Origin of the sequence: Aquariibacter albus (assembly GCF_014145335.1) — a bacterium.
GTDB classification, from domain to species: Bacteria; Pseudomonadota; Gammaproteobacteria; order Burkholderiales; family Burkholderiaceae_C; genus Aquariibacter; species Aquariibacter albus.
In genome coordinates this window covers 1,447,759-1,503,435 of sequence record NZ_JACIVI010000001.1, presented here as the reverse complement: position 1 = coordinate 1,503,435, position 55,677 = coordinate 1,447,759, and the positions used below count along the sequence as shown (strand labels likewise).

53 protein-coding genes (2 of these 53 cut by a window edge) are annotated in these 55,677 nt (G+C 72.2%); 19 read left to right on the top strand and 34 right to left on the bottom strand.

Annotated features, from left to right (window positions below):
* A protein-coding gene (locus H4F90_RS06915) for a hypothetical protein (protein ID WP_182662695.1) crosses the window boundary here: on the bottom strand, position 1 shows a 1-nt sliver of it. 431 nt of this gene lie to the left of the window's left edge; a 1-nt sliver of its 432-nt coding sequence is all that appears in the window; the start codon is cut by the window's left edge — 1 of its three bases falls inside, at position 1; its stop codon lies beyond the left edge, outside the window.
* Positions 2-279: 278 nt separating this feature from the next.
* On the opposite strand from H4F90_RS06915, the gene H4F90_RS06910 reads away from it, so the two are divergent.
* Complete coding sequence (locus H4F90_RS06910) at positions 280-1,437, top strand: hybrid sensor histidine kinase/response regulator (RefSeq protein ID WP_182662693.1); 1,158 nt, start codon at positions 280-282, stop codon at positions 1,435-1,437.
* Positions 1,434-2,063, top strand: a complete 630-nt coding sequence (locus H4F90_RS06905; protein ID WP_182662691.1) for a response regulator — start codon at positions 1,434-1,436, stop codon at positions 2,061-2,063. Before H4F90_RS06910 ends, H4F90_RS06905 begins: the two co-directional genes overlap by 4 nt.
* Before the next feature lie 18 nt (positions 2,064-2,081).
* On the opposite strand, the gene H4F90_RS06900 is transcribed toward H4F90_RS06905, so the two are convergent.
* Positions 2,082-3,011, bottom strand: coding sequence for a LysR family transcriptional regulator (locus H4F90_RS06900; RefSeq protein ID WP_182662689.1), 930 nt, complete (start codon positions 3,009-3,011; stop codon positions 2,082-2,084).
* A gap of 93 nt (positions 3,012-3,104) precedes the next feature.
* Here H4F90_RS06900 and metE point away from each other — a divergent pair, with 93 nt between their 5' ends.
* Positions 3,105-5,420 (top strand): 5-methyltetrahydropteroyltriglutamate--homocysteine S-methyltransferase, encoded by a 2,316-nt coding sequence (gene metE, locus H4F90_RS06895; protein ID WP_182662686.1) that lies wholly within the window; start codon positions 3,105-3,107, stop codon positions 5,418-5,420.
* Positions 5,421-5,442: 22 nt separating this feature from the next.
* Here the strand turns inward: metE and H4F90_RS06890 are convergent, their stop codons facing one another.
* The 5 genes from H4F90_RS06890 to H4F90_RS06870 all read right to left on the bottom strand — a co-directional run bounded on the left by H4F90_RS06890 (position 5,443) and on the right by H4F90_RS06870 (position 11,137).
* On the bottom strand, positions 5,443-5,745 hold the full coding sequence (locus H4F90_RS06890; RefSeq protein ID WP_182662684.1) for a flagellar protein FliT: 303 nt from the start codon (positions 5,743-5,745) through the stop codon (positions 5,443-5,445).
* 49 nt (positions 5,746-5,794) lie between these two features.
* Positions 5,795-6,232 carry a flagellar export chaperone FliS gene (gene fliS / locus H4F90_RS06885; RefSeq protein ID WP_182662682.1) on the bottom strand — a complete coding sequence of 146 codons (438 nt, stop codon included), beginning with the start codon at positions 6,230-6,232 and terminating at the stop codon, positions 5,795-5,797.
* A 130-nt stretch (positions 6,233-6,362) separates the two neighbouring features.
* The gene (gene fliD / locus H4F90_RS06880; RefSeq protein WP_182662680.1) at positions 6,363-7,748 is read right to left on the bottom strand and encodes a flagellar filament capping protein FliD; all 1,386 of its coding nucleotides are present in this window, start codon (positions 7,746-7,748) and stop codon (positions 6,363-6,365) included.
* A 149-nt stretch (positions 7,749-7,897) separates the two neighbouring features.
* Positions 7,898-8,719, bottom strand: coding sequence for a flagellin N-terminal helical domain-containing protein (locus H4F90_RS06875; RefSeq protein WP_182662678.1), 822 nt, complete (start codon positions 8,717-8,719; stop codon positions 7,898-7,900).
* A 231-nt stretch (positions 8,720-8,950) separates the two neighbouring features.
* Positions 8,951-11,137, bottom strand: a complete 2,187-nt coding sequence (locus H4F90_RS06870; protein ID WP_182662676.1) for a sodium-translocating pyrophosphatase — start codon at positions 11,135-11,137, stop codon at positions 8,951-8,953.
* A gap of 205 nt (positions 11,138-11,342) precedes the next feature.
* Here H4F90_RS06870 and ppa point away from each other — a divergent pair, with 205 nt between their 5' ends.
* The 3 genes from ppa (at position 11,343) to H4F90_RS15520 (ending at position 15,998) form a co-directional block, all read left to right on the top strand.
* Complete coding sequence (gene ppa / locus H4F90_RS06865; protein WP_182662673.1) at positions 11,343-11,882, top strand: inorganic diphosphatase; 540 nt, start codon at positions 11,343-11,345, stop codon at positions 11,880-11,882.
* Between the two features lie 115 nt (positions 11,883-11,997).
* Positions 11,998-14,769: a M16 family metallopeptidase gene (locus H4F90_RS06860; RefSeq protein ID WP_182662671.1), complete on the top strand. Its 2,772-nt coding sequence runs from the start codon at positions 11,998-12,000 to the stop codon at positions 14,767-14,769.
* A gap of 80 nt (positions 14,770-14,849) precedes the next feature.
* Positions 14,850-15,998, top strand: coding sequence for a ProQ/FINO family protein (locus H4F90_RS15520; protein WP_328700837.1), 1,149 nt, complete (start codon positions 14,850-14,852; stop codon positions 15,996-15,998).
* Between the two features lie 19 nt (positions 15,999-16,017).
* Here H4F90_RS15520 and H4F90_RS06850 read toward each other — a convergent pair whose 3' ends face one another.
* Entirely contained in the window at positions 16,018-17,232 is a 1,215-nt protein-coding gene (locus H4F90_RS06850) for a GNAT family N-acetyltransferase (protein WP_182662669.1), read from the bottom strand.
* A gap of 151 nt (positions 17,233-17,383) precedes the next feature.
* Here H4F90_RS06850 and H4F90_RS06845 point away from each other — a divergent pair, with 151 nt between their 5' ends.
* Both H4F90_RS06845 and H4F90_RS06840 read left to right on the top strand, forming a co-directional pair.
* Complete coding sequence (locus H4F90_RS06845) at positions 17,384-19,135, top strand: NAD+ synthase (protein ID WP_182662667.1); 1,752 nt, start codon at positions 17,384-17,386, stop codon at positions 19,133-19,135.
* Positions 19,136-19,223: 88 nt separating this feature from the next.
* Positions 19,224-19,562, top strand: a complete 339-nt coding sequence (locus H4F90_RS06840; RefSeq protein WP_182662665.1) for a P-II family nitrogen regulator — start codon at positions 19,224-19,226, stop codon at positions 19,560-19,562.
* Positions 19,563-19,610: 48 nt separating this feature from the next.
* On the opposite strand, the gene H4F90_RS06835 is transcribed toward H4F90_RS06840, so the two are convergent.
* The 6 genes from H4F90_RS06835 to H4F90_RS06810 form a co-directional block, all read right to left on the bottom strand.
* A complete protein-coding gene (locus H4F90_RS06835) occupies positions 19,611-20,228 on the bottom strand; it encodes an LOG family protein (protein ID WP_235971979.1) in 618 nt (205 codons plus the stop codon).
* 4 nt (positions 20,229-20,232) lie between these two features.
* On the bottom strand, positions 20,233-20,613 hold the full coding sequence (locus H4F90_RS06830; protein ID WP_182662663.1) for a diacylglycerol kinase: 381 nt from the start codon (positions 20,611-20,613) through the stop codon (positions 20,233-20,235).
* 37 nt (positions 20,614-20,650) lie between these two features.
* Positions 20,651-21,184, bottom strand: a complete 534-nt coding sequence (locus H4F90_RS06825; protein ID WP_182662661.1) for an RDD family protein — start codon at positions 21,182-21,184, stop codon at positions 20,651-20,653.
* 79 nt (positions 21,185-21,263) lie between these two features.
* Positions 21,264-21,959 carry a DUF3106 domain-containing protein gene (locus tag H4F90_RS06820; RefSeq protein WP_182662659.1) on the bottom strand — a complete coding sequence of 232 codons (696 nt, stop codon included), beginning with the start codon at positions 21,957-21,959 and terminating at the stop codon, positions 21,264-21,266.
* A 10-nt stretch (positions 21,960-21,969) separates the two neighbouring features.
* Positions 21,970-22,425, bottom strand: a complete 456-nt coding sequence (locus H4F90_RS06815; RefSeq protein ID WP_182662657.1) for a DUF3619 family protein — start codon at positions 22,423-22,425, stop codon at positions 21,970-21,972.
* 26 nt (positions 22,426-22,451) lie between these two features.
* Entirely contained in the window at positions 22,452-23,027 is a 576-nt protein-coding gene (locus H4F90_RS06810) for an RNA polymerase sigma factor (RefSeq protein WP_235971977.1), read from the bottom strand.
* A 226-nt stretch (positions 23,028-23,253) separates the two neighbouring features.
* Here H4F90_RS06810 and H4F90_RS06805 point away from each other — a divergent pair, with 226 nt between their 5' ends.
* The 5 genes from H4F90_RS06805 to H4F90_RS06785 all read left to right on the top strand — a co-directional run bounded on the left by H4F90_RS06805 (position 23,254) and on the right by H4F90_RS06785 (position 28,400).
* Positions 23,254-25,029 carry an acetolactate synthase 3 catalytic subunit gene (locus H4F90_RS06805; protein WP_182662653.1) on the top strand — a complete coding sequence of 592 codons (1,776 nt, stop codon included), beginning with the start codon at positions 23,254-23,256 and terminating at the stop codon, positions 25,027-25,029.
* Positions 25,030-25,210: 181 nt separating this feature from the next.
* Entirely contained in the window at positions 25,211-25,705 is a 495-nt protein-coding gene (gene ilvN, locus H4F90_RS06800; RefSeq protein WP_182662651.1) for an acetolactate synthase small subunit, read from the top strand.
* A 127-nt stretch (positions 25,706-25,832) separates the two neighbouring features.
* Positions 25,833-26,849 (top strand): ketol-acid reductoisomerase, encoded by a 1,017-nt coding sequence (gene ilvC / locus H4F90_RS06795; protein WP_182662649.1) that lies wholly within the window; start codon positions 25,833-25,835, stop codon positions 26,847-26,849.
* 156 nt (positions 26,850-27,005) lie between these two features.
* Positions 27,006-28,037 (top strand): NAD(P)H-dependent flavin oxidoreductase, encoded by a 1,032-nt coding sequence (locus tag H4F90_RS06790; protein WP_407926163.1) that lies wholly within the window; start codon positions 27,006-27,008, stop codon positions 28,035-28,037.
* Between the two features lie 81 nt (positions 28,038-28,118).
* On the top strand, positions 28,119-28,400 hold the full coding sequence (locus H4F90_RS06785; RefSeq protein WP_182662645.1) for a hypothetical protein: 282 nt from the start codon (positions 28,119-28,121) through the stop codon (positions 28,398-28,400).
* A 48-nt stretch (positions 28,401-28,448) separates the two neighbouring features.
* Here H4F90_RS06785 and H4F90_RS06780 read toward each other — a convergent pair whose 3' ends face one another.
* Positions 28,449-28,964, bottom strand: a complete 516-nt coding sequence (locus H4F90_RS06780) for a disulfide bond formation protein B (protein ID WP_182662643.1) — start codon at positions 28,962-28,964, stop codon at positions 28,449-28,451.
* Between the two features lie 8 nt (positions 28,965-28,972).
* The gene (locus H4F90_RS06775; protein ID WP_182662641.1) at positions 28,973-29,437 is read right to left on the bottom strand and encodes a RidA family protein; all 465 of its coding nucleotides are present in this window, start codon (positions 29,435-29,437) and stop codon (positions 28,973-28,975) included.
* Between the two features lie 78 nt (positions 29,438-29,515).
* Here H4F90_RS06775 and H4F90_RS06770 point away from each other — a divergent pair, with 78 nt between their 5' ends.
* The 6 genes from H4F90_RS06770 (at position 29,516) to H4F90_RS06745 (ending at position 42,217) form a co-directional block, all read left to right on the top strand.
* Entirely contained in the window at positions 29,516-32,428 is a 2,913-nt protein-coding gene (locus H4F90_RS06770; protein WP_182662639.1) for a DNA internalization-related competence protein ComEC/Rec2, read from the top strand.
* Positions 32,311-35,775, top strand: a complete 3,465-nt coding sequence (locus H4F90_RS06765; protein WP_182662637.1) for a transglutaminase family protein — start codon at positions 32,311-32,313, stop codon at positions 35,773-35,775. The genes H4F90_RS06770 and H4F90_RS06765 overlap by 118 nt, the downstream gene beginning before the upstream one ends.
* A 130-nt stretch (positions 35,776-35,905) precedes the next feature.
* Positions 35,906-38,644, top strand: coding sequence for a circularly permuted type 2 ATP-grasp protein (locus H4F90_RS06760; RefSeq protein ID WP_328700836.1), 2,739 nt, complete (start codon positions 35,906-35,908; stop codon positions 38,642-38,644).
* A complete protein-coding gene (locus tag H4F90_RS06755) occupies positions 38,622-39,677 on the top strand; it encodes a transglutaminase family protein (protein WP_182662635.1) in 1,056 nt (351 codons plus the stop codon). Before H4F90_RS06760 ends, H4F90_RS06755 begins: the two co-directional genes overlap by 23 nt.
* 94 nt (positions 39,678-39,771) lie before the next feature.
* A complete protein-coding gene (locus H4F90_RS06750) occupies positions 39,772-41,205 on the top strand; it encodes a circularly permuted type 2 ATP-grasp protein (protein ID WP_182662632.1) in 1,434 nt (477 codons plus the stop codon).
* Between the two features lie 55 nt (positions 41,206-41,260).
* Complete coding sequence (locus H4F90_RS06745; protein WP_182662630.1) at positions 41,261-42,217, top strand: alpha-E domain-containing protein; 957 nt, start codon at positions 41,261-41,263, stop codon at positions 42,215-42,217.
* Between the two features lie 40 nt (positions 42,218-42,257).
* Here the strand turns inward: H4F90_RS06745 and H4F90_RS06740 are convergent, their stop codons facing one another.
* The 18 genes from H4F90_RS06740 to glyA form a co-directional block, all read right to left on the bottom strand.
* The gene (locus tag H4F90_RS06740) at positions 42,258-42,452 is read right to left on the bottom strand and encodes a zf-HC2 domain-containing protein (RefSeq protein WP_182662628.1); all 195 of its coding nucleotides are present in this window, start codon (positions 42,450-42,452) and stop codon (positions 42,258-42,260) included.
* An 11-nt stretch (positions 42,453-42,463) separates the two neighbouring features.
* Positions 42,464-43,045: a sigma-70 family RNA polymerase sigma factor gene (locus H4F90_RS06735; protein ID WP_407926162.1), complete on the bottom strand. Its 582-nt coding sequence runs from the start codon at positions 43,043-43,045 to the stop codon at positions 42,464-42,466.
* Between the two features lie 25 nt (positions 43,046-43,070).
* Positions 43,071-44,018, bottom strand: a complete 948-nt coding sequence (gene tolA, locus H4F90_RS06730; RefSeq protein ID WP_182662626.1) for a cell envelope integrity protein TolA — start codon at positions 44,016-44,018, stop codon at positions 43,071-43,073.
* Positions 44,015-44,506, bottom strand: a complete 492-nt coding sequence (locus H4F90_RS06725) for a biopolymer transporter ExbD (RefSeq protein WP_182662624.1) — start codon at positions 44,504-44,506, stop codon at positions 44,015-44,017. The genes tolA and H4F90_RS06725 overlap by 4 nt, the downstream gene beginning before the upstream one ends.
* Before the next feature lie 16 nt (positions 44,507-44,522).
* A complete protein-coding gene (gene tolQ, locus H4F90_RS06720; RefSeq protein ID WP_182662622.1) occupies positions 44,523-45,206 on the bottom strand; it encodes a protein TolQ in 684 nt (227 codons plus the stop codon).
* 60 nt (positions 45,207-45,266) lie between these two features.
* Positions 45,267-45,785 (bottom strand): YbgC/FadM family acyl-CoA thioesterase, encoded by a 519-nt coding sequence (locus H4F90_RS06715; protein ID WP_182662620.1) that lies wholly within the window; start codon positions 45,783-45,785, stop codon positions 45,267-45,269.
* A gap of 19 nt (positions 45,786-45,804) precedes the next feature.
* Positions 45,805-46,362, bottom strand: coding sequence for a transcription antitermination factor NusB (gene nusB / locus H4F90_RS15515; RefSeq protein WP_182662618.1), 558 nt, complete (start codon positions 46,360-46,362; stop codon positions 45,805-45,807).
* Positions 46,359-46,823: a 6,7-dimethyl-8-ribityllumazine synthase gene (gene ribH, locus H4F90_RS06705; protein WP_182662616.1), complete on the bottom strand. Its 465-nt coding sequence runs from the start codon at positions 46,821-46,823 to the stop codon at positions 46,359-46,361. The genes nusB and ribH overlap by 4 nt, the downstream gene beginning before the upstream one ends.
* 76 nt (positions 46,824-46,899) lie before the next feature.
* Positions 46,900-47,994 carry a bifunctional 3,4-dihydroxy-2-butanone-4-phosphate synthase/GTP cyclohydrolase II gene (gene ribBA, locus H4F90_RS06700; protein WP_182662615.1) on the bottom strand — a complete coding sequence of 365 codons (1,095 nt, stop codon included), beginning with the start codon at positions 47,992-47,994 and terminating at the stop codon, positions 46,900-46,902.
* A gap of 48 nt (positions 47,995-48,042) precedes the next feature.
* A complete protein-coding gene (locus H4F90_RS06695; RefSeq protein ID WP_182662613.1) occupies positions 48,043-48,699 on the bottom strand; it encodes a riboflavin synthase in 657 nt (218 codons plus the stop codon).
* A 59-nt stretch (positions 48,700-48,758) separates the two neighbouring features.
* Positions 48,759-49,898: a bifunctional diaminohydroxyphosphoribosylaminopyrimidine deaminase/5-amino-6-(5-phosphoribosylamino)uracil reductase RibD gene (gene ribD / locus H4F90_RS06690; protein WP_182662611.1), complete on the bottom strand. Its 1,140-nt coding sequence runs from the start codon at positions 49,896-49,898 to the stop codon at positions 48,759-48,761.
* Between the two features lie 149 nt (positions 49,899-50,047).
* A complete protein-coding gene (locus tag H4F90_RS06685) occupies positions 50,048-51,112 on the bottom strand; it encodes a hypothetical protein (RefSeq protein WP_182662609.1) in 1,065 nt (354 codons plus the stop codon).
* 22 nt (positions 51,113-51,134) lie between these two features.
* On the bottom strand, positions 51,135-52,409 hold the full coding sequence (locus tag H4F90_RS06680; protein WP_182662608.1) for a hypothetical protein: 1,275 nt from the start codon (positions 52,407-52,409) through the stop codon (positions 51,135-51,137).
* Positions 52,410-52,416: 7 nt separating this feature from the next.
* A complete protein-coding gene (locus H4F90_RS06675) occupies positions 52,417-53,046 on the bottom strand; it encodes a hypothetical protein (RefSeq protein WP_182662606.1) in 630 nt (209 codons plus the stop codon).
* Entirely contained in the window at positions 53,043-53,537 is a 495-nt protein-coding gene (locus H4F90_RS06670; protein ID WP_182662604.1) for a type IV pilin protein, read from the bottom strand. Before H4F90_RS06670 ends, H4F90_RS06675 begins: the two co-directional genes overlap by 4 nt.
* A gap of 9 nt (positions 53,538-53,546) precedes the next feature.
* The gene (locus H4F90_RS06665; protein WP_182662602.1) at positions 53,547-54,095 is read right to left on the bottom strand and encodes a GspH/FimT family pseudopilin; all 549 of its coding nucleotides are present in this window, start codon (positions 54,093-54,095) and stop codon (positions 53,547-53,549) included.
* A 106-nt stretch (positions 54,096-54,201) separates the two neighbouring features.
* Positions 54,202-54,645: a transcriptional regulator NrdR gene (gene nrdR, locus H4F90_RS06660; RefSeq protein WP_182662600.1), complete on the bottom strand. Its 444-nt coding sequence runs from the start codon at positions 54,643-54,645 to the stop codon at positions 54,202-54,204.
* Between the two features lie 95 nt (positions 54,646-54,740).
* Positions 54,741-55,677, bottom strand: the 3' portion of a protein-coding gene (gene glyA, locus H4F90_RS06655; RefSeq protein WP_182662598.1) for a serine hydroxymethyltransferase. Its footprint extends 314 nt past the window's final position; 937 of the gene's 1,251 nt are visible here — the last part of the coding sequence; its start codon lies off the right edge, out of view; the stop codon is at positions 54,741-54,743.

Sequence of the window (55,677 nt, the reverse complement as noted above, 5' to 3'; positions counted from 1 at the left end):
TGGCGCGGATGCGGGTTCGGATTCAGGGCCGCTGCAGCGCAGCGGGGAGGCCGGCGCGACGGTGGAGGCGGCCCGCGGGGCCGCGCAGGGTCCGCCGCGCTTCAGGGTCATTCTTCGCCGCAGGCCCCGGCCCCGGTGCGCCGAAGATGCGCGGGAAAGCCGCGCTGTTTCCGGCCTGTCGGCCCGGGCCGGCCCGCACACCGGCCCGGCCGGGAGGGCTGGCCGGCGGCCCTGGGGCACACTTCGCGTCCGGCCCCGCCTTCCGCCGCCGTCCCGCCCATGCCTGCCGTCGACCTCAAGTCCCTGAACCGCCCGCTGCGCCTGCTGCATCTGGAGGATTCGGCCTTCGACCACGAGATCCTGCTGGCCCATCTGCGCGCCGGCGGGCTGGACGCCGAGGTCGAGCGCATCGAGACCGAGGCCGCGCTGCGCGCAGCGCTGGCCCAGGCCTGGGATCTGGTGGTTTCCGATTTCGCGCTGCCGGGCTTCTCGGGCCTGCAGGCCCTGGAGATCGTGCGCGCGCGCGACCCGCTGCTGCCCTTCGTGCTGATCTCCGGCACCATCGGCGAGGACATGGCCGTGCAGGCCATGCGCCGCGGCGCCAGCGACTACCTGCTCAAGCAGAACCTGGTGCGCCTGGTGCCGGCGCTGCAGCATGCGGTGGAGGCTTCGCGCAGCCGCCGCGACCAGCGTGCGGCCCGCGAGGCCCTGGCGGCCAGCGAGGCCCGGCTGCGCGAGCTGACCCAGCACCTGCAGGCCAGCGTCGAGGCGGAGCGGGCCGCCATCGCGCGCGAGATCCACGACGATGTCGGCGGCTCGCTCACCGCCCTGAAGTTCGACCTGGCCTGGATCGAGCGTCACAGCGGGGTGCCGGCCGTCGGCCAGCGGGCGCGCGAGGCGCTCGACACCGTGGCCCACGCCATCGAGGCCAGCCAGCGCATCATGCACAACCTGCGGCCGGCCATCCTGGAGCAGGGCCTGGTCGCCGCCCTGCAGTGGATGACCCAGCGCTTCGAGAAGCGCAGCGGCCTGGAGACGCGCTTCACCCACAGCCCGGCCGAGTTGCCGGCGCTGCCGCCGGGCCTGGCCCTGATCGCCTACCGCACCGCGCAGGAGGCGCTGACCAATGTCAGCAAGCATGCCCAGGCCCGCCGCGTGAAGCTGGACCTGACCCTCGCCGCCGGCGTGCTCTCGCTGGAGGTCAGCGACGACGGCCGCGGCCTGACGGCGCAGGATCTGGCCAAGGCGCGCAGCTTCGGCCTGCGCGGCCTGCGCGAGCGTGCGGCCACCGTGGGCGGCTGGGTCGATCTCAGCAGCGGCGAGCGCGGCACCAGCCTGATCCTGTCGCTGCCCATGGACGGCCGGCCGCCGCAGGACGAGCACGAGGAGGGCGGCCGCAATGCCGACGATCCGACCACCTGGGGAGTCGATCCTTGATCCGCGTCATCCTCTGCGATGACCACGCGCTGATCCGGCGTGGCATCCGCGACACCCTGACCGACGCCCCCGACATCGAGGTCGTCGGCGAGGCCGGCGACTACGGCGAGCTGCGCAGCCTGATGCGCGACACCCGCTGCGACGTGCTGGTGCTCGACATCAACCTGCCCGGCCGCAGCGGCCTGGACGTGATGCATGTGCTCAAGGACGAGGGCAGCCCGGTGCGCGTGCTCGTCGTCAGCATGTACCCCGAGGACCAGTACGCGATCCGTGCGCTCAAGGCCGGCGCGCACGGCTATGTGAACAAGGGCAGCGACACCGCCCAGCTCGTCGAGGCGGTGCGCATCGTCGCCCAGGGCCGCAAGTACATCACCCCCGAGATCGCGCAGATGCTGGCCGAGAGCCTGAGCCAGCCCCAGGCCGAGGTGCTGCACGAGCGCCTGTCTGACCGCGAGCTCCAGACCTTGACGCTGATCGCCAGCGGCAAGCGCCTGTCGGACATCGCGCAGGAGCTGACCCTCAGCCCCAAGACCGTCAGCGTCTACCGCGCGCGGGTGCTGGAGAAGCTGGGCCTGTCGAACAACTCGGAGCTGACGGTCTACGCGATCCGCAACGGCCTGGTCTGAGCGCGGACCGCCGGCGTTTCACAGCGGCGTGATGCCGGGCAGGCTGCGCGCCGAGGTCTCGCGCATCAGCTGCAGGAAGTCCTGTGCGTAGGCGCGGCGGGCCAGGGCCTCGGGCAGGGCCGCCCACAGCCGGCCGTGCAGGCCCTGCGGCCCGATCGGCCGGCTGGCCACGTAGTTGCGGGCCAGGTAGCTGTGCAGGGCCCAGGCGGGCAGGGCGGCCAGGCCGCGGCCGCTTGCGACCAGCTGCAGCATGGCCGCCGTCAGCTCGGTGCTGCGGCGCGGCGGCTGCACGCCGGCAGGCGCCAGCACCTGGCGGATCAGATCCAGCTGTTCGTCGGGCACCGGGTAGGTGATCAGGGCCTGGCCGGCAAAGTCCTCGGCGCTCAGCCAGGGCCGGGCCAAGAGCGGGTGCGCGCGCGGCAGCACGGCCAGGATCTCGAAGCCGAACAGCGGCTGGAGCAGCACGCCGCCCGGACAGTCGCTGTCGTCGCTGACGATGGCCAGGTCGGCCCGGTCCTGCAGCAGCAGGCCGATCGGGTCGGCGTGGAAGCCGGAGACGATGTCCAGCTCCACCTCGGGCCAGCGCTCGCGCAGGGCATCCATGGCGGGCATCAGCCAGTCGAAGCAGGTGTGGCATTCCACCGCCAGGCGCAGGCTGCCGCGTGCGCCGGCGGCCAGACGGCTGAGGTCGCGTGCGGCCTCGGCCACCTGCGGCAGCACCGCCTCGGCCAGCTGCAGCAGGCGCTGGCCGGCGGCGCTGAACCGCAGCGGCTGCGACTTGCGCTCGAAGAGCGCACTGCCGAGCAGATCCTCCAGGCCCTTGAGCTGGTGCGACAGCGCCGACTGGGTGATGTTCAGGGCCAGGGCGGCCCGGGTCAGGCTGCCGCTCTCACGCAGGGCCTGGAGGGTGCGCAGGTGGCGCAGCTCGATGGGGTTGGCAGCGGACATGAGTCGCTCTCATGCTGAGTGGCAATATTTATCGCTTGATCCGAGGGTTCGGGCCGGGAATGATCAAACCATTCATCACAACCAAGGATTGAAGTGATTTTCTCTCATGTTCTCGGCGTTCCGCGCATCGGTCTGAACCGTGAGCTGAAGTTCGCGCTGGAACGCCACTGGCGTGGCGAGATCGACGAGCCGGCGCTGGAGGCCCTGGGTCGCCGCCTGCGGGCGGAGCGCTGGGCCGAGCAGCGCGCGGCCGGCCTGGATTACGTCACCGTCGGCGATTTCGCCTGGTACGACCATGTCGCGCAGCATGTGCTGATGCTGGGCTGCGAGCCCGCGCGCATGGGCTTCGGCCCACAGGACAGCGAACTGGCACGCCACTTCCGCCTCGGCCGCGGCCAGGCGGCGCGGCCGGCCGATGGCGCCGGCCAGGCGGCAGCGGCGGGTCACCCGGCCCTGGAGATGACCAAGTGGTTCGACACCAACTACCACTACCTGGTCCCCGAGTTCGGGCCCGACACCGCCTTCCGCCTGGCCTCGCACCGTCTGCTCGACGAAGTCCGCGAGGCCCAGGCCCTGGGTCATCCGGTCAAGCCGGTGCTGCTGGGGCCGCTGAGCTTCCTGTGGCTCGGCAAGGGCCAGGCGGCCGGCTTCGACCGCCTGAGCCTGCTCGACCGCCTGCTGCCGGTCTATCTGGAGCTGCTGACCCGCCTCGGCGCGCTGGGCCTGAACTGGGTCCAGATCGACGAGCCCATCCTCGGCCTGGAGCTGCCCGCAGCCTGGCGCGAGGCCTTCCCGCGGGCCTATGCCAGGCTGCAGCCGGCGCAGATGGCCCTGATGCTCTGCAGCTACTTCGCCCCGCTGGGCGATCGACTTGCCCTGGCCTGCAGCCTGCCGGTGGCCGGCCTGCACGTCGACGGCGTGCGTGCGCCGCAGGAGCTGGAGGCGGTGGCCGCCCTGCTGCCGCAGGAGCGCGAGCTGTCGGTCGGCCTGATCGACGGTCGCAACATCTGGCGCAGCGACCTCGACCAGCTCTTGCCGCGTCTGCGCACGCTGCACCGCCTGCGCCAGGGGCGTTTGTGGCTGGCGCCCTCATGCTCGCTGCTGCATGTGCCGCTGAGCCTGTCGGACGACGCCCAGGTCGATGCCGGCGTGCGGCCCTGGCTGGCGGGGGCGCAGGAGAAGCTCGACGAGCTGCGCCTGCTGAAGACGGCGCTCTGCCAGGGCGAGCAGGCGGTGGCCGGTGCCTGGGCCGCGTCTCGCGCGGCCTGCGCGGCGCGCCGTGCCGATCCGCGCCTGCGCCGTCCTGCGGTGGCGGCCCGGCTGGCCGCCCTGCAGCCCGCCGATGAGGCCCGCCACCGGCCCCATGCCGAGCGTGCGGCGATGCAGCAGGCCCGGCTCGGCCTGCCGCTGCTGCCGACGACGACGATCGGTTCCTTCCCGCAGACGGCCGAGATCCGCGCGGCCCGCGCCGCCCGACGCGCCGGCACGCTCGATGCGGCGGGCTACGAAGCCCTGCTGCGGCAGATCCTGGCCGACACCCTGCAGCGCCAGGACGCGCTGGGCCTGGACGTGCTCGTGCATGGCGAGGCCGAGCGCAACGACATGGTCGAGTTCTTCGGCGAGCAGCTTGCGGGCTACACCTTCAGCGCGAAGGGCTGGGTGCAGTCCTACGGCTCGCGCTGCGTGAAGCCGCCCATCCTCTACGGGGACGTGGAACGGCCGCAGGCGATGACGGTGGCCTGGGCCAGCCAGGCTCAGGCCCTGAGCCGCAAGCCGGTCAAGGGCATGCTCACCGGGCCGGTGACGATGCTGCAGTGGTCCTTCGTCCGCGACGACCAGCCGCGCGAGACCACCGCCCTGCAGCTGGCCCTGGCGCTCCGCGACGAGGTGCGCGACCTGGAGGCCGCAGGCATCGCGATCATCCAGATCGACGAGCCCGCACTGCGCGAAGGCCTGCCGCTGCCGCGCAGCGCCTGGGACGACTACCTCCGCTGGGCGACCCGGGCCTTCCGCCTCACGGCCGGCGGCGTCGGCGACGCCACGCAGATCCACACCCACATGTGTTACGCCGAGTTCAGCGACATCCTCGACAGCATCGTTGCCCTCGATGCCGACGTGATCACGCTGGAGACCAGCCGTTCGGGCATGACCCTGCTCGACGACTTCGGCGGATCGGCCTACCCGAACGACATCGGCCCCGGCGTCTACGACATCCACTCGCCGCGGGTGCCGGCACGCGAGGAGGTGCTGCACCTGCTGCGTCGTGCCCTGGCGGTGATTCCGCCGCAGCGCCTCTGGGTCAATCCGGACTGCGGTCTGAAGACCCGGGGCTGGCCCGAGACCGAGGCGGCCTTGCGGGTGATGGTCGAGGCGGCCCGCACGCTGCGCGCGGAGCTCGGCGCGGCCTGAAGGGCCGCGCCGGCGGGCCGGTTCAGTGCATCAGCGCCGGCCGGCCGCCGAGGGTGGCGTTCAGGTCGTCCAGCCAGGGCTCGGCCAGGCTGCGGATCTGGGCGTCGTTGACCAGGATGCGCTGCATGATGCGGTGCTTGAGCTGGCGCTCCTCGCGGCCCAGGTCGCTCTGGCCGGCGGCATGCTTGAGCTGGGAGATCAGCAGGCCGCAGGCGCCTTCCAGGCGCACGACGCCGTCCCAGTCGCCGTCCCGGGCGGCATCCAGCATGCGCTGGCTGGCCTTCTCCAGGGCCTGGTAGTAGGGCAGCAGGGGAGTCGGGGGCATGGTGGCGGTCTCCGGGACGCGGAAGGGTGCGGTGGGGCGGGCCATGGGCTCAGCGTCCCGGCCTGGCGGTGACCTGCGGCTGGATCGTGCCCCAGGCCTCGCGCAGCGGCTGGATCAGGCGCACGCATTCATCGAGGAGGGATTCGTCGTTGCGCAGATTGGCTTCCAGCAGGCGGTGAGCCAGGTAGCCGTAGAGCCCGTCGAGCCGGGTGGCCAGCTCGCCGCCGGCCTGGCGGTCCAGCGCACTGCGCAGGCCTTCTTCCAGGATGCGGATGCCACGGGTCAGCGCGGCGCCCTTCTCCGCGATCTCGCCCTGGCGCATCGCGCCGCGGGCGCGGTGGATGCTGTCGAGCAGGCCGTTGAACAGCATCGCGACCAGCTGGTGCGGATTGGCGGTGTCGACCTCGGTCTCGACGCCGACCTGGCGGTAGGCGTTGGCAAGGCCGGCGCTGCGGCGCGGTGCGAAGGGGCTGGCGAAGGCGTGCATGGTGTGGGGCGCTGGGTTCAGGATCGCGGGGCCAATGACTGGCTATCGGTCTGCGGGCTGCCGGGCTTGAGTCGCGGAAAGCCCGAATAGCGGGGTGCCGCAGCCGCTGATGGCGGGCTGTCCGGCGGCATCAGCCGCTGGAGCTCTTGTTCAGTGCGGTGATCTGCTGCGTGACGTAGCTGGACAGGCCATTGAGCTGGCTCATGCTGGCATCCAGCGCCTGGTACTGCCGCAGCAGGCGGGCCTGGATCTGGCTGACCCGGGTCTCCAGGCGGTCCTGCTCGTCGCCATTGCGGTTCAGGCGCGAGCGCAGGCCGTCGCTGCGGGCGCTGAGCTGGCCGTCGTAGCCGGTCAGGCTGTCGGCCAGCTTGCGCATGCGCAGGGCCAGGCCCTGGCTGGCGCTGTCGCCGCTGCTGCCGCTCGCCCCGAAGAGCTTGGCCAGCTCGGCCGGCTGGGCCAGCGCGGTGTCGAGCTTCGCGTTGTCGAGCTTGATCGTGCCGTCCTTCTGCACGTCGAAGCCCAGGTCGGCCAGGCGACCGAAACGGGCCGAGGCGCTGCTGCTCTCGCGCAGCATGCCGCGCATCCGGCTCAGCACGCCGACGGCGGTGCTGTCGCCCTGCAGCGTGCCGGCGGTGCTGGTGCTGTCGTCGTAGCGGGTCTGCGTGCGCAGGTAGTTGTTCAGGGCGTTGTAGGCGTCGGCGAAGGCCTGCACCGCCGCCTTCTGGCTGCTGCTGTCGCTGCTGACGCTGATCTCGGCCGGCGTGCTGGTGACGGCCTGCAGGTTCAGGCTCAGGCCGGGGATGGCGCCGTCGAGCTGGTTGCTGGCCGATTCCACCGCCAGGCCGTTGACGGTGGCCCGGGCATTGGCGGCCGCCTGGGTCTCCACCATGCCGCCGGGGTAGCCCAGGCTGGCGAAGGGGCCGCTGGCCGCGCCGCCGGACAGGTCGGTCGCGCTGAGGGTCATGGCCTGGGCGAGGCCGCTCTGGCGGCTGGTCAGGGTCAGGCGGGCGCCGTTCACGTCGCTGACGATGGCCGCGCTCACGCCGGCGGCGCTGGCATTGATGGCGTCGCGGATGTCGGCCAGCGTGGTGTCGGCCTCGCTGAAGCTGAGCGTGGTCGTGCTGCCGCCGACGGTCAGCGCGAGCTGGCCGCTGCCCATCACCGCCTCGGCGCTGGCCTGGGCCGGCGAGGCCAGGCTGTGCGCACGCGCGAGCTGCTGCACGCTGACCGTGTAGCTGCCGGCTGCCGCACTGCCGCTGCCGCTGACCTTCAGGGCCGTGCTGTCGCTGCTGGCGCTGCTCTGCTGCCACAGGCTCGAACCGGCCAGCTTGGCCGAGGCATCGCGCAGCGTGTTGGTCAGGCTGGTGATCTGGCCGTAGGCCGAGATCTTGGTCTGGATCCCCTTGGCCGCGGTCTGCAGCTGGGTGATGGGCTGGCGCTCGAGCGCGACCAGCTGGTTGACGATGGAGCTGACGTCGAGCCCGCTGCCCAGGCCGGTGGAGGAAACGGTCGCCATGGTGGAATTCCTTGGGGGTGTCGCAGGGGCATCGGCCGAACCGGCGCCGACTTGAGACAAGGCCCGGCGCGCCGGCCGCATGCGGCCAGCGGGCCGGGCCCGGGCGTGTCAGGAGAGGGGTGCGGCCGCGCGCGGGGCGCGGTCCGGCGTCAGCCCTGCAGCAGCTTGAGCACCTGCTGCGGCAGCTGGTTGGCCTGGGCGACCATGGCGGTGCCGGCCTGCTGCAGGATCTGCGCCTTCGAGAGGTTGGCGGTCTCGGCCGCGAAGTCGGCGTCCATGATCCGGCCGCGTGCGGCCGAGGTGTTCTCGACGCTGATCTGCAGCTGCGACACCACGGTCTCGAAGCGGCTCTGGATCGCGCCGGACTGCGCGCGCGCGGTGTTGACGATGTCGAGGTCGGCGTCCAGGTCCGCGATCACCGCGCTGGCGGCTCCGGCGGTGCTGATGTCGGCGGCTGCGTAGGCAGTCAGCGCCGTCATGTCGAAGTCGGTCGTCGCCGTCAGGGTGTCGGTGCCATCGGCGCCGATCTGGAAGTCGGTGCTGGTGAAGCTGCCGTCCAGCAGGTTGATGCCGTTGAACTTGGCGTTGTCGGCGACGCGGGCGATTTCCTCGACCAGTTGATCGGCCTCGGATTGCAGGTTGGCACGGTCGGCGTCGCTGATCGAGCCGTTGGCCGATTGCACGGCCAGCTCGCGGATGCGCTGCAGGTTCTCGCCGATCTTGCCCATCGCGCCTTCGGCCGTCTGGAACAGCGAGATGCCGTCGTTCGCATTGCGGACCGCCACGTTCATGCCGCGGACCTGGGCGTTCATGCGCTCGGCGATGGCCAGACCGGCGGCGTCGTCCTTCGCGCTGTTCACCCGCAGGCCGGAGGACAGGCGCTGCATCGAGGTGGAGAGCGTGGACTGCGATGCGTTCAGATTGCGTTGCGCATTGAGCGACATCGTGTTGGTGTTGATGGTCTGGGGCACGGCAGCACTCCTAAGGGGTCACGTGGTGCGCCGGACGGGAGGATGCCGGCGGAGAACGCGTCGCAGGAACGCGGTGAGCTCATTCTTCGGCCGCAGCCGCCCCGGGCATGCCATGAAAAACGGCGGATTCGGCGGCCTTCTCGGGGCCGGCGAATCCGCCGTCGGGCCCGGCGCAGGGCCGGGCCGGGGGAGGGGGCCGGCCGGCGGACGCTGCGTCCGCCGGCCGACGGCTCAGTGCCGGCCGGGCGCCTGGCCCGGGGCCTGCAGGGCCAGGACCTGCGGCGCCGCCGGCGCCTGCGGGGCCGCGGCCGGGGCGCGCAGGGCCGGCGGCTGCGCGGTCGGCAGGCTGGCGTGGCCGCCCCCGGCGGCCGGCAGCAACGGCACGATCAGCAGGGCGACGATGTTGATGATCTTGATCAGGGGGTTCACCGCCGGGCCGGCCGTGTCCTTGTAGGGGTCGCCGACCGTGTCGCCGGTCACGGCGGCCTTGTGCGCGTCGCTGCCCTTGCCGCCGTGGTGGCCGTCCTCGATGTACTTCTTCGCGTTGTCCCAGGCCCCGCCGCCGGTGCACATGCTGATCGCGACGAAGAGGCCGGTGACGATGGTGCCCATCAGCAGGCCGCCGAGCGCCTCGGCGCCGAGCAGCAGACCGACCAGGATGGGCACGACCACCGGCAGCAGCGAGGGGATCATCATTTCCCTGATTGCCGCGCCGGTGAGCATGTCGACGGCCCGGCCGTACTCGGGCTTGCCGCTGCCGTCCATGATGCCCTTGATGTCGCGGAACTGGCGCCGCACTTCCTCGACCACTGCACCGGCCGCGCGGCCCACCGCTTCCATCGCCATGGCGCCGAAGAGGTAGGGAATCAGGCCGCCAATGAAGAGGCCGACGATCACCTTGGGGTTGCTCAGGTCGAAGCTCGCGGCGATGCCGCGCGCCTCCAGCGAGTGCGTGTAGTCGGCGAACAGCACCAGCGCGGCCAGGCCGGCCGAGCCGATCGCATAGCCCTTGGTCACCGCCTTGGTGGTGTTGCCCACGGCATCGAGCGGGTCGGTCACGTCGCGCACGCTGTCGGGCAGCTCGGCCATCTCGGCGATGCCGCCGGCGTTGTCGGTGATCGGGCCGTAGGCGTCGAGCGCCACGACGATGCCGGCCATCGACAGCATCGAGGTGGCGGCGATCGCGATGCCGTAGAGCCCCGCCAAGCCGTAGGCCGCCAGGATGGCGACGCATACGAAGAGCACCGGCCAGGCCGTGCTCTTCATGCTGATGCCGATGCCGGCGATGATGTTGGTGGCATGGCCGGTGGTCGAGGCCTGGGCCACATGCTGCACCGGCTTGTACTGGGTGCCGGTGTAGTACTCGGTGATCCAGACCAGCGCCGCCGTCAGCACCAGGCCGACCGCGCAGGCGCCCCAGAGCCGCAGGTGGGTGCCCTCACCGAGGGCATCGGCCGGCATGGCCATCACGGTCACGCCGTAGAACAGCAGCAGCGACAGCAGGCCGGCGACCGCCAGGCCCTTGTAGAGCGCCGGCATCACATTCTTCATGCCCGGGCTGGCCTTGACCGCGTAGGTGCCGGCGATCGAGGCCAGGATGGACACACCGCCCAGCAGCAGCGGGTAGAGCGCGGCCTGCAGCGGCGCGGCCGTGACCAGCAGTGCACCGAGCGCCAGGGTGGCGATCAGGGTGACGGCATAGGTCTCGAACAGGTCGGCCGCCATGCCGGCGCAGTCGCCGACGTTGTCGCCCACGTTGTCGGCGATCACCGCCGGGTTGCGCGGGTCGTCCTCGGGGATGCCGGCCTCGACCTTGCCCACCAGGTCCGCGCCGACGTCGGCGCCCTTGGTGAAGATGCCGCCCCCCAGGCGCGCGAAGATCGAGATCAGGGAGGAGCCGAAGGCAAAGCCCAGCAACGGCTTGAGCACGGCCGACAGGCTCTTGTCCGGGGTCAGCGCGCCATTGCCGGTCAGCAGCCAGAAGAAACCGCCCACGCCCAGCAGGCCCAGGCCGACGACCAGCATGCCGGTGATCGCGCCGCCCTTGAAGGCCACGTCCAGCGCCGGGCCGATGCCCTTGACCGCGGCCTGCGCGGTGCGGACGTTGGCCCGCACCGAGATGTTCATGCCGATGAAGCCGCAGGCGCCCGAGAGCAGCGCGCCCACGACGAAGCCCACCGCGCTCATCGTGTCGAGGAAGACGGCGATCAGCACCGCGAGGACGAGCCCCACCAGGGCAATCGTGCGGTACTGCCGTCCCAGGTAGGCCGCGGCCCCCTGCTGGATGGCCGCGGCGATCTCCTGCATGCGGGCGTTGCCCGCGTCCTGGCGCAGGATCCAACTGCGCTGGATGAAGCCATAGAGCACTGCGGCAAGCCCGCAGACCATCACGAACCCAAGCGAACCGGAACTGGACATGAACGTGTCTCCTTCCTCGTTATCGATGTGGTGTGACGCGCTGCGCGGCAACCTGCAAGCCTGGGCAGGGGTCGCGGGCAATGTAGGGGACGCACCGGAGAGGGGCAACGCGGGTCCGCCCTGGGTCAGTCCACCGCAAGCCCGGCCCCTAGAATCCGCAACAACCCGTAGTTGTCCCTTCCCTCCCACGCATCAGCGAGCCCGCATGAGCCTGAACAACGTGACCCCCGGCGCCAAGGCGCCCGAGCAATTCAACGTGGTCATCGAGATCCCGATGAACGCGGACCCGATCAAGTACGAGGTGGACAAGGAAACCGGCGCGATCTTCGTCGACCGGTTCATGACCACCGCGATGCACTACCCCTGCAACTACGGCTACATCCCGCAGACCCTGTCGGACGACGGCGACCCGGTCGACGTGCTGGTGATCACCCCCTACCCGCTGACCCCGGGCGTGGTCGTGACCTGCCGCCCGATCGGCGTGCTGCAGATGGACGACGAAGCCGGCGGCGACGCCAAGCTGCTGGCCGTGCCCATCGACAAGATCCTGCCGATCTACACCCACTGGCAGAAGCCGGAAGACATCAACCAGATGCGCCTGAAGGCCATCCAGCATTTCTTCGAGCACTACAAGGACCTGGAAGCCGGCAAGTGGGTCAAGGTCAAGGGCTGGGAAGGCCCGGAGGCCGCCAAGGCCGAGATCGTCTCGGGCATCGCGCGCTACGCCGAAACCTCGAACAAGTAATCCGTGGACAGGCTGCGGCCCGGGGCGCAAGGCCCCGCGCGCCGCGCGCAGGGAACCGCTGGCTAGACTGCCGGATCGCAGGGCGCCCCGCCCTGACGCTGACGAGCCTCTGCCCATGAGCCTGAGCCTGTTCCGGATCGACCCCCTGCGGCGCCTCCTGGGCGCCGCTTTGCTTTGCTGCGCCGCCCTGGCGGGTGCCGCTTCGGCCGCCCCCACCGCGCCGGCGCCGCTCCCGCTGCCGCGCGGGCTGAGCCTCGGTGCCGCGGTCGAGGGCATCACCGAGTACCGCCTGGCCAACGGACTGCAGGTGCTGCTGGTGCCCGATGCCTCCAAGCCCACGACCACGGTCAACCTGACCTACCGCGTCGGCTCGCGGCACGAGAACTACGGCGAGACCGGCATGGCCCACCTGCTGGAGCACCTGATCTTCAAGGGCACGCCGAAGAACCCCAATGTCTGGGCCGAGTTCAGCCAGCGCGGCCTGCGCGCCAACGGCACCACCTGGTTCGACCGCACCAACTACTTCGCCAGCTTCGCGGCCAACGAGGCGAATCTGCAGTGGTTCCTGTCCTGGCATGCCGATGCCATGGTCAACAGCTTCATCGCGAAGAAGGACCTCGACACCGAGATGACGGTGGTCCGCAACGAGATGGAGTCGGGCGAGAACAGCCCCGGCCGCATCCTGTACCAGAAGACGCTGTCGGCCATGTACGACTGGCACGCCTACGGCAAGGACACGATCGGCGCGCGGGCCGATGTGGAGAACGTCGACATCGGCCGCCTGCAGGCCTTCTACCGCCGCTACTACCAGCCGGACAACGCCACGCTGATCGTCAGCGGCCAGTTCGATCCGGCCAAGGTGCTGGCCGTGGTGGCGCGCGAGTTCGGCCGCATCCCCAAGCCCCAGCGGGCGCTGCCGCGGCTCTACACCCTCGACGCCGCGCAGGACGGCGAGCGCAGCGTCACGCTGCGCCGCGTCGGCGGCACGCCGCTGCTCTATGCGGCCTACCACCTCCCGCCCGCTGCCCACCCCGACTTCGCCGCCGCCGAACTGCTCAGCCTGGTGCTGGGCGACGGCAGTTCGGGCCGGCTGCAGAAGCAGCTGGTCGAGGCCGGCCTGGCCGCGGCCATCGGCGCCGACACCCTGGCCCTGCACGACCCAGGCGTCGCCATCTTCGTCGCCCAGCCCGGCCCCCAGCACGAGCTGGCCCGCGCCCGCGAGGCCCTGATCGCCACCGTCGAAGGCTTTGCCGCCGAGCCGGTGCGCGAGGAGGAGCTGAACCGCGCCCGCGCCCAGTGGCTCAAGGCCTGGGACCAGACCTTCAGCAATCCGGAGAAGGTCGGCATCGCGCTGTCGGACTCGGTCGCCCAGGGCGACTGGCGGCTCTTCTTCCTGCTGCGTGACCGCGTCGAGCAGGCGAGCGCGGCCGATCTGCAGCGCGTGGCCACCGAGCGCCTGCTGCCCGCCAACCGCACCCTGGCCACCTACCTGCCGACCGAGGCGCCCAAGCGCGCGCCGGCGCCCGCGGCGGTCGACGTGGCCGCGCAGTTCCAGGGCTTCAAGCCGCGTGCGGCCGAGGCCACCGCCGCCGCCTTCGACACCCGCCCCGAGGCCCTGGACCGCGCCACCACCCGGGGTCGCCTGCCCGGCGGCCTGCGCTATGCGCTGCTGCCCAAGCCCACCCGCGGTGCGGCCGTGCAGGCCAGGCTCACCCTGCGCTACGGCACGCTCGACAGCCTGAAGGGCCAGGGCGAGGTGCCGGGCTTCGTCGCGGCCCTGCTCGACAAGGGCACCCCCACCCTCAGCCGCGCCCAGATCCAGGACCGCCTGCTGGCCCTGAAGACCGAGCTGGCGATCAGCGGCCAGGACGGCGCCGTCACCCTGGCCCTGCAGTCCAAGCGCGACACCCTGCCCGAGGCCCTGGCCCTGGTCGGCCAGCTGCTGCGCGAGGCCAGCTTCCCGCCGACCGTGCTGGAGGAGCTGCGCGCCCAGGCCCTGGCGCAGATCGAGAGCCAGCGCCAGGACCCGGAGGCCCGCGTCGAGCAGGCCCTGGCCCGCCACGGCAATCCCTATCCGCGCGACGACCCGCGCCACGCGGCCAGCTTCGACGAGTCGGTCGCCGACCTGCAGGCCCTGAAGGTCGAGGACCTGCGCGCCTTCCATCGCCGCTTCTACGGTGCGAGCCACGGCGAGTTCAGCGCGGTGGGCGACTTCGATCCCGAGGCCGTGCGCAGCGCCCTGGCCCGCGCGCTCGACGGCTGGGCCAGCGCCGAGCCGCAGGCCCGCATCCCGCTGCCGGCCGTGCCGGTGGCGCCGGCCCGGCTGGTCGAGCGCACGCCCGACAAGCAGAACGCGACGCTGTCGGTGCGCCTGTCCGGCCTGGCCCTGACCGACCTGCATGCCGACTACCCGGCCCTGCTGGTCGGCAACCAGATCCTCGGTCTGGGGGGCAGTGCGCGGCTGTGGAAGCGCATCCGCGAGAAAGAGGGCCTGAGCTACAGCGTGGTCAGCTTCTTCCAGTGGAATCCGGTCGATGCCAATGCGAGCTGGAAGGCCGAGGCCATCTTCGCGCCGCAGAACCTGGCCAAGGTCGAGGCCGGTTTCCGCGAAGAAGTCGCCCGCCTGCTGAAGGACGGCATCACCCCGGCGGAGCTGGAGGAGACCCGCAAGGGCCTGCTCGCCGCGCGGGCGCTGCGCCGCGCGCAGGACGCCCAGCTGGCGGCCAGCCTGTCGAGCCAGCTGCTGCTGGAACGCAGCTTCGCCACCGAGGCGGCGGTGGACGCGGCGATTGCCGGGCTCACGGTCGAGCAGGTCAATGCCGCCCTGCGGCGCTGGCTGCAGCCCGAGCGTTTCGTGGTCGCCGTGGGCGGCGATTTCAAGGACTGAGCCCCCCGGCCGTCGCCCCTGAAGGGCGGCCCCGGGCCGGGCGGAGACAATCGCCCGGTTTTCCCCGACCTGGCTTTGCCGTGCTGCCTTCTTCGTCCCCCGCTGAATCGACCCCGTCCCCGAGCCTGTCGCAGGCCGACGCTGCGCGCCCCGAGCCCCAGGGCACGGCCCTGCCCGAGGCCCCGGCCGATGCGGTGGCGCAGCCGACCGAGCCGGCCGACGCAGTCCTTGCCCCCGCCCCGCAGGCCCTGGCCGCTGAGGGCGGCCGCGAGGCACCGGACGCGCCCCCCGAGGCCGCGGCCGCCGATGCGGCAGCTTCTGCCCCCGGCATGAGCCTGGCCGCCTGCGGGGCCGAGCTCGCGGCACGCTTTCCGGCCGTCTTCACGCCCGGCCAGGCCCGGCCGCTGAAGCTGCGCATCCAGGCCGACATCCAGGCCCGCGCGCCGGGCGTCTTCGGCAAGAAGATCCTCTCGGCCTTCCTGCACCGCCACACCACGGCCACGGCTTACCTCAAGGCCCTGGCCAGCCAGCCCGAGCGCATCGACCTCGACGGCCAGCCGGCCAGCCCGGTCGATGCCGAACACCGCGACGCCGCCGCGGCCGAGGTGCAGCGCCGCCGCGCCCGCCGGGCCGAGTCGCGCCCGCCCCTGCCGGGTCGCGCCCCCCGCGCCCCCGAGGCCGGTGCGGCCACCGCGGCGCCGGGCGCCGAGGGCGGCGGCGAGCGCCCCGCCCGTCCGCCCCGCGGCCCGCGCCCCGAAGGCGCCCGCCGAGCCGGTCCGCCGGCCGGCGAGGCCGGACCGCGCCCGCCGCGTGCGCCCCGTGCCGAAGGCGGCCCCCGCCCGCCGCGGGCCGAGGGCGAGCGACGGGGTCCCGGCCGCGAGGCCGCGCCGCGCGGTCCGCGGCCCGAGGGGGATCGCCGGGCGCCCGCCGCCGAAGGCGCCCGCCGCCCGGCGACCGGCGCGCCCCGTCCGCAGGGCGAGACCCGCGGCCCGCGTGCGGATGGCCCCCGTCGCCCGGACGGTGAACGCCGTGCCCCGGCCGACCGGGCCGAGGCCCTGCCGCGCGATCCGGCCCAGCTCGAACGCGCGAACCTGCTGCGCGCCTACGAGACGAGCACCCTGACGCGCGCGAACTTCTGTGCGCTCAAGCGCCTGGACGAGGCCACGCTGGAGGCCCAGCTCGCCCAGGCCCGCAGCGAGCGCGAGGCCCGCGCACCGCGCCGCGGCTGAGATCGGCGCCGGGCCGCCTTCAGTCGGGGGCGGAGGCCGGCCGGCCCTCGGCCAGGGCCTTGAAGACCCGGCGCTCGCTCAGCTCGTCGAGGTAGGCGCTCACGCCCGCGCCCTCGCGCTCGAGGAAGCGGGCGACGGCATCCGCAAAGCCCGGATGCGCCAGCCAGTGCGCGCTGCGCGTGGGCACCGGCAGCAGGCCGCGGGCCATCTTGTGCTCGCCCTGGGCGCCGCCTTCGAAGCGGCGCCAGCCCTCGGCGATGCACCACGCGATCGGCTGGTGGTAGCAGGCCTCGAAGTGCAGGCAGCGCACCGCCTCGGTCGCGCCCCAGTAGCGGCCGTAGGCCACGCGCTGTGCCGGGTCGAGCGCGATCAGCGCGCTCGCCACCCGCGTGCGGCCGCGCCAGGCCCGCACCAGGCGCCAGTGCATGGGCAGGTGGGCGGCCATGCGCGCGAAGAAGTCGCGCGTCAAGTAGGGCCGGCTGTGGTGCTCGGCATAGGTCTGGCTGTAGCAGCGGTAGAAGAAATCCCAGTCGGCGGTGTCCATGTCCGGTCCGGCGACCTGGTCGAGCGTGATGCCGGCCTCGGCCACATAGCGTCGCTCCTGGCCGATCTTGCGGCGCCGGTCGCGGCTGAGGTGGGCCAGGAAGTCGTCGAAGTCGGCGTAGGGCCGGGCTTCGGGCGCGCGGTCGGGCGCGGCATCGCGGTTGTGCCAGTGGAACTGCAGGCCATGGCGGATCAGCCAGCCGGCGGCTTCGGCCGTGGCCTGGTCGGCCGGGTCGATGAAGAGCAGGTGGGCCGAGGAGTGGCCGCCCTCGCGTGCCCGGTCCTCCAGGGCCTGCAGCAGGGCGCGGCGCGCCGCGGCGTGGCGCGCGAGCAGGCGGCTGCCGGGCACCGGCGTGAAGGGCGGCGCGCTCAGCAGCTTGGGGTAGTAGCGCTGGCCGGCGCGTTCCCAGGCCTCGGCCCAGGCCCAGTCGAAGACGTATTCGCCGTAGCTATGGCTCTTCTCGTAGAGCACGCAGCCGGCTTCTAGACGGCCGTCGGCGCGACTCAGGGTCAGGAAGCAGGGCCTCCAGCCGGTCGCCGGAACCGCGCTGCCGCTGGCATGCAAGGCCTCGAGGTAGGCGTGCTTCAGGAAGGGGCTGGGCGTGGGGCTGGCGGCCAGCAAGGCGTCCCAGGCCTCGGCGGGCAGGGTGTCGGGCCGGTCGTGCTCGCGCAGCGTGAGCGGGCCGGGCATGGCGCCTGCATCGTCCGGGGGGGCTTCGTCCCGGTCCGGAGCCTGCGGCCGCGCCATCGGTCCGGCCTCGGGGGCGGGGCTACCATGCCGGGCTGCCTCCGCCGCGGTCGGCGGGCGCCGTGTTTCGTCCTTGCGCGTCTTGCTCTCGTCCATGTCCCTGCCTTCGCTTGCCTTCGCGCTGCTGCAATTCAACCCGGTGCTCGGGGATCTGGCCGGCAATGCCCGCCGCCTGGAAGCCGCCGCGCGGGCGGCGCATGCGCGCGGCGCGACAGTGGTGCTGGCACCCGAGCTGGCCCTGTGCGGCTACCCGCCCGAGGACCTGCTGCTGCGGCCGGCCTTCCTCGCCGCCTGCGCAAGCACGGTGCAGGCCCTGGCCGCCGCCCTGGCCGATTGCCCCGGGCTGAGCCTGATCCTCGGTCATCCGCAGCCGCTTGACCGGGCTGGGGCTGTTCGCGGCCGTTCCCTGCAGCGCCAGCCGGCGATCAATGCCGCCGCGGTGCTGGCCGGCGGCCGGGTGCAGGCCCTCTACGCCAAGCGCGAGCTGCCCAACTACCAGGTCTTCGACGAGCGGCGCTACTTCGTCGGCGGCCGCGAGCTGGGCCTGGGCCCGGTGCTCGTCGAGGCCGGTGGCCGGCGCCTGGGCCTGCTGATCTGCGAAGACGCCTGGTTCGACGAGCCGGCCGAGGCCGCGAAGGCGGCCGGCGCCCAGGCCCTGCTGGTGCTGAACGCTTCCCCCTACCACCGTGGCAAGTCCGCCGAGCGCGAGGCCCGGATGGCCGAGCGTGCCCGGGCCGTGGGCCTGCCGCTGGCCTATGCCCACGGCGTGGGCGGGCAGGACGAGATGGTCTTCGACGGCGCCTCCTTCGTGCTCGACGCGGCCGGCACGGTGCAGGCCCGCGCACCGGCCTTCGTGGAGGGCACGCTGCATGCCGCCATCGACGGTCCGGCCGATGCGCCGCAGCCCCGCCCCCTGGCCTTCGTGCCCGCCGAGGCCGGTGCGACGCTGCCCCCCGAGGCCGCCGCCGGCCGGGCCACGCTGCCGGGCGAAGAGGCCGAGGTCTGGGCCGCCCTCGTCACCGGCGTGCGCGACTACGTCGGCAAGAACGGCTTCCCGGGCGCCATCCTGGGCCTGTCGGGCGGCATCGATTCGGCCCTGGTGCTGGCGATTGCCGTCGAGGCCCTCGGTGCCGACCGGGTGCGCGCGGTGATGATGCCCTCGCCCTACACGGCCGACATCTCCTGGCTGGATGCGCGCGACATGGCCGAGCGCCTGGGGGTGCAGTACGACGAGATCGCGATTGCGCCGGCCATGGCGCGCTTCCGCGAGGCCCTGGCCTTCGACTTCGCCGGCAAGCCCGAGGACGCGACCGAGGAGAACCTGCAGGCCCGCATCCGCGGCACCCTGCTGATGGCCCTGTCGAACAAGAGCGGCCGCATCGTGCTGACCACCGGCAACAAGAGCGAGATGGCCACCGGCTACTGCACGCTGTATGGCGACATGGCGGGCGGCTTCGCCGTGATCAAGGACGTGGCCAAGACCCTGGTCTGGCGCCTGGCGCGCTGGCGCAATGCCGAGGCCGCGGCGCGCGGCGAGATCGAACCCATCCCCGAGCGCATCATCGTCCGCCCGCCCTCGGCCGAGCTGCGCCCCGACCAGTGCGACCAGGACAGCCTGCCGCCCTACGAGGTGCTCGACGCCATCCTGGCCCGCTACATGGAGGACGATGCCTCGATCGAGCAGCTCCTCGCCGAGGGCTATGCGCCGGCCGATGTCGAGCGCGTCACGCGGCTGATCCAGCTCAACGAGTACAAGCGCCGCCAGGCGCCGATCGGCATCCGCATCACCCACCGCGCCTTCGGCCGCGACTGGCGCTACCCGATCACCTCGAAGTTCCGGGCCTGATCGGGGCGTCCGGTCCCCGCACCGGTGCATCGCGGGCGGCCTGACTACACTCGGCGCCATTCGTTTTCGGACCCTGGAGACCCGCCCCATGAAACAGATCACCGCCGTCATCAAGCCCTTCAAGCTCGAAGAGGTGCGCGAGGCGCTGGCCGAGGTCGGCGTGTCCGGCCTGACGGTGACCGAGGTCAAGGGCTTCGGCCGCCAGAAGGGCCACACCGAGCTGTATCGCGGCGCGGAGTACGTGGTCGACTTCCTGCCCAAGGTGAAGGTCGAGGTGGTCGTGCGCGCCGACGACGTTGAGCGCTGCATCGAGTCCATCGTCAAGGCCGCCCGCACCGGCAAGATCGGCGACGGCAAGATCTTCGTGACTGAGGTCGAGCGCGTGGTGCGCATCCGCACCGGCGAGGTCGACGAATCGGCGATCTGAGGCGGGCCCAGGCGGGCTGCGCGAGGCGCCGCGACTGGGCCGGATCGCTCAGATCCGGTCCAGCTCCAGCGGCGGCCGGCCGGGACGGTCGCCCGCCTGCTGGTGCAGCCGGTCGAGCAGGCGCTCGATCTCTGCATCCACCGTCAGCAGGGCCCGGGTGGCCGGACCGACAAAGCCCTGGGCCACGGTCTGGTCCAGGAAATCGAGCAGGCCGTCGTAGAAGCCGGCCACGTTGAGCAGGCCCAGCGGCCGGTCGTGGTCGCCGAGCTGGCGCCAGGTCCAGACCTCGAACAGTTCCTCCAGCGTCCCGATGCCCCCCGGCAGGGCCAGGAAGGCATCCGCCGCCTCGGCCATGGTCTGCTTGCGCTGGTGCATGGACGACACGATGCGCAGCTCGCTCAGGCCGGTGTGGCCGACCTCGCGTTCCTGCAGCGAGACCGGGATCACGCCGAAGACGGTGCCGCCCGCGGCCAGCGCGGCATCGGCCACCACGCCCATCAGGCCGACCCGCCCCCCGCCGTAGACCAGGCGCCATCCGCGTCGCCCGAGGGCCGTGCCCAGGGCCTGGGCGGCGGCGCGGAAGCGGGGGTCCAGCCCGGCCCGCGAACCGCAGTAGACGCAGAGGCTGAAGGGCGCGGCGGCGGCTCCGGGCATCGTCGCGTTCATGGGCTCAGGCGATGAAGCGGTGCCACAGCGCGGCGCCCCAGATGCCGCCGCAGAGCAGCAGGCTCATCAGCACGGCGGCGCTGGCCAGGTCCTTCGCCCGCTTGGACAGGTCGTGCAGCTCGTAGCTGACGCGGTCGATCGCCGCCTCGATGCCCGAATTCAGCAGCTCGACGATCATCACCAGCAGCACCGAACCCGCCAGCAGCGAGACCTCGACCCAGCTCCGCCCCAGCCAGAAGGCGGCGGGCAGCAGCACGACCGCGCTCCAGGTCTCCTGCCGGAAGGCGCTTTCACCGCGGTAGGCCAGCTTCAGGCCGTCGATCGAGTAGCCGAGCGCGTGGCGCAGCCGGTCCAGGCCGGTGCGGCCTTTGTGGGGGTTGCTCATGGCGGCGGATGGTAGTCGCCGGTCGGTGACGGCCGCTTCAGCCGGTCTTCACCTGGGGCCCGGCGGCCCGGCGGGAGCCTTCCTCGCGGGTGTCGACCAGACGGGTGCCGCTCAGCAGGTCGTGGGCGAACTGACGGTCCGGCAGCCAGCGACTGAGGCCGCCGTAGACCAGCACCCAGGCGGCGAGGCTGAGGCTGGCACTGCCGCCCGCGGTCCAGTCCATCATCCGGCCCAGGGCCAGCGGCGGCAGCACCCAGACCCAGCTCAGCACGAAGCGCAGCAGGGCCTGGCCCAGGCGCGGTCGGCTGCCATCGCGGCTCACGAGACGGATCCGCCAGGTCTGCATGGCGAGGGTCTGGCCGCCCTTGCGCCAGAACCCGACGAAATAGACCGCGAGCACGAGGAACTCCCAGGCCTGCAGGCCGCTGCGGCCTTCCAGGGCGTGGCGCTGGCCGGTGATCACGGCGTAGAGGAAGCCCGAAACCATGGTCACCGCGAACAGCAGCACGGCTTCGTAGATCAGGGCCGCGAGGCGGCGGCGCAGCGGCGGGGTGGGGGGCAGGGCGGCCATGGGCGGGAGCGGGAACGCGCGCGGCCGCTGCAGGGCCGCACCAGGACAGTCGGCGAGCGCCGGGTGAGAGGCCGGACGTTCAGGGGCGCCGGGCCGGGGCCGCCCGTTCCGGGGTGCCGGCCGCTCCCTGAGGGCCGCGTTGCGGGAGCAGGGTGGCCGGATCGATGAAATCGGGCGAGGTGGCGATTTTTGGCAGGCCGGGCTGCTGGTGCAGCGGCGGGCTCGGCGCCTGGGTGATCGGCCGGGTGCTGACTCCTTGCGGGGCCTGCACCAGGGTCGGCGCCACCACCCGGGCACGCGGGCCGCCGGCCTCCGGGTCCGCGTCCTTGCGGATTCGGCGCTGGCCGGGGGAGGCCGGCTCGGCCACGGTCGGTGGGGCGCTGCGGGCGAGCCGCCGACGGTCTTCCTCGGACAGCTGCAGATAGGCTTCCCAGTCGGACTGCCGGGCCTCGGGCCGCAGGCGCTGGGCCTCGCGGAAATTGAAGCGGGCCTGGCCGCGCTCGCCCGGGCTCAGCTCGGCCCAGGCGCGCATGCGTTCCTGCACGCGGGCCTGTTCGGCGGGACTCATGCGGTCGAAGCGGGCCGCGATCTCCAGCCACTTCTGGCGCCGCACATCGTCGATCTGCGCCCAGTCCCGGGCCAGCGGGCGCAGCGCGGTTTGCTGGGCCACGGTCAGCTGGGCCCAGCTGGGCGCAGCAGCCGACCCGGTCAGCGGGCTCAGCAGGGCGAGGCTCAGCAGCAGGCCGAGGAGGGCGCGGACCGGGGCCTTCAACATCAAAGCCGGCTCAGGGGCGCACGCCGCGCAGGAAGGCCGCGAAGCCCGGGTCGCTGTAGGCCGCCGGCGGCAGGTCGTCGGCCAGCAGGGCGGCGTCGATCTCCGCGGCGGCCAGGAGCATGTCCTCGTCCTGCAGTTGCTCGACCAAGCTCAGGCCGAGCAGCAGCATCGCGACCGCGCAGCCAACACCCAGCGTGCCCATCCAGCCGCGGGCCTGACGGCCCCAGCCCAGCGAAGCGCCGCCGAATCCCAGCAGCGAGAGGCCGCCGGCCGCCTGGGCTGCCGGCGCCCGGCGTGCCGCCGCCTTCAGGCGGGCACGGCTGACGGCCTGTTCGCGGGCGACTCGCAGGCGTTCGCGGATGTCCTGCGGCAGGTCCTCGCTGCCGGCCGAGAGCCGGGCCGTCACGCGCAGGGCGTAACGGGCCTCGAAGGCCTCGCGGTCGGGGGTGTCGGGCGTCGTGGTCATGGGGGCAGGGCAGTGGGACGACGGGCTCATGGAACGATTCCCCGGGCACGGAGCACCCGGGCCAGGGTGTGCACCGCCCGGGAGCAATGGGTTTTGACGCTGCCGACCGAACACCCCATGGCGGCGGCTGTCTCGGCCACGTCGAGTTCCTCCCAGTAACGCATCAGGAAGGCTTCGCGTTGACGGGCCGGCAGCTTGGTGACTTCGTCCTCGATGTCTTGCAGGATCCGCGCCCGCTCGACCTGGTCGGCGGCACTCTCGAAACGCGGATCGCCTTGGGCCTCGGTGGCACCCAGGCTCTCCAGCCAGCCCATGTCCCCATCCTCGTCCTCGCCGCTGGACAGGCTGCTGTAGTTCTGCACCACTGCATTGCGCACCTTTTGGCGGCGGAACCAGTCCAGCGTGGCGTTCGACAGGATGCGCTGGAACAGCGCAGGCCACTCCGCGGCGGGGCGGTCGGCATAGTGCTCGGCGAGGCGGATCATCGCGTCCTGCACGATGTCGAGCGCGGCATCGTCGTCACGCACCGTGTAGGCGGTCCGTTTGAAGGCCCGTTTCTCGACGCTGCGCAGGAAGTCGCTGAGGGCGTCGGTGGCGGGCAAGGTCGGCAGGGTGCGGCGGCGGGGGGCCGGATTATCGCCATCCCCGGCCGGCGGCGGCGTGCCCGGTGGCGATGCCATAATCCCAGGTCGCACCAAGCTTCACAGGTCTCTTTCAGCCCCCGACCCGGGCGCCGATGGTGGCCGCGCAGGCCCCGCACCCGCCTCAAGAGGGCGCGGAGAGGGGCACCGAAGGGTTTTCGTCAGAGAAATTCTCAGAGGTTCTCAAATGGACATGTCTGCCGCGGAAGTCAAACGGGCCGCCAGCGCCCAAGCCGCTTCTTCCCCCGCCACCGACCCCAACGGTTCGGAAATCCTCGTCAAGAGCCTGCAGGCCGAAGGCGTCAAGTTCCTCTGGGGCTACCCGGGCGGCGCCGTCCTGTACATCTACGACGCGCTGTACAAGCAGGACACGATCGAACACGTGCTCGTGCGCCATGAGCAGGCTGCCGTGCATGCGGCCGACGGCTATGCCCGTGCGACCGGCGAAGTCGGCGTGGCCCTGGTGACCTCGGGGCCCGGCGTGACGAATGCCATCACCGGCATCGCCACCGCCTACATGGACTCGATCCCGATGGTGATCATCACCGGCCAGGTGCCCACCGCCGCGATCGGCCTGGACGCCTTCCAGGAGTGCGACACCATCGGCATCACCCGCCCGATCGTCAAGCACAACTTCCTGGTCAAGGACGTCCGCGACCTGGCGGCGACCCTGAAGAAGGCCTTCCACATCGCCCGCACCGGCCGGCCCGGCCCGGTGGTCGTCGACATCCCCAAGGATGTCTCGCTGGCCCGCACCCCCTTCGTCTACCCGGACAAGGTGGAGATGCGCTCCTACAACCCGGTGAAGAAGGGCCACAGCGGCCAGATCCGCAAGGCCGTGCAGCTGCTGCTGAGCGCCAAGCGGCCCTACATCTACACCGGCGGCGGCGTGATCCTGGGCGAGGCCCACAAGGAACTGCGCGAGCTCGCGGACCTGCTGGGCTACCCGGTCACCAACACGCTGATGGGCCTGGGTGCCTTCCCGTCGACCGACCCGCGCTTCCTCGGCATGCTCGGCATGCACGGCACCTACGAAGCGAACATGACGATGCAGCACTCCGACGTGCTGATCGCCATTGGCGCACGCTTTGACGACCGCGTGATCGGCAACCCGAAGCACTTCGCCTCGGTCGAGCGCAAGATCATCCACATCGACATCGACCCCTCGAGCATCTCCAAGCGCGTGAAGGTCGACATCCCCATCGTCGGCGACGTGAAGGACGTGCTTCAGGAGCTGATCGCCCAGATCAAGGAGACGCCGACCCGCATCGAGTCCTCGGTGCTTTCGGCCTGGTGGGCGCAGATCAACGAGTGGCGCAAGAAGGACTGCCTGGGCTTCAAGCTCTCGGACGAGGTCATCAAGCCGCAGGCCGTGGTCGACAAGCTCTGGGAGCTGACCCGCGGCACCGACACCTACATCACCTCCGACGTCGGCCAGCACCAGATGTGGGCCGCGCAGTACTACCGCTTCGACGAGCCGCGCCGCTGGATCAACTCCGGCGGCCTGGGCACCATGGGCGTGGGCCTGCCCTATGCGATGGGCATCAAGCTCGCCAAACCGGAGGCGGACGTGTTCTGCATCACCGGCGAGGGCTCGATCCAGATGAACATCCAGGAGCTCTCGACCTGTCAGCAGTACAAGACGCCGGTCAAGGTCATCAGCCTGAACAACCGCTACCTCGGCATGGTGCGGCAGTGGCAGGAGCTGGACTACGAGGGCCGCTACTCGCACAGCTACATGGATGCGCTGCCGGACTTCGTGAAGATCGCCGAGGCCTACGGCCACGTCGGCCTGAAGATCGAGAAGCCCTCCGAGGTCGAGCCGGCCCTGAAGGAGCTGATCCGCCTGAAGGACCGCACCGTCTTCCTCGACGTGCGCACCGACCCGACCGAGAACGTCTGGCCCATGGTCAAGGCGGGCAAGGGCATCAGCGAGATGCTGCTCGGCTCGGAAGACCTCTGAACCTCGCCTGAACCCAGCACCGCGGCCCGCCCGCGACGCGAGGGCAGGGGGCTTGCCGGCCCCCGTGCTTGTCGCGCCGCCCGGTCCGCGGACCCTGTTCCTCCCCTTTCACGCTTCCGGCGCGGCCACAGGCCGGCGGTCACCGCCGCCGTCCCCAAGAGCCCGCCCAGGACGACGCCCCATGCAAAAGCACATCATCGCCCTGCTGCTCGAGAACGAGCCCGGCGCCCTCTCGCGTGTCGTGGCCCTGTTCTCGGCCCGCGGCTACAACATCGAGAGCCTGACCGTCGCGACGACCGAGGACCCCTCGCTCTCGCGCATGACCATCACCACCCGCGGCAGCGACGACGTGATCGAACAGATCACCAAGCACCTGAACCGCCTGATCGAGGTGGTCAAGGTCGTCGACCTGACCGAAGGCAGCTACACCGAGCGCGAGCTGATGCTCATCAAGGTGCGTGCCGTCGGCAAGGAACGTGACGAGATGAAGCGCATGGCCGACATCTTCCGTGGCCGCATCGTCGATGTGACCGAGAAGACCTACACCATCGAGCTGACCGGCGACGCCGCCAAGCTCGACGCCTTCATCGAGGCGGTGGATCGCACCGCCATCCTCGAAACCGTGCGCACCGGCACCAGCGGCATCGGCCGCGGCGAGCGCATCCTCAGGGTTTGATCCGCCCACCCCCGAAGCGCCTGCGGCGCTCCCCCTCGAGGGGGCGCCGCTGGCGGACCGGCGGAGCCGGATCCGCGGCGGCTGCTGGAAGGGTTCCTTCCCCTCTCTGATTCACCTGGAGCACCTCATGAAGGTCTATTACGACAAGGACGCCGACCTCTCCCTCATCAAGGGCAAGAACGTCGCCATCATCGGTTACGGCTCGCAAGGCCATGCCCATGCGCAGAACCTGCGCGATTCCGGCGTCAACGTGACGGTCGGCCTGCGCAAGGGCGGTGCGTCCTGGTCCAAGGTCGAGGCCGCCGGCATCAAGGTCGCGGAAGTCAACGAGGCCGTGAAGAGCGCCGACCTCGTGATGATCCTCCTGCCCGACGAGAACATCCCCGAGGTCTACAACAACAACGTCGCGCCGAACATCAAGCAAGGCGCCACGCTGGCCTTCGCCCACGGCTTCAACGTGCACTACAACCAGGTCGTGCCGCGCGCCGACCTGGACGTGATCATGGTCGCCCCCAAGGGCCCGGGCCACACCGTGCGCTCCGAGTACCTCAAGGGCGGCGGCGTGCCTTCGCTGATCGCGGTCTACCAGGACAAGTCCGGCAAGGCCCGTGACATCGCCCTGTCCTACGCGGCGGCCAATGGTGGCACCAAGGGTGGCGTGATCGAGACCAACTTCAAGGAGGAGACCGAGACCGACCTCTTCGGCGAACAGGCCGTGCTGTGCGGCGGTGCCGTCGAGCTGGTCAAGATGGGCTTCGAGACCCTGACCGAAGCCGGCTACGCGCCCGAAATGGCCTACTTCGAGTGCCTGCACGAACTCAAGCTGATCGTGGACCTCATGTATGAAGGCGGCATCGCCAACATGAACTACTCGATCTCGAACAACGCCGAATACGGCGAGTACGTGACCGGCAGCGAAGTCATCAACGAGAAGTCGCGCGAAGCCATGCGCGCGGCCCTCAAGCGCATCCAGACCGGCGAATACGCCAAGATGTTCATCCTGGAAGGCCGCACCAACTACCCGAGCATGACCGCGCGTCGCCGCCTGAACGCCGAGCATCCGATCGAGACGGTCGGTGCCCAGCTGCGCGGCATGATGCCGTGGATCGCGAAGAACAAGCTGGTCGACCAGTCGAAGAACTGAGCCCGCGCGCCCCTCGGGGCGCTGCAGCCCGGCCGGCCGCCGTCCCCCCGGGGACCGCGGCCGTTTTTCCTGGGCGACCCGGTGCGCAGCCCCAGCCAGGCTCACGGCCTGAGCCGCCCGCACGACCGGGCTTGCCGTCCCTGGAGAATGCTCCCGATGAAGCCCCTTCCCCTCGATCTGCCGATCATCCAGGCCCCCATGGCCGGCGCGCAGGATGCCGGCCTGGCCCTGGCCGTCGGCGAGGCCGGTGGCCTGGGCTCGCTGCCCGCGGCGCAACTGGCGCCCGACGCCCTGGTGGCGGAACTGCAGCGCCTGCAGGCTGCCGGCCGGCCCTACAACCTTAATTTCTTCTGCCATCGGCCGCCGACGCCGGATGCCGAGCGTCAGGCCGCCTGGGTCGAGGCCCTGCGGCCCTATTACGAGGAGCTCGGCCTGGATCCGGCGCAGGCCGAGGCCGGCCCGGGGCGCCGGCCCTTCGATGCCGAAGTGCTGGCGTGCATCGCGCCCTTCCGGCCACCTGTGGTGAGCTTCCACTTCGGCCTGCCGGACGAGGCGCTGCTCGCGCCCATCCGCGCCTGGGGCGGTCGCATCCTGTCCTCGGCCACGACGGTGGCGGAGGCGCGCTGGCTGGCCGCGCGCGGCGTGGATGCCGTCATCGCCCAGGGCCTGGAAGCCGGTGGCCATCGCGGCATGTTCCTGTCGGACGATCTGTCCACCCAGCTCGGCAGCTTCGCGCTGCTGCCGCAGATCGTGCGGGCCGTGCCGCTGCCGGTGATCGCCGCTGGCGGCATCGCCGATGCGGCCGGCGTGGCAGCCGCGCGCGCCCTCGGCGCCCGGGCCGTGCAGGTCGGCACGGCCTACCTGCTGTGTCCGGAGGCGAGGATCACGCCGCTGCACCGCGCCGCGCTGCAGGCGCCTGATCCCGGGCCGACCCAGCTCACCCGGCTCTTCACCGGCCGGCCGGCGCGCGGTCTGGTCAATCGCCTGATGCGCGAGCTGGGCCCGCTCAGCCCGCTGGCCCCGGCCTTTCCCCTGGCCACCGGTGCGCTGGCGCCGCTGCGCACGGCGGCCGAGGCACGGGGCCGCAGCGATTTCTCCTCGCTGTGGGCCGGACAGAACCTGAGCGGCTGCCGCCCCGTGCCGGCCGCTCAGCTCACGCGGGAGCTGGCGGCCGGCTGGGGCGCTTGAGGCGGTCGAGCGCCCTCCCGCGCGACGCCGGACGGCCTGCGTGCTACGGTCTGCGTCCCTTCACCGCCATCGAGGAATGCCATGCGTCCTTTGCTGCTGCTTGCCGTCTGTCTCCCGCTGACCCTGGGCCTGAGCGCCTGCGAGAAGAAGCCCGAGGGCCTGATCGAACAGGCCCAGGACAAGGTCAACGACGCCCTCGACCGCCGTCCGAACGAGAAGCTCAAGGATGCGGCCGAAGACCTGGGCAAGGCCGCCGCCGAAGCCCGCGAGGCGGCCGGCAAGGCGGCTGAAGGCGCGGCCGAATCGGTCGGCAAGGCGCTGAAGGATGCGGGCAAGGCCATGGAGCAGGCGGCCAGCCGCTGAGCCCTGTCCTCGCGCCCTGCGCCATGGCGCAGGGCCGCTGCGCAGGCTTCAGCGCCGCACCAGCAGCAGGCGCAGCGCGGTGAGGGCCAGCAGCGCGAAAAGCGCGCCGCTCCAGACCTCGAAGCCCAGGCCCAGCAGGCGGTAGCCGGCGGCGTCCATGCAGGTGGCCGTCACCTGGAAGAGCCAGGGCAGGGTGGTTTCGAGGCCGGTGGCCATCAGGAAACGGTCGGCCAGGGTCAGGGCGCAGCTTGCATCGAGCGCGGCCACTTTGTGCTGGAAGACCGCCGAAGCCACGCCGCCCAGGGCCAGGACCAGCACCCCCATCGAAGCAGCGGTCTGCGCCAGGCGCGGCTTGCTGATCCAGCCGATCAGCGCGACCGCGGCCAGCGCCAGGTAGAGCACGCGCTGGAAGATGCACCACGGGCAGGGCTGCATGCCGAAGCCATGCTGCGAGAGCAGGGCCAGCCCCACGGCGGCCAGCGCGGCCAGCGCGATCAGCGCCAGCACCCCGCGCGGCATGCGCGCGAAGACCGAACGCGGCGGGGTGTGCAGGGCGGAGGGCATCGCCGCCCTCAACGCACTTCGGCGATCAGCTCGATCTCGACGCAGGCACCGAGCGGCAGCGAGGGCACGCCGAAAGCGCTGCGTGCATGCGCGCCGACCGTCGGGCCGAAGACCTCGCCCATCAGTTGCGAGGCCCCGTTGGTGACGAGGTGCTGCTCGGTGTAGGCCGGCGTGCTGCTCACCAGGCTCATCAGCTTGACGATGCGCAGCACGCGCTCCAGGTCGCCGTCGAGCGCGGCATTCAGCGTGCCCAGCAGGTCGATGCCGACAGCCCGTGCGGCCGCGGCGCCGGTGGCGGTGTCCAGGTCCTCGCCGAGGCGGCCGGTCCAGACCTTGCCATCGCGCTTGGCGATGTGGCCGGACAGGAAGATCAGCGAGCCGCTGCGCGCGAAGGGCACATAGGCCGCGGCCGGAATCGCCAGCGGCGGCAGGGTGATGCCGAGGTCGGCAAGGCGTTGCGCAACGGTGCTCATCGGGGACTCTCCAAGCTCGCTCGTCCGAGGGAAAAGAGCCCCCTGGCGCCGAGCGGCGACGATCCTACACTGGCCCGCATGGCCTCCGCCGGCATGCTCACGGCCCTGGCGCTGGCGGGGCTGGCGGGGGCGGCGGTGCAGCTCCAGCAGGCCGATCTGCTGCCGCATCGCGGGCCGGTGGCCCTGGGGCTGGGCCTGGCCGCGGTGGCCCTGGCCGCCGGCCTGCGGCGCCTGGCCGAGGGGCGCGAGGCCGCCCCGGCGAGCCGAGGTTCGGCGTCGTGGCGCCGGGCCCGCCGGAGCGCAGGGGCCCTCGTTCCGGCGCTGCTTGTCCTGGCCATGGCCGCAGTCGTCTTCGCAGCAACCGAGTTCCGTGCCCGGGCCCGTCTGGCCGACCGGCTGGCGCAAGCCCTCGAAGGCCAGGCCTTGCAGGTCCAGGGGCGCATCACCGGCCTGCCGCAGGCGCAGGCGGCCGGCTGGCGCTTCCAGGTCGAGGTGGAGGCGGCCTGGACGGCCGATGGCCGGCCACGGCGGCTGCCTCAGCGGCTGAGCCTTGCCTGGAACCGCTGGCCCGGCGAGCCGCCGCTGCCCCCACTGCGCAGTGGCGAGCGCTGGCGCTGGACCCTGAAGCTGCAGCGTCCCCATGCCCTCGCCAACCCGGGCCTGCCCGACCGCGAGCTGGCCCTGTTCGAGCAGGGCATCGGCGCGACCGGCAGCGTGCGTCCCCACCCGCCGCCGCAGCGGCTCGCGCCGGCGCCCGGGCTGGCCTTTGACAGCCTGCGCGAGGCCTTGCGCGAGGCCATCTTCCGCCGTCTCGTCGGCGCCCCGCCGCGGGCCGGCGAACTGCCGGCCACCGCGGCCGAAGCCCTGCCCTCCCGGCCCGGTGAACGCGAGGCCCGGGTGATCGCCGCGCTGAGCGTGGGCGACCAAGCGGCCATCGAGCGGCGCGACTGGGCGCTCTACCGCGACACGGGCATCGCGCACCTCATGTCGATCAGCGGCCTGCATGTCACGCTGTTCGCCTGGCTCGCGGGTGGTCTGATCCGCCGCGCCTGGGCCCGCGCAGGTCGCCTCCCGCTGAGGCTGCCCGCGCCCCACGCCGCCGCCTGGGGCGGGCTGCTGGCGGCCCTGGCCTATGCGCGGCTGGCCGGCTGGGGTGTGCCGGCACAGCGCACCGTGCTGATGCTGGCGGCCTTCACCCTGCTGCGCAGCCTGGGCCTGCGCTGGCCCTGGCCGCTCACGCTCGGCGCCGTGGCCTGGCTGGTCACCCTCATGGACCCCTGGGCCTTGCTGCAGCCGGGCTTCTGGCTGAGCTTCGGCGCGGTGGCGATGCTCATGCTCGGCGAGCCGGCCGGTCGCGTCGCGGACGCCCCCGTGGCGGTCGCCGCAGGCTTCACCGCACGCGGCCGGGCCGCCCTGCGCGCGGCCGCTCGCTCGCTGCGGCCGGCCGTGCTCGGCCAGGCCCGCATCACCCTGGGCCTGGCCCCGCTGGGCCTCTTGCTGTTCCAGCAGTTCGCACCGCTCGGCCTGCTGGCCAATCTGCTGGCCGTGCCCCTGGTCACCCTGCTGCTGATGCCGCTGAGCCTGGCGGGCGTGCTGCTGCCGCCGCTGTGGGATCTGACCGCCTGGGGCCTGGGCGGCCTGCATGCCGGCCTGGAGGCCTTGCAGGCCCTTGGCCAGGCGCTGGGCCCCGGGGTGTGGACGGCACCGGCCGCACCGGCCTGGGCGGTGGCGGCAGGCCTGTTCGGTGGCCTGCTGGCGGTGGCCCCGCTGCCGCTGCGGCTGCGCGTCCTGGCCCTGCCGCTGATGCTGCCCATGCTGCTGCCGGCACCCGCCCGTCTGCCCGAGGGCGCGTGGCAGCTGCTCGCCGCCGACATCGGCCAGGGCTCGGCCGTGCTGCTGCGGACCCGCCACCATGCGCTGCTCTACGACGCCGGGCCGCGCTTCGGCCCCGACAGCGAGGCCGGGGAACGGGTGCTGCTGCCGCTGCTGCGCCACCTGGGCCTGCGCCGGCTGGATGCGCTGGTGCTCAGCCATGGCGATGCCGACCACATCGGCGGGGCGGCGGCGCTGATCGAGGGCCTGCCGCCGGGTACCGTGCACACCTCGCTGCCGCCCGACCATGCCCTGGCGGCCCTGGCGACGCGCCAGGGCTGGCCCTGGCGGCGCTGCGAGGCCGGCCAGGGCTGGCAGTGGGATGGCGTGCGCTTCGACTGGCTGCATCCCGATGCCGCGACCCTGGCCGACCCGGCCGTACCGTCCAACGGCCGCTCCTGCGTGCTGCGGGTGGCGGGGGCTTGGCCGGAGCTGCCCGGCGGCCTGCCGCAGCCGCAGCGCCTGCTGCTGACCGGCGACATCGGCCGGGCCGAGGAGCTGCGCCTGGCCCGCGTCGGCGATCCGGACGCCGCCGGCCCGCCGCCCGCCCTGCGGGCCGAATGGCTGATGCTGGCCCACCACGGCAGCGGCCTGAGCAGCCACGATTTCTTCCTCGATGCGGTGCAGCCGCGGGCGGCCTTCGCCCAGGCCGGCCACCGCAACCGCCATGGCCACCCGGCCGCGGCGCTGCGCGAGCGCCTGGCCGCCCGCGGCATTGCGCTGATCGAGACGCCGCACTGCGGGGCCTGGCAGCTGGGCCCCGACGGCGCCACATGCTGGCGTGCGCAGGCGCGGCGGCACTGGCAGGCCCGGGGGGCGGGGGGGTCCGATGGCTCGGAACTTGCTGCCGGTCCGCCGGGGAACGAGCCCGCCTGCCACGCCGGCTGTGGTCGTGAAGACACAGCCGCCCGGCATGATGGAAAGCCTGTGGCCGTTGGCGTGTCAAGCCGCCGCGGCCATGCCGATCACCGACCGATTTCCGAAAACCCGAGGAGAGGGCCTTGGCCATCCACGTCGCGCTCCACCACGTCACCCACTACAAGTACGACCGCCGCGTCAACCTGTCGCCGCAGGTCGTGCGCCTGCGCCCGGCGCCGCACTGCCGCACGCCGGTGCTGAGCTACTCGCTGCGCATCGAGCCGGCCCAGCACTTCATCAACTGGCAGCAGGACCCCTTCTCGAACCACCTGGCCCGCCTGGTCTTCCCGGAGAAGACCAGCGAGTTCAAGATCACGGTGGACCTGGTCGCCGAGATGGCGGTCTACAACCCCTTCGACTTCTTCCTGGAGCCCGAGGCCGAGACCTTCCCCTTCACCTACGAGGCCGGTCTCAAGCACGACCTGGCGCCCTACCTGGTCAAGGGCGAGCTGACGCCGAAGTTCAAGGCCTTCGTCGACAGCATCCCGCGCGAGGAAGTGCGGACGATCGACTTCATCGTCAGCCTCAACCAGCGCCTGCAGTCGGACATCGCCTACCTGATCCGCATGGAGCCCGGCGTGCAGACGCCGGAGGAGACCCTCACCAAGGCCAGCGGCAGCTGCCGCGACTCGGCCTGGCTGATGGTGCAGGCCTTCCGCCACCTGGGCCTGGCGGCGCGCTTCGTCTCGGGCTACCTGATCCAGCTCAAGGCCGACGTGAAGGCCCTGGACGGCCCGAGCGGCACCGAGGTCGACTTCACCGACCTGCACGCCTGGTGCGAGGTCTACCTGCCGGGTGCCGGCTGGATCGGCCTGGACCCGACCTCCGGCCTGCTGGCCGGCGAGGGCCACATCCCCGTGGCCTGCACGCCCGAGCCGTCCAGCGCCGCCCCCGTGACGGGCGCGGTCGACGAGTGCGAGGTCAGCTTCGTGCACGAGATGTCGGTCACCCGCATCTACGAATCGCCGCGCGTGACCAAGCCCTACACCGACGGCCAGTGGGCCGAGGTGCTGCGCCTGGGCGAGCAGGTCGACGCCGCGCTGACGGCGGCCGACGTGCGCCTGACCCAGGGCGGCGAGCCGACCTTCGTCGCCGTCAGCGACCGCGACGCCGCCGAATGGAACACCGCCGCCCTGGGCCCGACCAAGCGCAACTACGCCGTCGACCTGGTGCACAAGCTGCGCGAGAAGTACGGCCAGGGCGGCTTCCTGCACTTCGGCCAGGGCAAGTGGTATCCGGGCGAGCAGCTGCCGCGCTGGGCCCTGACCATCGCCTGGCGTGCCGACCGCCAGCCCTGCTGGACCGATCCCGGCCTCTTCGCCGACGAGCGCCAGCCCGCCGGCCACGGCCCGGCCGAGGCCGAGACCTTCATCCGCCACCTGGCCGGCCTGCTCGGCTGCGGCGGCGAGCACATCCGCCCCGGCTTCGAGGACGCCTTCTACTACCTGTGGCGCGAGCGCCGGCTGCCGGTCAACGTCGATCCGCACGACAGCCGCCTCGACGACGAACTGGAGCGTGACCGCCTGCGCCGCGTCTTCGAGCAGGGCCTCAAGCACACCGTGGGCTGGCTGCTGCCGCTCAAGCGCGAGCCCTGGGACCCGGCCCTGCAGGGACCGCGCTGGACCAGCGGCCCCTGGTTCCTGCGCGATGAGCGCCTCTACCTCATCCCCGGCGACTCGCCCATGGGCTACCGCCTGCCGCTCGATTCCCTGCCCTGGGCCGTGCCCGGCGAGCGCCAGGCCTTCTACGACGCCGATCCCTTCGCCGCGCGCAGCGCGCTGCCCGAGGCCGCGGCGCTGCGCATGCAGTACGCCCGCGCCTCTGGCCTGGCCGGCCTCGGCGACCCGATGCCGCCGGCCTTCCCGGCAGCGGAGGCGGCAGGCTTCGACGGCCCGGCCGGCGAGGCCGCAGGCGCCCAGTGCCCCGGTTCGCGCGGCGAAGCCGCCGCGGCCCCCGGCAGCGACCCGTCCGCCGCCCGCTGGCCGCAGCGCCACGAATCGGCCGGCTGGATCACCCGCACCGCGCTCTGCGTGGAGGCCCGCAACGGCACGCTCTACGTGTTCATGCCGCCCCTGGCTGCGCTGGACGACTACCTCGACCTGCTTGCCGCGCTGGAAGCCACCGCCCGCACGCTGGCCATGCCGGTCATCCTGGAGGGCTACCCGCCGCCGCGCGATCCGCGCCTGAAGATCCTGCAGGTCACGCCCGACCCCGGCGTGATCGAGGTCAACATCCACCCGGCCCACGACTGGGACGAGCTGGTCGACCACACCGAATTCCTCTACCAGGCCGCCCACGAGGTGCGCCTGACCAGCGAGAAATTCATGGTCGACGGCCGCCACACCGGCACGGGGGGCGGCAACCACTTCGTGCTGGGCGGCGCCACCCCGGCCGACAGCCCCTTCCTGCGCCGGCCCGACCTGCTCGGCTCGCTGCTGACCTACTGGCACAACCACCCCAGCCTGAGCTACCTGTTCAGTGGCATGTTCATCGGCCCGACCAGCCAGGCGCCGCGGGTCGACGAAGCCCGCAACGACCAGGTCGTCGAGCTGGAGATCGCGCTCAACGAGCTGGAGCGCCAGATCGGCCTGTGGGACCAGGCGGGCGGCGTGCCGCCCTGGCTGATCGACCGCGCGCTGCGCAATGTGCTGATCGACGTCACCGGCAACACGCACCGCAGCGAGTTCTGCATCGACAAGCTCTACAGCCCCGACGGCCCCACGGGCCGCCTCGGCCTGCTGGAGCTGCGGGCCTTCGAGATGCCGCCGCACGCGCGGATGAGCCTGGCCCAGCAGCTGCTGCTGCGGGCGCTGATCGCCTGGTTCTGGAAGACGCCGCACCGCGGCCGTGGCGCCACCCGCCTGACCCGCTGGGGCACCGAGCTGCACGACCGCTTCCTGCTGCCGACCTTCGTGCAGATGGACTTCGACGACGTGCTGGCCGAGCTGGCCGAGGTCGGCTTCGCCTTCGATCCGGCCTGGTTCGCCCCGCACTTCGAGTTCCGCTTCCCCTTGATCGGCGAAGTGGCCGCGGCCGGCCTGAAGCTGAGCCTGCGCAATGCGCTCGAGCCCTGGCATGTGATGGGCGAGGAGGGGGCGCCTGGCGGCACCGTGCGCTACGTGGACAGCTCGCTGGAACGGCTGGAGGTCAAGGTCAGCGGCCTCAACGGCAACCGCCACATCGTCGCCGTCAACGGCCACGCCCTGCCGCTGCAGCCCACCGGCCGGGTCGGCGAGTTCGTCTGCGGCCTGCGCTACCGCGCCTGGCAGCCGCCCTCGGCCCTGCACCCGACCATCGGCGTGCATGCGCCGCTGAGCTTCGACGTGGTCGACAGCTGGCTGCAGCGTTCGCTGGGGGGCGCCCGTTACCATGTGGCCCACCCGGGCGGCCGGAACTACGAGACCTTCCCGATCAATGCCTACGAGGCCGAGAGCCGGCGACTGGCGCGCTTCTTCGCCTTCGGCCACACGCCGGGCAAGATCGATCTGGTGCCGGCCCAGCCGAGCCGGGAGTTCCCCTTCACGCTGGACCTGCGCGTGCGCCGCTGACCCCCGGTCCGCGCCCGCCCCGGCCGCGGCACGGGGCGGGTCCTGCTTGCTGTCGCGTGGGGGCAAGGTCCCGGCATGGGCCGGGTGCATCCGGGCGCCTTCCCACGCCGACGTCTGTCTTCCTGTTTCCGTGCTGCCGCTGCCTCTCGATCCGGATTCCGATGCTGAACGGGCTGCCGCCGAGGCCGCCTGCGCCCACGCCCTGAGCGTGGCGCAGCCGGCCGTGGCCGGCCATTTCGACGAGCTGCGCGGTCCGGCTCCCGAGCCTCACACCGAGCCGCCCGAGGACCATGTCGCCCCCGAGGCGGCCGAGCCCGCGGGCCGTGGCGGCCTGCGCGAACCCTGGCGGCGCTTCTTCGGTCAGCTCGGCCGCAGCGGCTGGGCCGAGCTGCCCCAGCGCGCCGCCGAGGTGCAGGCCCAGATCCTGCGCGACGGCGTGACCCACAACGTCTACGGCAGCGATGGCGTGGCCGTCGACCGGCCCTGGTCCATGGGCCTGCTGCCCTTCCTCGTCGAGCCCGGCGAGTGGCGGCAGATCGAGGCCGGCGTCGGCCAGCGGGTGCGGCTGCTGGAGGCCATCCTGGACGATGCCTACGGCCCGCAGCGTCTGATCGCCGACGGCCTGCTGCCGCCGGCCCTGGTGCTGGGTCATCCCGGCTACCTGCAGGCCCTGCATGGCAGCACGCCGCCCGGCGGCCTGCGTCTGCACGTGACCGCGCTCGATCTGGCGCGCGGCCCCCAGGGCCACTGGTGGGTGGTGGCCCAGCGCACCCAGGCGCCCTCCGGCCTGGGCTATGTGATGGAGAACCGGCTGATCGCCTCGCGCGTGTTCGCCGAGCCCTTCCGCGAGCTGCGCGTGCAGCACCTGGCGTCCAGCTACCGCGCCCTGGTCGACAAGCTCGACGCCCTGGCCGCGCCGATCGCCCGGGCCGCCGGCGATGGTCCGCCGCGCGTCGCGCTGTGGACGCCCGGTCCCTACAACGAAACCTATTTCGAGCAGGCCTACCTGGCCCGCTACCTCGGCCTGCCCCTGGTCGAGGGGGCCGACCTGACCGTGCGCGGCGAACGCCTGTTCATGCGCACCGTGCAGGGCCTGGTGCCCATCCATGGTCTGCTGCGTCGCCTCGACGACGACTGGTGCGATCCCCTGGAGCTGCGCCCCGACTCGGCCCTGGGCGTGCCCGGCCTGCTCAAGGTGGTGCGTGCCGGCCAGGTGCTGGTGGCCAACGCCCTGGGCGCGGGCTTCCTCGAATCGCCGGGCATCACCGGTTTCCTGCCGGCCCTGTCGCGCCGCCTGCTCGGCGAGGAGCTGAGCCTGCCGGCCCTGCCGACCTGGTGGTGCGGCGAGGCGGCCGCCTGGGCGGCCGGCCGCGGCCAGCTCGGCCGCTGCGTGATCCGCCCGAGCTACCCGGACAGCCGGCACTTCGAGCCGGTCGTCGGCGCCCAGCTCGACGCGATCGAACGCGCCGCCTGGACCCGCCGCATCGAGGCCGACCCCGAGGCCTACACCCTGCAGCTCGACCTGCCGCATGCCCAGACGCCCGTCTGGCAGCCCGGTGGCCAGCTCGTGCCGCGCACGGCCATCCTGCGTGTCTACGCCATCGCCGACGGCCGGGGCGGCCACCGCATCCTGCCGGGCGGCATGACCCGCATCGCGACCCGCGACCCGCATGCCCTGTCGATGCAGCGCGGCGGCGCCAGCCTCGACACCTGGGTGCTGACCGAGGGCCCGGTCGACACCTACTCCATGCTGCCGGCCGCCCTGCGGCCCGAGGATCTGGCCGACTACCGCCACCCCGTGGCCAGCCGCACCGCCGAGAACCTGTTCTGGCTGGGCCGCTACACCGAGCGCACCGAGCACCTGGTGCGCTGTGCGCAGACCCTGGCCACCCTGGTGGCCGAGGACGAGGAGCTGCCCCCGCCCGTGCTGGAGGCCATGAGCCGCCTGGCCCGCGACACCGGCCTGGTCGGCTGGGGCGTGCCCTCGATGGCGGTCGCGCCACGCGTGTTCGAGCGTGCGGTGGCGGCCGCCCTGGGCGATGTCCGCGGCCAGGCCAGCATCGCCTACAACCTTGCGGCCCTGCAGCGCGTGGCCGGCTCGCTGCGCGAGCGGCTCTCGCCCGAGGCCAGCCGCCTGGTGCGGGCCATGGGGGAGGAGTTCGCCCGCCGCCTGCGCCGTCCGCGGCCCGAGGGCATCGACGAGGTCAGCGCGCTCGGCGGCCCCGTGCCCGGCGGCAGCGTGCCCGAGCTGGGCAGCCAGGCGACGCTGGCCGCGCTCGACGGCCTGGCCCAGCAGCTCGCCGCCCTGACCGGCACCCAGACCGACCGCATGACCCGCGACGACGGCTGGCGCCTGCTCAGCGTCGGCCGCCTGGCCGAACGCCTGATCGGCCTGTCGAACCTCCTGAAGTCCTATTTCGAGGCGGGTGCCCTGGCCCATGCCGCCGGCTTCGACAGCCTGCTGGCCCTGACCGACAGCACCATCACCTACCGCGCCCGCTACCAGGGTCGGCTGGAGCCGCTGGCCCTGCTGGCCGCGCTGGTGATGGACGAGACCAACCCGCGCTCGCTGGCCTGCGTGCTGCGCCGCCTGCGCACCGAGCTGCGCAAGCTGCCCGACCCGCCCGGCGCCTCCGACCCGGCCGATGCCCACGCCACCTTGCTGGCCCACCTGCCCGAACAGGGCGTGGGCCTGTCGCTGGCGGCCCTGGCCGAGCCGACGGAGGCCGATCGTGATCCGCAGGCCGACCGCGCCGCGGTGATCGCCCTTTGCGACCGCCTCAGCGCGGCGGGCAGCAGCCTGTCCGACGCGCTGGGTCAGCGCTACTTCGCCCTGGCGACCGGCCATGACCGACGACTTGCCTCCTGAGCCGTCCCCGCCCGAGGCGGCCCCCGCGGCCGAGGCCGCGACGGCGCTGCCGCCCGCGGCCCGCAAGGCTGCACCACGTGTCGGGCCGGTCGTGCTGGAGGTCGAGCACGAGACCCACTACGCCTATGCCAGCCCGGTGGACCTGGCCCAGCACCTGGCCTATCTGCGCCCGCGCGAGGATGCCGGCCTGCAGCAGCTGGCCGCGCACAGCCTGAGCATCGACCCGGTGCCGAACCACCGCATCGACGCGCCCGATGCCTGGGGCAATCCGCGCACCCACTTCGGCCTGGCGCGGCCGCATCGCCATCTTCTGGTGCGGGCCCGCAGCCGTGTCGTGCTCGGGCCGGCGGCCGGTGCCTGTCCCGACCACAGCCTGGCCTGGGACGATGCGCGCGACCTGGGCCGCTACCGCGCGCCGGCCGGCCTGAAGGCGCCTGTCGCCGATCCGCAGGCGCCGGTGCCCGATCTCGGCCTGGCGGCCCGCTATGCCTCGCCGATGCTGCCGCCGGCCGTGCTGCGCGATGCCGGGCTGCGCGCCTACACCCTGGCCAGCTTTCCGCCGGGTCGGCCGGTGCACCTGGGCGCGCTCGACCTGATGCACCGCGTCTACCGCGACTTCCGCTACGCCCCGGCCAGCACCGAGATCAACACCCCGGTGCTCGATGCCTTCGCGCGCCGCGAGGGGGTCTGCCAGGATTTCGCCCACCTGATGATCGGCGCGCTGCGCGGCCTGGGCCTGTCGGCCCGCTACGTCAGCGGCTACCTGCTCACGGAGCCCCCGCCGGGCCAGGAGAAGCTGCAGGGGGCCGACGCATCCCACGCCTGGCTGGCCGTGGCCTGTCCGCAGGCTGACGGCTCCAGCGTCTGGCTGGAGCTGGACCCGACCAACGACTGCGTGCCCGGCACCGGCCATGTGCGTGTGGCCACTGGCCGCGACTACAGCGACGTCACGCCGCTGCGTGGCGTGATCCGTGGCGGCAGTGCCCACACGCTTTCGGTGCGCGTCAGCACGCGTCTGGGCGAAATCGCCTGATCACTGTGCAGGAGTGCGTCGAAGCCCCGATCCGACGCACCGCCCTGGGTCGGCACAATCCCTGCACTGATCCCTTCGGCTTGAGGGAATCACGATGAAACGTTACGACGAAATGCACGCCGCCGACGCGGCAGTCCGCAAGCACTACGAGGCCTACGGCCGCTGGCTGCAGGGTCAGTCGCCGGAAACGATGCGCAGCCGGCGCGACGAGGCCGAGCTGATCTTCCGACGGGTGGGCATCACCTTCGCCGTCTACGGCGCAAAGGACGAGGATGGCTCGGGCACCGAGCGCCTGATCCCCTTCGACCTGATCCCGCGCATCATCCCGGCGCACGAATGGCGCGAGATGGAGAAGGGCCTGCGCCAGCGCGTGAACGCGCTCAACCGCTTCATCCACGACGTCTACCACGACCAGGAGATCCTCAAGGCCGGCATCATCCCGGCCGAGCAGATCACCCGCAACGCGCAGTTCCGGCCCGAGATGGTCGGCGTCGACGTGGCCGGCGGCGTGTACTCGCACATCGCCGGGGTCGACATCGTGCGGGCTGCCCAGCCCGACGGCAGCGGCACCTACTACGTGCTGGAGGACAACCTGCGCGTGCCCAGCGGCGTGAGCTACATGCTCGAGAACCGCAAGATGATGATGCGGCTCTTCCCCGAGCTCTTCGAGGGGCACCGCATCGCGCCGGTCGCGCATTACCCCGACCTGCTGCTGGAGACGCTGCGCACCGTCTCGCCCTCGGGCGTGAACGATCCCACCGTCGTCGTGCTGACGCCGGGCATGTACAACTCGGCCTACTTCGAGCACGCCTTCCTGGCGCAGCAGATGGGGGTCGAGCTGGTCGAGGGCCAGGACCTCTTCGTCAAGGACGGCTACCTCTACATGCGGACCACGCAGGGTCCCAAGCGCATCGACGTGATCTATCGCCGCGTCGACGATGACTTCCTCGACCCGACCGCCTTCCGGCCCGATTCGACCCTGGGCTGCGCCGGCCTGCTCGACGTCTACCGCCAGGGCAATGTCACGCTCTGCAATGCCATCGGCACCGGGGTGGCGGACGACAAGTCCATCTACCCCTATGTGCCGAAGATGATCGAGTTCTACCTCGGCGAGAAACCCATCCTGCAGAACGTGCCGACCTACCTCTGCCGCGAGAAGGACGACCTGCAGTACACGCTCGACCACCTGGCCGAGCTGGTCGTGAAGGAAGTGCACGGGGCCGGTGGCTACGGCATGCTGGTCGGCCCGGCGGCCAGCAAGGCCGAGATCGAAGCCTTCCGCGCCCATCTGCTGGCCAATCCCGCCAACTACATCGCCCAGCCTACGCTGGCGCTGTCGACCTGCCCGACCTATGTCGAGAGCGGCATCGCGCCGCGCCACATCGACCTGCGGCCCTTCGTGCTGAGCGGCAAGTCGGTGCAGATGGTGCCGGGCGGGCTGACCCGCGTCGCGCTGAAGGAAGGGTCGCTGGTCGTCAATTCCTCGCAGGGTGGGGGCACCAAGGACACCTGGGTTCTCGAATCCTGATCGCGGACCGCCGCGACGCCAAGACGCATCGATCCACGCCTTTCGGGAGACCACCATGCTTTCGCGCACCGCCGACCACCTCTTCTGGATGGCGCGCTACACCGAACGGGCGGAGAACACCGCCCGCATGCTCGACGTCAATTACCAGGCCTCGCTGCTGCCACAGTCCAGCGAGGCCGCCGAGCAGGGCTGGCGCGGCCTGCTCGGCATCTCCGAACTGCTGCGCGACTTCCTGGCCAAGCACGGCAAGATCAGCCCGCGCGCGGTGATCGATTTCATGGTGGCCGACGAAGCCAACCCGGCCTCCATCCACAGCTGCCTGCGGGCCGCCCGCGAGAACGCCCGCGCCGTGCGGGGCACCCTGACCACCGAGGTCTGGGAGACGGCCAACACCACCTGGCTGGAGTTCAAGCGCCTGATCGCCGGCGGGGCCCACCGCCGCGATCCGGCCGAGTTCCTCGAATGGGTCAAGTTCCGTTCGCACCTGTCGCGCGGCGTCACGCTCGGCACCATGCTGCAGGACGATGCCTTCCACTTCATGCGGATCGGCACCTTCCTCGAGCGTGCGGACAACACCGCCCGCCTGCTCGACGCCAAGTACCACGCGGCCGACAGCGAGTTCTTCGGTGAGGGCGTGCAGCGCGAGCCGCACGAGGTCGACTTCTATCACTGGAGCAGCGTGCTCCGCTCGGTGTCGGGCTTCGAGGTCTACCGCAAGGTCTACCGCAACACCATCCGCCCCGAGCGCGTGGCCGAGTTGCTGATCCTGCGTCCGGACATGCCGCGCTCGCTGGCGGCCTGCATCAACGAGGTGGTCTCGAACCTGGAGCTGGTCGCCAACACGCAGAGCGAGGAAACCCGTCGCCGCGCCGGCCGTCTGCGGGCCGACCTGCGCTACGGCCGGATCGACGAGATCCTCGCCACCGGCCTGCACGCCTACCTGACGGCCTTCCTCGACCGGGTCAACGACCTGGGCTTCGGCATCAGCCGCGATTTCCTGGTCCCTGCCTGAACCCTGCCGCGGGCGCCGTGTCGCGCCCGCGGCCCGGGCTTCAGTCCTGGGTGTACTGCTTCCAGCGCCCGACCGCGTGGCGCAGCAGGTCCACCTGCCGTGCGAAGCGCGGGCAGGCCCCGCAGACCGCCAGATGGCGGCGCAGGGCCAGGCGCTCGATCAGCGTCAGGCGATCATCGGCCCGCTTGGAAAGCAGGCGGGCGGCTTCGAGGCAGCTTCGGTCGAGGAACTTCATGGCATTCGGGCTCAGGCCGCCGGGGAGGTTTCACCGAACCAGTTGAGCTGCAGGCATTCCCGCAGACGCAGACGGGCGCGGTGCAGCATGACCCAGAGGTTGGTCGAGGTGATGCCCAGTTCCTTGCAGATCTCCTCGGTTTCCAGTTCCAGCCACTCGCGCATCATGAAGACGCGGCCGAGGCGCTCGGGCAGCACCTCGACGCAGGCGTCGAGCACGGCCAGGAACTGCTGCTGGCCGATCACGGCCTGGGGGTCGCCCCATTCCACCGGCATGTCCCGAAAGCCGCCGTTGTCGTCGAAGAGCAGGGCCTCGATCTCGTCGCGGCGGTCCTCCTCGGCTTCGCTGCGCTGCCCGACGGTGATCTCGCGGCTGTGCTTGCGCAGCTGGTCGACGAGCTTGTGCTTGAGGATGCCGATCAGCCAGGTCTTGAGCTGCGAGCGGCCGGCGAAGCTGCCCGGCTTCTCCAGCGCGGCCAGCAGCGTCTCGGAGACCGCATCCTCGGCCCAGGCCTCGTTGCGGGTCTGCAAGCGCGCATAGCGCATCAGCTGCGGACGCAGCTCTTCGAGCAGGTGGGCCATCTCGTTCGACACGGTACGTCCTTGGGCGGGGGGCAGCTCAGCGGATGCCGAGATCCTGGCGGTTGAAGACCAGTTCCATTTCGGGCGGGATGCTGCCATCGATGTCGAGCGGCAGCACCTCGGTCTTCGCGATCGCGCGGACGACGGCGTCGTCCCAGCTCTTCACACCGCTGCTGCGAACCAGGCGGATGCCGCGGATCCGGCCTTCGGGCGTGACCTCGATGCGGACGGTGGCGATCGGGTTGGTCGACAGGTTCTCGGTGTAGACGATGTTCGGTCGGATGCGGGCGGCAATCCGGCCCGCGTAGCTGGCCGAGGGCCCGGCCGATTGCAGGGCACTGCCGCTGGCGTTCGGTGCCCCCGTGGCGCCGGCCAGGCCGGCGATGCGCTTGAGCTGCTCGCTGCGGATGGCTTCGCGGGTGGCTTCCTCGGCGGCCTCGCGGCGGGCCTTCTCGTCGGCCGCCTTCTGCGCCGCCTGCCTGGCCTTCTCGGCCTTGGCGGTCTGCTCGGCTTCGGCCTTCTTCTTGGCCTCGGCCTTCTTCTTGGCGGCCTCCTCGCGCTTCTGCTGCTCGGCGGCTTCGCGCTTCTTCTGCTCGGCCTTCTCGCGCTCGGCCTCGGCCTTGGCCTGGGCGGCTTCGCGGCGCTTGGTCGCGATCTCGGCTTCGCGGTCGACCGTGGGCGGGGGCGGGGGGGGCGGCGGCGGCGCCGTGCGGGCGGGAGCGGGCGGGGGCGGTGGCGCGGGAGTCGGCGGGGGCGGCGGCGGCTCGACCGCCTGCGGTGCGGCCACCACCGGCACGGCAGCCCAGAGCTCGGCCTCCAGGCCCTGGGGCGGGCTGGAGCGCCAGTCCAGGTTCAGGCTCAGGCCGATGAGCAGCAGCGCGTGCGCGAGCAGGGCCAGGCCGATGCCAGGCCCGGGGGCATCGGCGCTGCGCGGACGCAGGGCGTCGCGCAGCGGCCGCGCCGCGACGGCCGGGGCTGCCGTCATGAGCCGGTCTTGACCGCCAGGCCGATGCGCTGCACGCCACCGCGCTGCAGGCTGTCCATGACCTTGACGACCTCGTCGTACTTGATGTTGCGGTCGGCCGAAATGATCACCGGGGTCAGGCTCGACGGATCGGCCGCACGCGCCGCGGCCGGGGCGCCGGCCTTGGGCGTGTCCGTCAGGCCGGGCTCGGCCTGGTTCTGCAGGGCCTTGACCCGGCCGGCCAGGTCGGCCGCGCTGACGGTGGCGTGGTCGCGACCGTTGACCCGCAGCTTGAGCTGGCTCCCGCTGGCCACGACGATCTCGATCACGCGGTCCGGCGCACGCTTGGCCTGGCCGACCGAGGGCACGTCGATGGCGCTGGGTGAGATCAGCGGCGCGCTGACCATGAAGATGATCAGCAGCACGAGCATCACGTCGATGAACGGGACCATGTTGATCTCGCTCACCGTGCGGCGGCGGGAGCCGCCGCGGCTGGCCATCGCGGGCATGGCGGTGTCCCTTCGATCAGGCGGCGCTGCTGTTGCGCTGCAGGATGTTGGAGAACTCCTCGATGAAGGTCTCCATCTGGATCGCGACGCGGTCGATGTCGCGTGCGAAGCGGTTGTAGGCCAGCACCGCCGGGATCGCGGCGAACAGGCCGATGGCGGTGGCCACCAGGGCCTCGGCGATGCCGGGGGCCACGGTGGCCAGGGTCACCTGCTGCAGGTTCGCCAGGCCGGTGAAGGCATGCATGATCCCCCAGACCGTGCCGAACAGGCCGACATAGGGCGAGATCGAGCCGACCGAGGCCAGGAAGGACAGGCGCGACTCGATGGTGTCGAGCTCGCGCTGGTAGCTTGCGCGCATGGCGCGGCGGGCGCCGTCGAGCAGGGCCGCGCCGTCGCTGACCTTCTTCTCGCGCAGCTTCAGGAACTCGCGCATGCCGGCCGCGAAGATGCGGTTGAGCGGCCCGCCCTGCTCGGCACTGTGCAGGGCTTCCTGGTAGAGCGCCTGCAGCGTGGCGCTGCCCGACCAGAACTCGCGCTCGAAACCCTCGTTGGCCTCGCGCACGCGCTTGAGGCCGATGTACTTCGAGAAGATCGCCGCCCAGCTCGCCAGGGACATGGCCACGAGCAGCGCGATCACGAGCTGCACCACCAGGCTGGCGTGCAGGATCAGGTTGACGATCGACAGGTCTTGCGAGTTCATGCGAGCAGGCTCGGTCGGAAGGCGGAAAGACGGGAAGGCGTCGCAGGGTGGGCGCCCGGTTCAGCCCGGCACCGCCGGGGGCGGCAGGCGGCTGAGCAGCTGTTCGGGGAAGCGGCGCGCGCGGAAGCTGCTGGCCTCGACGCAGGCGATGCGGATCACGCCCTCGGCCAGCAGCGGCCCGGGGGCGTCGCTGCCGGGCAGGCCGGCCTCGGCGGTCTCGTCGGGCAGGCGCCAGGCCTGCTGGGCGATGGTTAGGCGGCTGCGGCCGGCGTCGAGCACCCGCACGCTGAGCGCAAGCCGGTCGTCCAGCCGGGCCGGCCGCAGGTAGCGCACCTGGGTGTCGGCGATCACGAAGACCATGTCCTCGCGCTCGCGCAGATTCCATTGCTGCCAGCCCATCGCTCGCAGCCACTCGGTGCGCGCCCGCTCGAAGAACTTCAGGTAGTTCGCGTAGAAGACGACACCGCCGGCATCGGTGTCCTCCCAGTAGACGCGCAGCACGTGGCGGAAGACTTCGGTGCCGGACGCCACCGGCCCGGCGGGCGCCGGCACGGAGCGCAGGGTGGGATCGGTGGACATGGCTTGCGCGGGAAGGGGCTCAGCGTGCGCCGCCGCGACGGGCGGCGACCTCGACCGGCCGAAGCTCGGCCGCGGCCTTGTCGAGCACGCCGTTCACGTACTTGTGGCCGTCGGTGCCGCCGAAGGCCTTGGCCAGCTCGACGGCTTCGTTGATCGCGACCTTGTAGGGCACGTCCAGGCAGTGCCGCAGTTCGTAGGCACCGACGAGCAACACCGCATGCTCGACCGGCGAGAGCTCGGCGGTCCGGCGGTCGGTGTGGCGCGCCAGCACCTCGTCGAGCAGGGTGGCTTCGCCGATGCAGCCGTGCAGAAGCAGGTCGAAGTGCTTGGCGTCGGCGAGGTTGAACTCGTCCTGCTCACGCATGTGGGCGTCGACGAGGCCGGCCTCGCTGCCGGCGACCAACCACTCGTAGAGGCCCTGCACGGCAATCTCGCGCGAGCGGCGGCGCGCCGACTTCTGGCCCGGGGCGCGGACGGCGGGCTTGCCGCTGCGCGGACCGCGCGGGCGCGCGGGGGCGGGCGCGGCGTCCGCCGCAGGGGCCGCGGGCGGTTCGGGATGGGGGCTGGGCGTGCTCACGACAGGGCTTTCATCAGGCGGGCCATCTCCACCGCCACCTGCGCACCGTCCCGGCCCTTGTCGATGCGGGCCCAGGCCTGGGCTTCGGTCTCGACGGTGAGGATCACGTTGGCAATCGGCAGGCGGTGGTCGAGGCCGACGCGGGTCACGCCCGCGCCGCTCTCGTTGGCCACGAGTTCGAAGTGGTAGGTCTCGCCGCGCACGATGCAGCCGAGCGCGACCAGCGCATCGACGCCGCCGCGGCGCGCCAGCGCCTCCAGCGCCAGCGGCACTTCCAGCGCGCCGGGCACGGTGTGCAGGCTGATGTCGGCCTCGGCCACGCCGAGAGCCAGCAGTTCGGCCCGGCAGGCGGCCACCAGGGCGCCGGTCAGCGGCGCGTTGAAGCGGGCCTGGACGAGGGCCACCCTGAGGCCGCGGCCGTCGGGGGCCTGGGCGGTCTTGCCTTGATCAGCGCCTTGCATGGGGAGGACCGTGGGGAGAAAGAACAGGAAGGAGCGGATTCGATCGAAGGCCCGGCCCGGCGGCCGGGCGCGGCGCTCAGCGGGCGGCCAGGTAGCCGCTCACCTCCAGGCCGAAGCCGGTCATGCTGGGCATGCGGCGCGGGCTGCCAAGCAGCTGCATGCGGCGCACGCCGAGGTCGCGCAGGATCTGCGCGCCGACACCGTAGGTGCGCAGATCCCACTGGCCGCGCGGGGCCGGGCCGGCCTGGGCGCTGGCTTCCAGCGCGGCGAGCAGGCTCTCGCCTGCGTCGCCAGCGTTCAGCAGCACGGCCACGCCGCGGCCGGCCTCCTGCAAGGCGGCCAGGGCCTTGGGCAGGGGCCAGGAATGGGTGCTGCTGCCGATGTCGAGCAGGTCGATCAGCGACAGCGGTTCGTGCACGCGCACCGGCACCGTGTCGTCGGGCTGCCATTGCCCCAGGGACAGGGCCAGGTGCACGCTGCCGGAGCGGTCGCGGTAGGCGGTGCAGTCGAACAGGCCCTGGGCGGTCTGCAGCGGGCGGCGGCTGACGCGTTCGATCAGGGTTTCGTGGCGGCTGCGGTGGCCGATCAGGTCGGCGATGGTGCCGATCTTCAGGCCGTGCTCGCGCGCGAAGATCTCCAGGTCGGGCAGGCGGGCCATGCTGCCGTCGTCGTTCATGATCTCGCAGATCACGGCGGCGGGGCTCAGGCCAGCCAAGCGGGCCAGGTCGCAGCCTGCCTCGGTGTGGCCGGCGCGGGCCAGCACGCCGCCTTCCTGGGCCTGCAGCGGAAAGATGTGGCCGGGCTGGACCAGGTCGCTGGGCCGCGTCTCGCGGGCGACCGCCGTGCGGATGGTGTGCGCGCGGTCCGCGGCGGAGATGCCGGTGGTCACGCCCTCGGCGGCCTCGATGGACACCGTGAAGGCCGTGCCATGCTGCGCGCCGTTGCGCTGCGTCATCGGCGGCAGGCGCAGCTTTTCGCAGCGCTCGCGGGTCAGGGTCAGGCAGATCAGGCCGCGGCCATACTTGGCCATGAAGTTCACGGCCTCGGGGGTCACGAGGTCGGCGGCCATCACGAGGTCACCCTCGTTCTCGCGGTCTTCCTCGTCGACGAGGATGACCATGCGGCCGGCCGCCATTTCGGCGACGAGCTCGGGGACGGGGGCAATCGGCATGGGGCGGGATTGTAGGGGGGGCCTCCGGGGCAACCCGGAGGCGGGGGCTCAGGCGCGTGCGACGGGCGGCAGGCCAGGCGCCGCGGCAAGCATGCGCTCGACGTAACGGGCGATGAGGTCCACCTCCAGGTTCACCGCCGCGCCGGGCTGGAGCGTGCCGAGGGTGGTGTGCTCCAGGGTGTGAGGGATCAGGTTGAGGGTGAAGCGGCAGCCTTGCAGCTCATCGTCGACGCGGTTGACGGTCAGGCTGACGCCGTTGACGGTGATCGAGCCCTTGACGGCCAGGAAGCGCCCCAGCGCGGCCGGGGCGCGCACGGCCAGCAGCCAGCTCTCGCCGACCGGCTCGAAGACCTCGACCGTGCCCAGGCCATCGACATGCCCGCTGACGAGGTGGCCGCCCAGGCGGTCGTGCGCGCGCAGCGCCTGTTCCAGGTTGACGGGGCCGGGCCGGTCCAGGCCCGCGGTCAGCCGCAGGCTTTCGGCCGACACATCGACGCTGAAGCGGCCGGGCGCCGGTTCGGGCGGGGCGTCGAAGGCGGTCACGGTCATGCAGGCGCCGTTGATCGCGATGCTGTCGCCCAGCTGCACACCGGCCAGCCAGCCGGGCGGGGTCTCGATCTGCAGGCGCTTGCCGTGTTGCGGGCCGTCGCCCAGCGGGTCGACGGAGAGGATGCGGCCCAGGCCGCTGACGATGCCGGTGAACATCGCCGGATTGTCGCCGGCCCGCCCCGGCCTCCGGGCCGCAAGGGCCGGGCGCGCGAGCCTCAGAACTGCGAACGGCCGGGTGGCCGCGCGATGAGGCGCAGGTCCTCGCCGACCGGGTCCACCTGCTCGAAGCGCAGGTCCAGGCTTTGGTCCAGCGCACGGAGCGGGCCGAAGCTGGCCATGGGCAGCCCGCCCGACAGCAGGCGCGGCGCGAGGTAGACGAGGAACTCGTCGACCAGGCCGGCCCGCACGAAGGAGCCGTTGAGCTTGTGCCCGGCCTCGACATGCAGCTCGTTGACGGCATGCTCCTGCGACAGCGCCGCGAGCAGGGCGGCCAGATCGACCTTGCCCTGGGGGTCGGGCAGGCGGGTCAGGCCGGCCCCGGCGGCGCGCAGGGCAGCCGCGCGGGCCGCATGCTCGGGCGCCTCGGCGTCGACCGCGTGGTAGATCCACACCCGGCCAGGCGGCTGCAGCAGCCGGGCCGAGGGCGGGGTCTCCAGCCGCGCGTCGACGACGACGCGCATCGGCTGCACCCTCGTCTCGACCAGGCGCACGTCGAGCCGCGGGTTGTCGTCCTTCAGCGTGCCGATGCCGGTCAGCACGGCGGTGGCCCGCCGTCGCCAGGCATGGCCATCGCGACGCGCGGCCTCGCCGGTGATCCACTGGCTGCTGCCGTTGTCCAGCGCCGTGCGGCCGTCGAGCGAGGCCGCGACCTTCATCCTCAGCCAGGGCCGCCCACGCACCATGCGGGAGAAGAAGCCGAGGTTCAGCTCACGGGCTGCGCGCGCCCAGTCGCTGTCGGCCAGGTGCTCCACCTGCAGCCCGGCGGCCTGCAGCCGGGCCAGGCCGCGGCCGGCCACCAGGGGGTTGGGGTCGACGTTGGCCACCACGACCCGCGCCAGGCCGGCGGCCACCAGCGCGTCGCAGCAGGGCGGTGTGCGGCCATGGTGGCTGCAGGGTTCGAGGGTGACCAGGGCGGTCGCGCCGCGCACCGAGCGTCCGGCCGCCGCGGCGGCGCGCAGCGCGACGATCTCGGCATGCGGCCCGCCGGCCTGCTGGGTGTGGCCACGGGCGATCTCGCGGCCCTCGGCGTCGATCAGCAGGCAGCCGACACGGGGGTTGGGTTCGGAGAGACCGATCGCGCGCGTGGCCTCGTCGAGGGCGGCCTGCAGGAGGGCGGGGGCGGGGGGCGGCAGCATCGGACCATTGTCCCCGCCCACCGCCCACCGCCCACCGCCCACCGCCCACCGCCCACCGCCCACCGCCCACCGCCCACCGCCCACCGCCCACCGCCCACCGCCCACCGCCCACCGCCCGCCGCCCGCTTCCTGCCGTGCCAGCGACGGGCTCAGGGCAGGTTCTGGTGCGGCGTGCTGCCGGCCGGGCAGGTTCCTGCCGCCAGCACCAGGTGCTGCTGGCTCAGCGAGCCGACGATGTCGCGGTAGCGCGGTGGGCTGGCGGCGGCGTCGAAGCCGGGTGCGAGCGTGGCAAGCAGCCGGCAGACCACCGTCCCGCCCGGGGCCGAGGCCGCCTGAAGCTGCAGGCGGCCGCCCCAGACGGGTGGGGTGCCGGGCAGGCCGTCGTGGTCGCCGGGCCGCAGCACGCAGCGGTAGCGGCGGCTGCCGCCGGGCCAGGCAGGATCGTCATGGCTCATGGCATCGAGCGTGCAATGGTGGCCGGCAAGCGCAAGGCCGGGGCCGGGATCCAGATCGAGGCCGGTCAGCAGATGCTCGGAGGCCACCAGCTGCACGCTGTCCACCGTGGCCGCCAGGGCCCCGAGCAGCTGACCGCTCAGCCACCGTGTCGGCAGGGCAAGGCAGACCGACGAAGCGCTGCAGCGGCTCAGACCATGACCACTGAGGGCCTCCAGGATCCAGACCTCGCCGTTCACCAGCACGGCGAGCTGGCCGGCTGGCAGCGGCCCGGGGCCTGCGGCCCCAGCGGGCGCAAGCCCCAGGCGCAGCGCGCCGGGCGGCTCCATCCAGCGCAGTGGCGCGGGTGCGGGGCCGGCCCACCAGGCGCCAGCGCCTGGGGCCAGCAAGGTGTCGAGCTGAAGGCTGGTGCCGGCTCCCGCGCCAGCCTGCACGCCGTGCACCTGGAGTCGGAGGCGGCGCAGCGCACCGTCCGGATCCAGCGTCAAGGCCAGCGCCAGGGGGGCCGAGGCGCCGGCCAACGCCTGCTTCAGCCCGTCCGGATCGGCCGCGGCGACGGCGAGCGAAGCAGGATCGTCCAGTGCGCGAAGCTGGTCCAGCGCCGCCTGGCCCAGGTGCACGGCTGCACCGAGGTCCCGCTGCACCTGCCCGGCGCGCAGCATGCGCTGCTGGAGGCCCGTGGTGGCGAGCAGGCCGATCGCGAGCAGGCTGGCCAGCAGCAGGGCTTCCAGCAGGGCGCTGCCTGCGCGGCGGCGGATCATGGCGGGCTCCACGGCCCTGCGCTCAGAAGTCGCGCAGGCTGCCGGCCACGGGCAGCAGCAGACTGCTCTGGGCGCGCAGCCGCAGCAGCAGGGCGCTGTCGTAGCGCACACGCAGCGGACCCAGGGCCTCGTGGTCGCCCCGCAGCAGCACGGCGCCCTGCAGTTCGGCCTCGGCCGGGCCGCCGGCCACGTTCAGGCTGTCGGCGACCAGCAGGCCGAACAGGCGTCCACCGCCCTGCCAGTGAACGGCGCCTTCGACGACCAGCAGCAGCGGCGAAGTCGCCGAGCCGAGATCGCCCGGGGCGTTCAGCGTCAAAGGCCCTTCGACCCACAGGCGCCTGGCCCCCTGGCTCACCCGCAGCGGCAGCAGGCCGGTGGCATCCGAGGATGCAAGGCGGACCATGCCCGGCGCTTGGCGCAGCCGGGGCACGTCGAGTCCGAACAGATGCAGGCTCAGGGCCTCGAAGCTGGCCAGCTGGGTGGCCAGACCGGCATCGGGTCCGATCAGGGTGTCCCAGACGGGTTGGCCCGCCAGACCCTGCAGCAGCAGGCCGGGGCAGGGCGGGCTGACACAGACCAGGAGGTCCGCCGGGCAGGGTGGCAGGCCACCCGCTGCGCCGGGGCGTGCCAGGGCCAGGCCGGCATGCACGAGCAGGCCGCCGGCCGCAGGCTCCGGGTTCTCCAGGCGACCGGGTGCGCAGAGCCGTACCCGTCCGCCCGCCGTCAAGGCCGCGCGGGGCAGGCGCAGCAGCAGGGGCCGGGCCTGGAATCCAACCGTCAGGCCGGCCCGTGCGCCCGCTTCCTCGCCGCTGCCGCCGAGGCAGCTCGGGCGGGTTTCGCTGCAGCCCTCGATGCGCAGCAACATCGCCCCGGCTGCCGCCGCAGAGGCGGCCAGGGCCTGCGGCCGCACGCTGAAGCCGGGGGAGGATCCGGCGACGGCCGGCAGCTGGCCCGAGGCCGGGGGCGGACAGTCGCAGACCGGTCCCTCCGGGTCCAAGCGACAGGCTGCGCGGGGTGGAGGATGCAGGGGCTGTGGCAGCAGGGGGCCCGTCCCGACCGGGATCTGGAGCAGGTGGTCGCGCAGTCCAGGGGCCGGGCAGAGACCGGGGACTGTCAGCGGGGGATGGTTCAGCTGGACACGGGCCCAGGCCAGGCCGGCCTCGGCGGCTTCACGGGCCTGAAGCGTGCGCAGCTGGCGCTCGCCGCTGCGCAGCTCGGCCAGCTGAGCCTGCAGCAAGAGTCCGCCCAGCACCAGCAGACCAAGCATCAGCAGGCTGCCGAGGCTGAGCGAGGCCAACCCGCGTTCAGCTGCTGCAGGTGGGCGGGGTGGCAAGGGCGTCATTGCGCAGCCGGATGCGTGTGCGGACCTGGCCGCGCACACGGGGGTCGACGGGAGACTCGGCGGTGATCTGCAGGGCCAGTTGCCGCGGCGTGCGCAGCCCGGGGCTGGCGGAGCCCGCGCAGGCCAGCCAGGCCGGCTGGCTGTGGGCGATCAGGAGCAGCTCGAAGCTCAGCACCCGCGTGACGGCCGGATCGCTCAGGGCCTGGAAGCTCGCCGTCGGACCCAGCTGCATCTGCAGCGTGCTGCTGCTGAGCCGCAGCACGCGGTGCTGGGCAACACCCGCTTCCTCGTAGCTGTAGCCGACGACTGCGCTGCCCGGCGTACCGCCGAGCAGCAGGCCACCCAGGGGATTCGGCGTGCTGCCGCCGTCGAGCGCCGCAGGCCAGTGACCGGCGCGGCGCAGCTCACGCACGATCAGATCGCTGGCCGCGCGCAGGTCCTGGTCGAGCTGTACGCCGCGCATCGTGCGCAGGAAGGTGTCGATCTGGACGGCCATCAGCCTCAGCGCAGTCGCCAGCAGCAGCGCGGCCAGGGTCAGGCCGAGCATCAGCTCGATCAGCGTGGCCCCGCGGGCCGATGGCGCAAGCCTCACAGCTTCCAGCAGCGCCGTGCGCCCGGCGAGCTGGTGGCATCGAGCAGGGCCTCGGGCGCCGGGCCGGCCAGTCGGCGTGTGTGCAGCGCAGCCTGCTCCAGCACCAGCAAGCGGCAGGGCAGATCGGCATCCTGGCTGCCCTGGGCGATGGCCCGGAGCTGGTAGCCCTCGCTGCCGACCGCATGCAGCTCGATCCGGTAGCGTCCGCTCGGGGCTTGCAGCTGGAGGCTGTGGCTGTTGTGCGGGTCCAGGGCCAGCTCGGCACTGCCGAGATTGGCGCTGTAGCTGCCGTTCAGGGCGTGCCACTGCGTCTGTCGCAGCTCGATCTCCATGAGCAGGCCGAGGGCTTCGCTGCGGCGGCCCTCGCGTTGCTGGGCCAGGAAGCTCGGCAGGGTCAGGCTGCTGAGCAGGGTGAGCAGGCCCAGCACGACGGCCAGCTCGACCAGGGTCCAGCCTGCCGGCCGTCGAATGCCTCGAGATCTGCCGGACATCGCCCCACCTCAGCAGGCAGGCTGGCCCGGCAGGCTGGGATGACCTGCCGTGCAGCTGCGGACCCGGCCCATCACATTCAGCACGGCGCGCAGCTCGCGGCCGCGGCTGTCGCTGAGCTTCAGGGTGGCCGTGGGGCTGACGGTGCCGAGCAGGGGCGACACCGCCAGGCTGGTCACGTTGCTGCCCAGGCGCACCCGGTCGGCGGCCGGCCAGTGCTGGCTGCGCAGCGCCTGGGCCCCGGAGCCGCAGCTGACGCCACCGGTGGCCGGGTTGCAGATGCATGCGCCAGCGGCACCGGTGTGGCTGATCGTGCAGCTCCCGAGTCCGGGGCTGTCGGCAAAGCCCATGCGCAGCGTCTGCTGGCGCGCCAGTGCGTCCTGTCGCAGCAGCTGCAGCTCGCTGCGCAGGCGCTGCAGGCCACCTTCGAGACGTCGTCGCTCAAGGTGGTCGATCCACGGGGGGGCGCCGAGGCCGAGCAGCAGGCTCGAAACCGCCAGGGCAACGAGCAGTTCAACCAGGGTCAGACCGCCTTCGGTCTGCAGGGACGGACCCGTCATCGTGCGCTCCCTGGCCCCAGGACGGGGCCTTGGCTGCACCTTAGGCTGCGGGCCGGCTGGCGACGTCCCCCCGCGCTGGGGAGGGGGCCCGACGGACTAGGGAGGCTCAGATCTCGCGGATCAGGCGGCTGAATTCGTCCACGCCTTCGAAGCTGCGGTAGACGGAGGCAAAGCGCACGTAGGCGACCTTGTCGAGCTTCATCAGCTCGCGCATGACCAGCTCGCCGATGCGGCTGGAGGGCGTTTCATTGGCGCCGGCCGCCAGCAGCGCCTCTTCGATGCGGGCGACGGCGGCATCGATCTGGTCCATGCTGACCGAGCGCTTGCGGAGCGCGAGCTGCATCGAGGCACGCACTTTCGCGCGGTCGAAATCGACCCGGGTGCCATCCTTCTTCACGACGGTGGGCATGGCCAGCTCCGCTCGTTCGTAGGTCGTGAAGCGCTTGTCGCAGGACGGACAGCGGCGGCGCCTGCGGATCACCGTGCCCTCGTCCGAGCCCCGGGTCTCGACGACCTGGGTGTCTTCGTGCTGGCAGAAGGGGCAGCGCATGGGGGCCGGAACTCCAAGACAAACGACCCGCCGGGCGGGATCGCACGGGCGGGTCGTCGAAGCTTAGCAGCGGCGGCGGGGCCGCCGGGACGGGCTCAGCGGTAGACCGGGAAGTCGCGGGTCAGGGCCTCGACCTTGGCACGCACCTCGGCAATGCGGGCCGGATCGTTCGGCGCATCCAGCACGTCGGCCACCAGGTGGGCGGTCAGGCGGGCCTGCTCTTCCTTGAAGCCGCGGGTGGTCATGGCCGGCGAGCCCAGGCGGATGCCGCTGGTGATCATCGGCTTCTGCGGGTCGTTGGGGATGCCGTTCTTGTTGCAGGTGATGTGGGCCTCGCCGAGCACGCGCTCGGCGTCCTTGCCGGTGATGCCCTTGGCGCGCAGGTCGACCAACATCACATGGCTTTCGGTCCGGCCGCTGACGATGCGCAGGCCACGCTCGATCAGGGTGTTGGCCAGGACGGCGGCATTCTTGAGCACCTGCTCCTGGTAGACCTTGAAGCTGGGCTGCAGGCACTCGTGGAAGGCCACGGCCTTGCCGGCGATGACGTGCATCAGGGGCCCACCCTGCAGGCCCGGGAAGACCGCGCTGTTGATCTTCTTGGCGATCTCTTCGTTGTTGGTGACGATGATGCCGCCGCGCGGGCCGCGCAGGCTCTTGTGCGTGGTGGAGGTGACGACGTCGGCAAAGGGCACCGGGTTCGGGTAGACGCCTGCGGCGATCAGGCCCGAATAGTGGGCCATGTCGACCATCAGGTAGGCGCCAACATCCTTGGCGACCTTGGCGAAGCGCGCCCAGTCGATGCGCAGGGCATAGGCCGAGGCGCCGGCGATGATCAGCTTGGGCTTGTGCTCGTGGGCCTGACGCTCCATCGCGTCGTAGTCGATCTCCTCGGCCGCGTTGAGGCCGTAGCTGACGACCTTGAACCACTTGCCCGACATGTTCAGCGCCATGCCGTGGGTGAGGTGGCCGCCTTCGGCCAGGCTCATGCCCAGGATGGTGTCGCCGGGCTGGAGCAGGGCGAGGAAGACC

Coding starts and splice junctions, on each gene's coding strand:
- H4F90_RS06900 (WP_182662689.1), bottom strand. CDS start 3,011: ATGTCCGCTGCCAACCCCATCGAGCTGCGCCACCTGCGCACCCTCCAG.
- H4F90_RS06755 (WP_182662635.1), top strand. CDS start 38,622: ATGACCGACGACTTGCCTCCTGAGCCGTCCCCGCCCGAGGCGGCCCCC.
- H4F90_RS06805 (WP_182662653.1), top strand. CDS start 23,254: ATGGACATGTCTGCCGCGGAAGTCAAACGGGCCGCCAGCGCCCAAGCC.
- H4F90_RS06665 (WP_182662602.1), bottom strand. CDS start 54,095: ATGACGGGTCCGTCCCTGCAGACCGAAGGCGGTCTGACCCTGGTTGAA.
- ppa (WP_182662673.1), top strand. CDS start 11,343: ATGAGCCTGAACAACGTGACCCCCGGCGCCAAGGCGCCCGAGCAATTC.
- ilvC (WP_182662649.1), top strand. CDS start 25,833: ATGAAGGTCTATTACGACAAGGACGCCGACCTCTCCCTCATCAAGGGC.
- H4F90_RS06820 (WP_182662659.1), bottom strand. CDS start 21,959: ATGTTGAAGGCCCCGGTCCGCGCCCTCCTCGGCCTGCTGCTGAGCCTC.
- H4F90_RS06695 (WP_182662613.1), bottom strand. CDS start 48,699: ATGTTCACCGGCATCGTCAGCGGCCTGGGCCGCATCCTCTCCGTCGAC.
- ribBA (WP_182662615.1), bottom strand. CDS start 47,994: ATGCCGATTGCCCCCGTCCCCGAGCTCGTCGCCGAAATGGCGGCCGGC.
- H4F90_RS06770 (WP_182662639.1), top strand. CDS start 29,516: ATGGCCTCCGCCGGCATGCTCACGGCCCTGGCGCTGGCGGGGCTGGCG.
- H4F90_RS06780 (WP_182662643.1), bottom strand. CDS start 28,964: ATGCCCTCCGCCCTGCACACCCCGCCGCGTTCGGTCTTCGCGCGCATG.
- H4F90_RS06845 (WP_182662667.1), top strand. CDS start 17,384: ATGTCCCTGCCTTCGCTTGCCTTCGCGCTGCTGCAATTCAACCCGGTG.
- H4F90_RS06840 (WP_182662665.1), top strand. CDS start 19,224: ATGAAACAGATCACCGCCGTCATCAAGCCCTTCAAGCTCGAAGAGGTG.
- ilvN (WP_182662651.1), top strand. CDS start 25,211: ATGCAAAAGCACATCATCGCCCTGCTGCTCGAGAACGAGCCCGGCGCC.
- H4F90_RS06685 (WP_182662609.1), bottom strand. CDS start 51,112: ATGATCCGCCGCCGCGCAGGCAGCGCCCTGCTGGAAGCCCTGCTGCTG.
- H4F90_RS06815 (WP_182662657.1), bottom strand. CDS start 22,425: ATGACCACGACGCCCGACACCCCCGACCGCGAGGCCTTCGAGGCCCGT.
- H4F90_RS06860 (WP_182662671.1), top strand. CDS start 11,998: ATGAGCCTGAGCCTGTTCCGGATCGACCCCCTGCGGCGCCTCCTGGGC.
- H4F90_RS06910 (WP_182662693.1), top strand. CDS start 280: ATGCCTGCCGTCGACCTCAAGTCCCTGAACCGCCCGCTGCGCCTGCTG.
- H4F90_RS06825 (WP_182662661.1), bottom strand. CDS start 21,184: ATGGCCGCCCTGCCCCCCACCCCGCCGCTGCGCCGCCGCCTCGCGGCC.
- H4F90_RS06835 (WP_235971979.1), bottom strand. CDS start 20,228: ATGAACGCGACGATGCCCGGAGCCGCCGCCGCGCCCTTCAGCCTCTGC.
- H4F90_RS06670 (WP_182662604.1), bottom strand. CDS start 53,537: ATGTCCGGCAGATCTCGAGGCATTCGACGGCCGGCAGGCTGGACCCTG.
- H4F90_RS06850 (WP_182662669.1), bottom strand. CDS start 17,232: ATGCCCGGCCCGCTCACGCTGCGCGAGCACGACCGGCCCGACACCCTG.
- H4F90_RS06725 (WP_182662624.1), bottom strand. CDS start 44,506: ATGCCCGCGATGGCCAGCCGCGGCGGCTCCCGCCGCCGCACGGTGAGC.
- nrdR (WP_182662600.1), bottom strand. CDS start 54,645: ATGCGCTGCCCCTTCTGCCAGCACGAAGACACCCAGGTCGTCGAGACC.
- H4F90_RS06745 (WP_182662630.1), top strand. CDS start 41,261: ATGCTTTCGCGCACCGCCGACCACCTCTTCTGGATGGCGCGCTACACC.
- ribH (WP_182662616.1), bottom strand. CDS start 46,823: ATGCAAGGCGCTGATCAAGGCAAGACCGCCCAGGCCCCCGACGGCCGC.
- H4F90_RS06790 (WP_407926163.1), top strand. CDS start 27,006: ATGAAGCCCCTTCCCCTCGATCTGCCGATCATCCAGGCCCCCATGGCC.
- H4F90_RS06830 (WP_182662663.1), bottom strand. CDS start 20,613: ATGAGCAACCCCCACAAAGGCCGCACCGGCCTGGACCGGCTGCGCCAC.
- fliS (WP_182662682.1), bottom strand. CDS start 6,232: ATGCACGCCTTCGCCAGCCCCTTCGCACCGCGCCGCAGCGCCGGCCTT.
- fliD (WP_182662680.1), bottom strand. CDS start 7,748: ATGGCGACCGTTTCCTCCACCGGCCTGGGCAGCGGGCTCGACGTCAGC.
- H4F90_RS06870 (WP_182662676.1), bottom strand. CDS start 11,137: ATGTCCAGTTCCGGTTCGCTTGGGTTCGTGATGGTCTGCGGGCTTGCC.
- H4F90_RS06750 (WP_182662632.1), top strand. CDS start 39,772: ATGAAACGTTACGACGAAATGCACGCCGCCGACGCGGCAGTCCGCAAG.
- tolQ (WP_182662622.1), bottom strand. CDS start 45,206: ATGAACTCGCAAGACCTGTCGATCGTCAACCTGATCCTGCACGCCAGC.
- H4F90_RS06785 (WP_182662645.1), top strand. CDS start 28,119: ATGCGTCCTTTGCTGCTGCTTGCCGTCTGTCTCCCGCTGACCCTGGGC.
- H4F90_RS06890 (WP_182662684.1), bottom strand. CDS start 5,745: ATGCCCCCGACTCCCCTGCTGCCCTACTACCAGGCCCTGGAGAAGGCC.
- H4F90_RS06775 (WP_182662641.1), bottom strand. CDS start 29,437: ATGAGCACCGTTGCGCAACGCCTTGCCGACCTCGGCATCACCCTGCCG.
- H4F90_RS06740 (WP_182662628.1), bottom strand. CDS start 42,452: ATGAAGTTCCTCGACCGAAGCTGCCTCGAAGCCGCCCGCCTGCTTTCC.
- H4F90_RS06715 (WP_182662620.1), bottom strand. CDS start 45,785: ATGTCCACCGATCCCACCCTGCGCTCCGTGCCGGCGCCCGCCGGGCCG.
- ribD (WP_182662611.1), bottom strand. CDS start 49,898: ATGCTGCCGCCCCCCGCCCCCGCCCTCCTGCAGGCCGCCCTCGACGAG.
- tolA (WP_182662626.1), bottom strand. CDS start 44,018: ATGACGGCAGCCCCGGCCGTCGCGGCGCGGCCGCTGCGCGACGCCCTG.